The organism is Pseudomonas sp. 203-8 (assembly GCF_020708595.1).
GTDB lineage: Bacteria > Pseudomonadota > Gammaproteobacteria > Pseudomonadales > Pseudomonadaceae > Pseudomonas > Pseudomonas aeruginosa.
Genome location: NZ_JAJFDF010000018.1, coordinates 1 through 57671 on the forward strand (window position 1 = coordinate 1; position 57671 = coordinate 57671).

Below are 57671 nucleotides of genomic sequence, written 5' to 3' on the forward strand. Positions count from 1 at the left end.
GAAGTGAAACGACGCATCGCCGATGGTAGTGTGGGGTCTCCCCATGTGAGAGTAGGTCATCGTCAAGCTCCTATCCCAAAACCCCTGGTCAGCGATGACCAGGGGTTTTGCTTTTGCGCGCGGAAAAAGGCGTGCTTCCTGTTCACCTTGCCGAAACCCTCCTGGCATGTCCTCTTTCGCGTCTAGCGTAGCGAGAGTCCGGGGGGATCCGCATGGCGCTGGCGCTCTTGCGTTCGCCGTACCGATCCCGATCCGCGAGTTAGAGCCTCGCTTCGAGGAGAAAGACGAAAGGTGGCTTCCGATGAAGGGAATCGCTTGATTTACTGTATGAATAAACAGTATCTTGAGCGCTCCCCCCTTCGTGGCCATCCCTGTTGGCCATCCCAAGGCAGCTCGTCTCTCGAGCTGCCTTTTTCTTTGTCTCAATGGAAATCCCGGCTGCGGACGTCCAGGCCGGTGAGTAGAGGGGTCAGGTCATGCAGGCGCCCTGCGATGACGTGGCGCACCTCGCCGGAGGACTCCAGGATGCCCTCCACCTGCAGCAGCCGGGACTCGAGGAATGGCCGCCTCTGCCGCTCGGCGAGGTCGTGCCGGACCACCACGTTGAGCATGCCGAACTCGTCCTCCAGGGTGATGAAGGTAATGCCGCTGGCGGTCTGTGGGCGCTGCCGGCCGACCACCAGGCCGGCGACCCGTATCGGTCGTCCATGTCCCAGTTTCGCCAGTTCGCGGGAGTCGCGGCAGCGGCAGGCCTTGAGCTGTCCACGCAAGAGTTTCAGCGGATGCGGGCCGAGGGTGGTGCCGAGGAGAGCGTAATCGCTCAGCAGTTCCTCGCCGCGCGAAGGCAGCGGCAGGCTGACCGTGGTTTCTTCGATGACGGTCCCTTCGGCGAACAGTGGCAATTGCGGCTCGACGCTGGCGACGGCCCAGCGCGCCTTGTGCCGGTGTCCGGCGAGACCGCGCAGGGCGCCGGCATCGGCCAGCAACTCCAGGGCCCGGGCGTCGAGCCTGGCGCGTCGGCCGAGATCGTGCACGTCGAGGAACGGCTGGGCCTCCCGGACCTGCTCGATACGCCTGGCATCCTCCTCGCGAAAGCCTCGGATCATCCGCAGGCCGAGGCGTATGGCCGGTTGCGCCTGGCCGAACGGCTCCAGGCTGCAATCCCAACCGCTGTGGCGGACATCCACCGGGCGTGTCTGCAGGGTGTGGCGGCGGGCGTCCTGGAGCAACTGGTCGGGGCTGTAGAAGCCCATCGGCCAACTGTTGATCAAGGCGCAGGCGAAGGCCGCCGGCTCGTGACGTTTCAGCCAACTGCTGGCGTAGGTGAGCAGGGCGAAGCTGGCGGCGTGGGATTCAGGGAAACCGTAGCTGCCGAAGCCTTTGATCTGCTCGAAGATGCGCGCTGCGAAGTCGGCCGCGTAGCCCTTGGCGAGCATGCCCCGGGTCAGCCGCTCGCGGTGGTGTTCCAGGCCGCCATGACGCTTCCAGGCGGCCATCGAACGACGCAGTTCGTCCGCCTCGCCCGGCGTGTAGTCGGCGGCGACGATCGCCAGTTCCATGACCTGTTCCTGGAACAACGGGACGCCCAGGGTACGTTCGAAGACCTTCTCCAGTTCGGCCGATGGATAGGCCACCGGCTCTTCACCGTTTCGCCGGCGCAGGTAAGGATGCACCATGTCGCCCTGGATCGGCCCCGGCCGGACGATGGCGACCTGGATCACCAGATCGTAGAACTTCTGCGGGCGCAGGCGTGGCAGCATGGCCATCTGTGCGCGCGATTCGATCTGGAACACACCGATGGTATCGGCGCGGCTGATCATTTCGTAGGTGGCCGGGTCTTCGCTCGGGATACTGGCGATGCTCAACCGCTTGCCGCCGCGCAGCGCGTGGATCAGGTCGAAGCTGCGGCGCAGGGCGCTGAGCATGCCCAGGGCGAGGACGTCGACCTTGAGCAGGCCGACCGCGTCGAGATCGTCCTTGTCCCACTGGATCACCGTGCGCTCGGCCATGCTGGCATTCTCCACCGGGACCAGGGTGTCCAATGGCTGTTCGGAGATGACGAAGCCGCCGGGGTGCTGCGAGAGGTGGCGCGGAAAACCGATCAACTCGTCGGTCAGGGCCAGCACCCGGCGCAGGATCGGACTCTGCGGATCGAAGCCGGCCTCTTCCAGGCGTTCGGCGCTGGGGGCCTGGTCGCTCCAGCGGCCGCAGCAGTTGGCCAGGACGTCGACCTGCTCGGGCGGCAGACCCAGGGCCTTGGCTACGTCGCGCACCGCGCCGGCGCCGTGGTAGGTGCTGACCACCGCGGTCAGCGCCGCGCGCTGGCGTCCGTAGCGTGTGAAAACGTACTGGATGACCTCCTCGCGGCGCTCGTGTTCGAAATCCACGTCGATGTCCGGTGGTTCGTTGCGCTCGCGGGAAAGGAAGCGCTCGAACAGCAGGTTGGTCCGGTCCGGGTCCAACTCGGTGATGCCGAGGGCGAAGCACACTGCCGAGTTGGCCGCCGAGCCGCGGCCCTGGCAAAGGATTTTCCGGCCCCGGGCGAAGGCGACGATGTCCTGCACGGTGAGGAAATAGCTTTCATAGCCCAGTTCGGCGATCAGCTCGAGTTCTCTCTCGATCTGCTTGCGGACCTTGGCGCTCGCGCCGTTCGGCCAGCGCCTGGCGATGCCCTGTTCGGTGAGATGGCGGAGCCATGACGCCGGGTCGTGTCCGGCCGGTACCAATTCGCGTGGGTACTGGTATTTCAGCTGTTCCAGATCGAACCGGCAGCGTTCGGCGATCTTCAGGGTTTCCGCCAGCAGGGCTTGCGGGTAGATCCCCTGCAGGGCCTCCAGGGTACGCAGGTGGCGTTCCCCGTTGGGGAAGAGATAGGCGCCGGCCTCGCTGACCGGCAGATGGTTGCGGATCGCTGTCATGCAGTCCTGCAGGGCTCGCCTGCCGCGGGCGTGCATGTGGACGTCGCCGCAGGCCACGGGCGGTAGCCGGAGATGCGAGGCGAGCGCGAGCAGTTTGTCCAGGCGGGCATCGTCATCGGCGCCGCGATGCAACTCGACGCCCAGCCAAAGGCGCTGGGGGAAGCGTTCGCGGAGCCAGGCAGCCTGCTCGTCCCCATGGTCGTTCGGCAACCAGATCGCCAACAGGCCGGCGAGCGGCTGTTGCAGGTCTTCGCGCAGCAGCCGGTAGTGGCCCTTGTCGGCTTGTCGCCGGCCGCGGGTGATGAGGCGACAGAGGTTCTGGTAGCCCTCCAGGTCCTCCGCCAGGAGGACCAGCTTGGGCCCCTGTTCGAGGCGGATTTCGCTGCCGACGATCAGTTGTACCTGGTGCTCCCGCGCCGCCTGCCAGGCCCGTACGATACCGGCCAGGCTGCATTCGTCGGTGATCGCCAGGGCCCGATAGCCCAGGCGCGCTGCACGGGCGAAGAGTTCCGTGGCGCTGGAGGCGCCGCGCTGGAAGCTGAAGTTGGACAGGCAATGCAGTTCGGCGTAGGCGCTCATGCGAACCAGCCATGCAGCCACAGCGGCCCCTCGCTACCGACCTCGCGATAGACCCAGGCACGTTGTCCGCTGCGGGTTTCCACCAGGTAATAGTCGCGGCGGATGTCTTCGCCATCCCACCAGCCCGACTCGATCCGCTCCGGGCCGGCCAGCACGGTGGGCAAGGCCTCGCCGAGGGGGCGTGGCTCCACCAGCAGCCAGCCGGGTCGGAGGCCGCAGGCTGCCGGCGATTGCGCCCTGTCGCAGCTGTGCGGCCGCCAGCTTCGCTCCGGACGGTGTTCGGCGACGGCGCTCAGGCCCTGTACCGCCTCGTCGCCCAGCCGCGCGCGCAGGCGTTCCCGCAACTGTTCCCAGCCGAGATACTGCTGTGGGCGCTCGTCGAACAGTTCGCGGTGCTGCGGCGTGAAAGGAGGCAGCTCGCGGGCCTCCAGGCGCACGGCATGCACGGGGGCGGGCAGTTGCAGCTGTTCGAGACGGCCGCGGGTCAGTTCGAAGAGCATGGCCGCCTCGCGTTCGGCGCTGAGCAGGCCGACCGTGACCTGGCTGTCGGCGCGCCCGTGATGTTCCAGGTGCAGGGTGAAGCGCTGCACGCCGCTGTCGCGTCCGGCGAGAAAGGCGGCGAGATCGGCGCTCAGCCGTCGCAGGGGGAAGAGCAGGGCCTGGTGCGATTCCACGTCGAAATTGAGTTCGATGCGCAGGTCGAAGGTGTCCGGCGGCCGGTAGTGCTCCAGCGCCAGCGGGCTGCGGCCGCAGAGGCGGTCGATGTGCAACAGCAGTTCGGCCGGGAAGCGACGGGCCAGGGCGGCGCGCGGCAACTCGAGGACCTGGCGCAGATGGCGCAGTCCCATGCGTCCGAGGGCGACGGCCAGCTCCCGCGAGAGTCCCAGGCGGTCCAGCGGAAGGGCGGACAACTGGCGTTGCAGCGCTGTCTCGTCCTCGATGGCCAGGCCGTCGTGGCTGTTCGCCAGGACCCTCGCCGCCACCGGGTTCGGCGCCAGGCACAGGCGATGGCGGAAGCCCAGCGCCGTGAGTTCCTTGCGCAAGCGGGCCTCGAAGCGTGGCCAGGGGCCGAACAGGGCAAGGCTGGACTGCACTTCCAGCAGCAGCGCACGCGGATAGTGCAGGCTGACCTGCGAGCTGAAACCGTAGGCCCAGGCGGCGAGGAAGGCCTGCCAGCGCTCCACGGCGGCGAGGTCGTATTCCGCCGTGGCGAAGTCCCGGCTCAGGGCCTGGGCGGCGATCAGCGATTGACCGGGCTTCAGGCCGAGCGCGCGTGCCGCTGGGTTGACCGCCTGCAACTGCCGGCGCTGCGCTGGGCCGCCGAGCAGCGCCAGCGGTGCGTCGGGATTGCTCCGTTGACGCAGCGCGCTGTCCATGGCCAGTTGCGGCAGGAGAATGCAAGCCCAGAGCATGGCCGCCTCATTGCCAGGCGCTGGCCGGCAGGGCGGTCGCCGGCGCGAGGCCGCCCCGGCACTTGAGGATGCGCAGGCGTGGGGGGCGGGTTTCGATGCACAGGCGTAGCGCTGCCGGCGAAGGGTTGACCGCTTCGCGCAGGGGGCGATAGGCGAAACCCAGGGCCTGACCGCTTTCGGCGGCGACCTGGAGGCGGCGCAGGGCGCGGTCGTCGGCCTGCTGCGGCCAGCACAGCACTGCGGCGCAACTGCCCGAGCGCAGGCACTGTTCGGCAGCCCACAAGGCGTCGCGTCCGCTGGCCTGCAACAGGACCAGGTGGCGCAGGTCGACCGCGGCGGCCAGCCAGGCCTGCGGATAAGGTACATAGGGGGCGCCGACCAGGACGACACGACGTTGCGCCTGGGTCAGGCGAGCGAGGGTCGGCATCAGTAGTTGCAGTTCGCCGACACCGTCGCGGGCATGGAGGATTTCGTTCAGGGCATGCTCCGGCCAACCGCCGCCGGGCAGCAGTGCGTCCAGGCGCGCATGCCCGGTGGGCAGGGAAGCGCCGGCCGGTACGGCGGACTGGCCTTTCCAGATCCTACGTGCGTCGAGCAGCGCACTCAGCGCTATGCCATTGCCTCGTCCGGCGACGGCTGCGGGTGGGGAGATGTCGGCTACGGATGAAAGGGAGGCCAAGGAAATAACTCGAATGCTGTATGTAAATACAGTATTTGCTGTAGTCCTTTTCTGGTCAATGGCAGTCGGTCGGCATCCTTTCATGTGACACTGAGATTCAATAACTAATATAATTGAGAATCGTTATTGATCCTGGGCGCGCTATGTCGGCCCAGTGCGTTCCGTCCCTCGAAAGGAATTCCCCTATGGATACCCTGGCCCCTGAATCCACTCGGCAAAACCTGCGTTCGCAACGCCTCAACCTGCTGACCAACGAGCCGCACCAGCGCCTGGAGAGCCTGGTGAAAAGCAAGGAACCCTTCGCCAGCCGGGACAATTTCGCCCGCTTCGTCGCCGCCCAGTACCTCTTCCAGCATGACCTGGAGCCGCTTTATCGCAACGAAGCGCTGGCCCGCCTGTTCCCCGGCCTGGCTTCCCGCGCCCGCGACGACGCCGCTCGTGCAGACCTGGCGGACCTCGGCCATCCGGTGCCGGAGGGCGACCAGAGCGTGCGCGAGGCCGACCTGAGCCTGGCCGAGGCACTGGGCTGGCTGTTCGTTTCCGAAGGTTCGAAGCTGGGCGCTGCGTTCCTGTTCAAGAAAGCCGCCGCGCTCGAACTCGACGAGAACTTCGGCGCCCGCCATCTGGCCGAACCGGAAGGCGGCCGCGCGCAAGGCTGGAAGAGCTTCGTGGCGATCCTCGACGGCATCGAGCTGAACGAGGAAGAAGAGCGCCTGGCCGCCAAGGGCGCCAGCGATGCCTTCAATCGTTTCGGCGACCTGCTGGAGCGTACCTTCGCCTGAGGGGCGTTCCTTGTCCTTTGATCGGCGGCCAACCTCGCCGACGACGATTGCCCCGGCCTGGTTGCCGGGGTTTTCTGTCTTGCGCCGCCGGCCAGGAGCGCGGACCTGCGGAGACCCTTAGCGAGGCGGCCGCTGCGCTTCCACTGAGTTGCCGAACGAGGTGCCCAGGCGAATGCGCGTCGCCGATTGGTTGTACAGGCCGAGCTGGTTTGGCGGACGCCGGACGATGGCGGCGGAATCCAGCTCCTGTTCGCGGCGGGTCCTGGCCGCGCTGTCAGGATCGGTCATCTGCTGGCTCAGGCATTCATAGGACAAAGCCTGGTAGCCGTTGACCTCGGTGTTGATGCAGTTCGCCGGCGGCGTCGGCTCGTCGGCCAGGGTGGCGTTCATGGCCAGGCCCAGGATCAGGGCCGGCAGAACCTGCGATGAACGGTGCATGGCGATTCTCCCGCGCTGGGATGGTGGTTTCCCGCTTATACGGCAATCGGTGAAAACATGTCACCGCAGGTACCGTCACACCACAGTCACACAGTGCCATCAGGATGTCCCTCCTGGGTGATGGCCATCTGGCCTGAACCGGGTAGTTCGGACTGGAATCCGTTGATGTCGATCCTCGGGGTGGCAAGGTCGTGCGCAGTGTCGTTGCTCGGTCTCGGCATGCTGCTGCCGGCGTCCGGCGCCGTGCCGGGCGATGGCGGCAGGCCGCCGTTGCGCCTGGCGGTGCACGCGTTCGATATTCCTCCGCAGAGCCTGGCATCGGCGCTGGTGACCTACAGCGGGGTGACGGGAATGGCGGTTCTGGTGGATGGCGAGCTGGCTCGTGGACGGCGCTCGGCCCGCTTGCAGGGGCGCTTCACCGCCAGCGACGCCCTGACCCGACTGCTCGGCGGAACCGGCCTGATGGCGCGCTACACCAGCCAGGAAGCGTTCACCCTGCTGCCGGCGCAGGCCGTCAGGAACGCTGCGCCGCTGCCGGCAGAGATGCCGAAGGTCGAGCAGCCGCTGGATCGGCGCTACGCGGGAGCGGTCCAGGCGGCGCTGGAAGAACAGTTGTGCCGCTCGCCGCGCACTCGTCCGGGTACCTATCGCGCGGTGCTGCAACTCTGGATCGGTCGCTTCGGCGAGGTTCGCCACAGTCGCCTGCTCGGTTCGACCGGCGACCCGCAGCGGGACAGCGCCCTGGTGGAAAGCCTGCGCGGCGTGCGGGTGATGCAGGCGACGCCCGCTACGCTGGCCCAGCCGCTGACCATCCTGTTGCTGCCGAAGACGACGGGCAAGGCCATGGAATGCAAGCTGACGGAGGGAGTGGGAGGGTCATGAGCGATTCGCGGCAAAGCGCGATGGTGAAGCTGTTCCTCGCCTCCTACGACGACTTCAAGGCGCGCTTGAAACGGCGCCTGGGCTCCGAGGACCTGGCGTGCGACGTGCTGCACGAAACCTACCTGAGAGTCGACCGGCTGGATGATGCCCTGGAGGTCAAGAAGCCCCAGGCCTACCTGTTCCGTATTGCCCTGAACATTGCCGCCGACCGCCGCGAGGGCGACGCCCGCCTGCTCACCGGGGAGGAGGTGGCGGAGCTGTTGCAGGTGGCCGACGAAGGCCTCGACCCGGAGCGCATCGTCGGCGGTCACGCCGAGATCCGTCGCCTGCTGGAGGCGCTCTGCGAACTGCCGGCGCGGCGTCGGCAGATTCTCATCGCCTCGCGCCTGGAAGAGACGCCGCATGCGGAAATCTCCCGTCGCTTCGGCATTTCCACCCGCACCGTGGAGAAGGAACTCAAGGCCGCCCTGTGGTTCTGCGCGGAGCGCCTGGAAAGAAAAGTCATCCAGAGGTTCGGTCCCGGGGCCGGAAAACCGTCATAAGCATAAGCAGGTGGAAAACCGCCGCCATATCCCTCCCATGAGCCATTCCGGTGTCCGTACAGCACAGTCATGACAGCCTCAGACTCCGCCGCCGATGAAACCGGCGACCTTCGCCACGAAGCGCACGCCTGGGTGATCAGCCTGACCTCCGGACGCGTCACCCAGGGCGACGCGCGGGCCTTCCGCCAGTGGTGTGCGCGCAGCCCGCAACACCTGCGAGCGTTCGTCGAGGCGCGCGATCTCTGGCAGGCACTCGGCAGTGCCGCCGCTCTGCCGCTGGAGTCGCCGGCCGTGGCGCAGATCGCGCCGAGGCGTTTCGGTCGTCGCTGGTTCGTCGGCGGTGCGCTGGCCGCCTCGGTGGCGTTGTTCGTCTTGCGCCCGTCGCTGCTCGACCATGGCCTGGGCGGCGCCGACTACGTCACGGCGGTCGGCGAGCAGCGCCAGGTGCAGGTGAGCGGCGAGACGCGGATCGAGATGAACACCCGCACCCGCCTGAACGTGCGGCGCAATCAAGAGCAGCAGGAAACCATCGAACTGCTCGGCGGCGAGGCCGAGATCATCGCCAGCCACCCGCCGCAGAGCAGCCTGCGGGTGATGGCCGGGAGCGCCTGGCTGAGCGCCAGCCGGGCCCGCTTCAACGTGCGCAGCAGCGGTGACGTCTGCGTGGTGACCTGCCTGGAGGGCAGCGTGCGGCTCGAACACCTCGGCCAGCGCCTGGACCTCCAGGCCGGCCAGCAGCTGACCTTCGACGAGCGACGCAACGGTCCGCCGGTGCCTTTCGACGTTGCCGAGGTGATGGCCTGGCGCGAGCGCATGCTGGTGTTCAACGACGTACCGTTGGCCACGGTGATCGACGAAATCAACCGCTACCGTCCCGGCATGCTCCTGCTGCTGGACAAGGCCCTTGGCCGACGCCGGGTCCAGGCCCGTTTCAGCCTCGATCAACTGGCCGACGTGGCGACCCTGATCCGCGATGCCTATGGCATCGAGGTCACCCGCCTGCCGGGCGGGGTGGTGCTGCTCGGCTGAGCCACCGCTTCATTGCAGGGCCACCACCCGTCGATAGCGCTCCACGCCGTTGCGGGTGACCCGCGACAGGCTGATCTCCAGTCCGCTGGCGCGGACTTTGCTGCGTGCCGGCAGGCGCGTCCAGCCCTTTCCCGGCACCCAGGCACGGATCTCGAACCGACTCACGTCGTCCAGCACAGCCACCCGCTCCGCCAGCGGCGGCAACGGCAGGCGGTCGCCGCTGGGCGAGGCGGCGCGGTAGAGGATCTTGCCCTGTCGCCACCAGCGCACGCGCTGCAGCGGCGCGCCTGGCTCGGTACTGGCGCGGACGATGTCCAGGCGCAATGGAATCTCGCTCAGGCGCTTCAGTGCGAGTCCGGGCGGCAGGCTGTCGCCGGCCCGGATCGGCTCGTCGCCGCTGGGCAGGCCGGTCTCCTCCCGGATGGCGCTGTGCAGGGCGATGTCGCGCTCCAGCTGGTTCAGCGCGCGCAGTAGCGCGGCGCCCTGCTCGGTGCTGTCCTCCAGGTGCGCGCTGGCCCGGGCGATGCTGTCCAGGCCGCGCCAGGCCATCAGGCTGACGATGGCCATGAGCATGATCGCGACCATCACCTCGATCAGGGTGAAGCCGGCTTGCCGGCGCCGCGTCGTCGCGCGTTCAGTGTACCCGGACATGGCCGTTCGCCTCGCGCAGCACGGTGACGCTGTGTTGGCCGTCGGAGAGCGTTATCCGCAACGGCGCGCCGATCCATTCGGCGTCCAGCAACACCGGTCGCGGCGGGCGCACGCTGACCCGCAGCGGCGCGGCCTGCCAGTCGCGCGCGCGCAATTCGGTGTCGGCGGCGAAGGCGTCGGTCTTGCCGCGATAGGCCTGCGGGCTGAAGCGATAGCCCTTGGCGCTGGGCTGCCAGAGGATCGGCGTACCGCGTACCCGCGCTTCGCCCTGGGCTATTTCCAGCAACCGCGCCAGGCGCGCGGCATCCTGGCGCAGCAGGCCCGTCGGGTCGGGGCGGGCGCTCAGGCTGATGGCCGCCGTGGCGATGCCGACGATTACCAGCACCACCATCAGTTCGATCAGGGTGAAACCGCCTTGCCGGGGTCGCCTCACCGGATGCCGCTCCGCGAAGAGAGAGGTTTCCAGAGTGCCCGACGAAGATGATCGGCGTGTGAAACATAACGGAGAGAATTCCGCGCTAGGCTGGTGCCGGGGCGCCGTTCGTGGCGCCCGTCGCCCATACGCCAGGAGAGCCCGCCATGCCGGCCATGCCCCGTATCGATCCGCCCCGCCTGGTCCAGTTCGCCGCCGTGCTGGCGATCCTCGCCGGCCTGCTGTTCTGGGGCTATCTGTTGCTGGCGCCGATTCCCGGCGTGGTCCAGGCCGAGGTCGCCGACGTTCCGCCGCCCAGCGGCGAGGACGCCGCTCAACGCTGGTTCGCGGCGCCTTCCGGTGAGGTCGAGGTGCAACTGGCGGGATTGATCAGCGGTGGTCCCGCGGCGATCGCCATCCTCTCGGTGAACGGCGCGCCGGCCCAGGCCTATCGCGAGGGCGAGGTCCTGGCACGTGCGGCGAAGGTGCGGCGGATCGAGGCCGACGCGGTGCTCATCGAGCAGAACGGCGAGGTTCGCCGGGTGGCCATGCAGCGGCTCGCCGAACCGCCGCCGCTGGCTACCCTCAAGCGCGGTTGAGATCACCGGGAGCGGCTCAGCAGGGTGTTCAGGCGCGCCAGCGGCACCGCCTGTTCGCGCTGCGTGCGCACACGGATTTCCACCCACAGTAGCGCGGGGTCGTCGGTGGCCTCGACGCGTTGTTCGCAGTACAACCGCAGGCGGCCCTGGGAGCATTCGAAATCACTGTTTCCCGGAGCCGTGCCGACGCCCAGGCGTAGCTCGGCGAGCCGGCTCTCCGCTGCCAGCAGGGCCAGCGACTTGTCGCGCAACAGACCATTGCCGTCGGTCATCAGGCCCACCGCGCGGATCGCCGCGGCCAGGGCGATGGCGACGATGGCCAGCGCGACCAGCACTTCGATCAGGGTGAAACCGCGGGAAGACAGGCGCGTGGACATCGCGGAAAGGTCGGCGAAAGGGGACTTCCAGGCTAGCCGGGAAATCTGACCGATCCCTGACAAAAGCTCGGGAGGGCGCTCCCGCGAGCCATCCCCGGCGCCTGCCGGAAAGCCCGGCTCCAGGGCCTTGCGGGCGCCTCCGGAAGAGCGGCGCACCCGAGGATTTTCAATATCGTTGACATATCTTCCTGAAACAATCCGCGGCGAATCGAACCATGCCGAGGAGTGTCGAGATGGATGTCGTGCAGTTCAGCTCCAGCCCGAAAGGACATCGGGGACAGCGGGGCTTCACCCTGATCGAGATCATGGTGGTGGTGGTGATCCTCGGCATCCTCGCCGCGATGGTGGTACCCAAGGTGCTCGACCGTCCCGACCAGGCCCGTGCCACCGCGGCGCGCCAGGACATCTCCGGGCTGATGCAGGCGCTCAAGCTCTACCGCCTCGACCAGGGCCGCTATCCGAGCCAGGCGCAGGGCTTGAAGGTGCTCGCGGAGCGTCCTGCCGATGCCTCGGCGAGCAACTGGCGCTCGTACCTGGAGCGCCTGCCCAACGACCCCTGGGGCAAGCCCTACCAGTACCTGAATCCCGGCGTGAACGGCGAGATCGACGTGTTCTCCCTCGGCGCCGACGGGCAGCCGGGCGGCGAGGGCATCAACGCCGACATCGGCTCCTGGCAGCTCTGAGCGCGCCATGAACGGTCATCGCCAGCGCGGCATGGCGATCATCAGCGCGCTGCTGATCGTCACCGTGGTCGCGGTCATAGCCGCCGGCCTGATCGCCCGCCAGAGCGCATTCATCCGCGCCCTGGAAAGCGAGCAGCTACGCATCCAGGCCGGCTGGATGCTGCGCGGCGGCCTGGAATGGAGCCGCCAGTTGCTGCTCGAGGACAGCCGCCGCGACCCGCTGACCCGCCTCGACCAGCGCTGGGCGCAACCGATGCGTGGCTTGCGTCTGAGCAGCGCCGAATTGCCGTTCAACGGCCAACTGGAAGACGAGCAGGGCAAGTTCAACCTGCGCAACCTGTTGGTCGACCAGCGCCCCGATCTCCAGGAGCGAGCGAACTTCGAACGCCTCGCCGGTCTGCTCGGCGTGCGCCCGAAGGAGACGCGGCTGATCGTCGAGCGGGTACTCGATTCCTATGCACGGCTGCCCGCCGAAGCGCCGCCGGCCGAGACGCAACCCGCAGGCTTCGACAGCGGCCGCGAGACTTCGCCGGGCGCCGTGTTGCGTGCGCTTCCGGCGCGCATGCCGGCGCTCAGGCGTCTCGACGACCTGGCCCGGCTGGGCATTCCGCCGGCGACCCTGGAACGCCTGCGGCCCTACGTCACCATCCTGCCCGAAACCACCTGGATCAACGGCAACACCGCGCGCGCCGAAGTGCTCGCCGCCTGTGTCCCCGGCCTCGGGCTGGACCAGGCGCGGCGGGTGCTCGGCGAGCGCGACCGGGGCCGCTGGTTCCTCAATCGCGGCGACTTCGTCAACCGCCTGAACATGCCGCAATTGCAGGCGCAGTCGGTGAAGGTCGGGATCACCAGCGACTGGTTCCTGCTCACCGCCTATGCTCGGCGCGACCGGCAAGAGGTGCGCCTGCAAGCCCTGGTGCAGCGCAAGGCCGGTGAAAGCACGGCGGTCAACTGGGTGAGGGTGGGCTCATGAAAGCCACCTGGCGTTGCCTGCTGCCGCCGCTGAGCGAGTTCGCCGAGGCGGCGCCGCTGCATTGCCTGCGCCTGGATGCGCGCGGCGCGGTGCAGGAACGAATCGAGGCCTCGCTCGCGGAACTGGCGCGGCGACGCCAGGGGTTGCCGGTGGCGCTGTTCCTGCATCCGCGCGATTGCCGCCTGGTCAGTCTCGAACTGCCGGCGCTGCCTGCGGCGAAGCTCGCCGCCGCGGTGAACTGCGCGGCCGAGGCGCTGGTCCTCGGCGATCCGGCGCAGCTACGCCTGGCCCACGGCCCGCGCGGCGCCGACGGGCGCCTGACCTTGGGGTGGTTGGAGGCGTCGGCGCTGGCCTCGCTGGAGCAGGCCGTGCAGCGGCTGCGGCTCGACGTGCGGGAGGTGCAGGCCGCGCCGTTCCTCCTGCCGTTGCGCGATGACGCTTGGGTGGCCGGCGAGTGGGACGGCCATCTGCTGTTGCGCCGCTCGCTGAGCGACGCTGCGGTCCATCCCTTGCCGGAGCAGGGCCTCGCTGAGGTCCCGCAGGAGTTGCGACTGTTCTGGCTGGGCGAGCGACCGGCGTGGCGCTCCGCAGCCCTGGAGCGGGCCGAGGCGCTGGACGAAGCGCTGCGCTGGAGCGGGCCTGCCAGTCCGTGGGGATTGGCGCTGAAAGCGCCGGCGACGAGCGCCGGCAACGGCACCTGGAAGATGCCCCTGATCTGCGCTGCCCTGGCCTTGCTGGTGTGGGTCGCCGGTCTGAACCTGTACGCCGGGCAACTGGCCGGGCAGGGCCAGTCCTTGCAACGGCAGAGCAGTCAACGCGTGCAGCAGGCCTTCCCGGAACTGCCGGTGGTGCTCGATCCGCTGCGCCAGGCTCGCGAGCGACGCGACGCCTATCTGGCCGGCAAGGCCGATGGCGATGCCGTACCGGGGCTGGCCGCGCTGCTGCATGGCGCCGGCGAGGCGATGCCGTTCCTCGCCGGGCGCCTGCAACGACTGGACTACCACGCCGGCGAACTGGACCTGGAGCTGCTGCCGGGACCGCCAGGCGGCGATGCCGCTGCCTGGCAGGGCGAGTTGGGCAAGCACGGGTTGCAGGCCGATGCCTCCGACAAGGGCTGGCAGGTGCGCGCCATGGAAGCGCCGCCAGCGCCGGCCGCTGGCGCGGCAGACAGTGGCACTGCCGAGGCGGCTGCCGATGAAGATGAATAAGCGCCTGGCGGGCCTACTGAATACCCCGGCGCAGCGCTGGAGTCCCCTGCTGCTGCGGCTGCAGGCCTACTGGCGGCAACTGGCGCCGCGCGAGCGCAAGATTCTCGCCGGCGGTGGCCTGGCGCTATGCCTGGCGCTGACCTGGCAAGTGTTCATCGATCCGCCGCTGGCGCGGATCGAGCATTGGCAAGCCGAGCTGCCGCGCCTGCGTGCGCAGGCCGCGGCGGTGGACGGCGTGTTGCGCGAGGTCGAGGCGTTGCGCGGTCCGACCCTGAGCGGTACGGCGGACGCCGAGGCGATCCGTCGCAGCCTGCGCGATCAGGGACTCGACGGTTTCCAACTGGACGCCCCGCAACCGGGCCAATGGCAACTGGACTTCGCCAGCGTGTCCGGCGAGGCCTTGCTGCGCTGGCTGGCGCGCAGCCCGGCGGCGTTGCGCCTGAGCGTCAGCGAGGCGCAGGTGACGCGTCTTGACGCTCCTTCCGAGGAGCGCTCTGGCTCTTCGAGCGAGCCGTCCGGCGGGCTGGTGTCCGCCTCGATCCATTTGCAGTCGTCTTCCGCTCCCAAGGATTCCCCATGAGGCAATCAGCTTTCCACCATGCCCGGCGTCGTTGGCCTGTACTGGGCGTGGCGCTGGGCGCGCTGCTGGTCGCGGCGTGTAGCGAGACGCCGAAGGTCCCCGGCGTGCCCCCGGCCGACGAGGAAGTCGGCCGGCCGCTGAGCAGTGTCCGCTCCGGTGCGCCGTTGCGCAGCGCCGACGTCCGCGAGCGGCCCCAGGCCGAGCAGGCCCGCCGCGCGCTGAGTGCCGGACGCGGCGTGGCGCGCTCCGGTGGCGTGGCTCCGGTCTCAGCGACAGCGGCCGAACTCGGCGAGCAGCCGGTCAGCCTGAATTTCGTCGATACCGAGGTGGAAGCGGTGGTGCGCGCGCTGTCGCGCGCCACCGGCCGGCAGTTCCTGGTCGACCCGCGGGTGAAGGGCAAGCTGACCCTGGTTTCCGAAGGCCAGGTGCCGGCGCGCACCGCCTACCGCATGCTCACCAGCGCCCTGCGCATGCAGGGCTTCAGCGTGGTCGACGTCGACGGGGTCAGCCAGGTGGTGCCGGAGGCCGACGCCAAGCTGCTCGGCGGGCCGGTCTACGGCGCCGACCGGCCGGCGGCCAACGGCATGGTCACGCGGACCTTCCGCCTGCGCTACGAGAACGCGGTGAACCTGATCCCGGTGCTGCGCCCGATCGTCGCGCAGAACAACCCGATCAATGCCTATCCGGGGAACAACACCGTGGTGGTCACCGACTACGCGGAAAACCTCGACCGGGTCGCCGGGATCATCGCCAGCATCGACATCCCCAGCGCCAGCGACACCGACGTGGTGCCGATCCAGAACGGTATCGCGGTGGACATCGCCAGCACCGTCTCCGAACTGCTCGACAGCCAGGGCAGCGGCGGCGCCGAGCAGGGCCAGAAGACCGTGGTGCTCGCCGACCCACGCTCCAACAGCATCGTGATCCGCTCGCCGAGCCCCGAGCGCACGCAATTGGCGCGCGACCTGATCGGCAAGCTGGACAGCGTGCAAAGCAATCCCGGCAACCTCCATGTGGTCTACTTGCGCAACGCCCAGGCGACCCGCCTGGCCCAGGCCCTGCGCGGGCTGATCACCGGCGACAGCGGCGGCGAGGGCAACGAGGGCGACCAGCAGCGCGCGCGCCTGAGCGGCGGCGGCATGCTCGGTGGCGGCAACAGCGGTACTGGTAGCCAGGGCCTGGGGAGCAGCGGCAATACCACGGGCAGCGGTTCCAGCGGGTTGGGCGGCAGCAACCGCAGCGGCGGCGCCTATGGTGCGATGGGCAGCGGCCAGGGCGGCGCCGGACCCGGTGCGATGGGCGAGGAGAACTCGGCGTTCTCCGCCGGCGGGGTCACCGTACAGGCCGACGCCACCACCAACACCCTGCTGATTTCCGCACCCGAGCCGTTGTACCGCAACCTCCGCGAAGTCATCGACCTGCTCGACCAGCGCCGCGCCCAGGTGGTGATCGAAAGCCTGATCGTCGAGGTCAGCGAAGACGACTCCAGCGAGTTCGGCATCCAGTGGCAGGCCGGCAACCTCGGCGGCAACGGCGTGTTCGGCGGGGTCAACTTCGGCCAGTCGGCGCTGAACACGGCCGGCAAGAACACCATCGACGTGTTGCCCAAGGGGCTCAACATCGGCCTGGTGGATGGCACCGTGGACATCCCCGGGATCGGCAAGATCCTCGACCTCAAGGTGCTCGCCCGGGCGCTGAAGAGCCGCGGCGGCACCAACGTCCTGTCGACCCCGAACCTGCTGACCCTGGACAACGAGTCGGCGAGCATCATGGTCGGCCAGACCATACCCTTCGTCAGCGGCCAGTACGTCACCGACGGCGGCGGTACCAGCAACAACCCGTTCCAGACCATCCAGCGCGAGGACGTCGGCCTGAAGCTGAACATCCGTCCGCAGATCTCCGAGGGAGGAACGGTCAAGCTCGACGTCTACCAGGAGGTCAGCAGCGTCGACGAGCGCGCCAGCACCGCCGCCGGGGTGGTCACCAACAAGCGCGCGATCGATACCAGCATCCTCCTCGACGACGGCCAGATCATGGTCCTCGGCGGCCTGTTGCAGGACAACGTGCAGGACAACACCGACGGCGTTCCCGGACTCTCCAGCCTCCCCGGCGTCGGCTCGCTGTTCCGCTACCAGAAGCGCTCGCGGACCAAGACCAACCTGATGGTCTTCCTGCGTCCCTACATCGTCCGCGACGCCGCCGCCGGGCGCAGCATCACCCTCAACCGCTACGACTTCATCCGCCGCGCCCAGCAGCGCGTGCAGCCGCGCCACGACTGGAGCGTCGGCGACATGCAGGCTCCGGTGCTGCCGCCGGCGCAGCAGGGCATCCCGCAGGCCGCCTACGACTTGCGCCCGAGTCCGCGGCCGCTGCGCGCGGTACCGCTGGGCGAGGCGGCGCCGCTATGAGCCTGCTGCCCTACGCCTGGGCCAAGGCGCAGCGCGCCTTGCTGCGGCCGGGCGAGCATGGCGCGACCCTGCTGGTCAGCCCGCGGACGCCCGGCTGGGCGATCAGCGAGGTGCGCCAGCGGCATGCGCTGGCCAGCCTGGAGAGCGTCCGCGACGACGAGCTCGACACCCTGCTGGCCAGCGCCTACTCCGATACCGGCAGCGCCGCGGCGGTGGTCGGCGCGGCGGAGAGCGAGGTCGACCTCGACCGCCTGATGGACGATATCCCCGAGGTTACCGACCTGCTCGACACCCAGGATGGCGCGCCAGTGATCCGCATGATCAACGCGCTGCTGACCCAGGCCGCGCGCGATGAGGCCAGCGACATCCACATCGAGCCCTTCGAGACCCATTCGGTGGTGCGCTACCGCGTCGACGGCGCCCTGCGCGACGTGGTCGCGCCGCGCAAGGCGCTGCACGCGGCGCTGGTGTCGCGGATCAAGATCATGGCGCAGCTGGATATCGCCGAGAAACGCCTGCCCCAGGATGGCCGCATCGCCTTGCGGGTAGCCGGGCGGCCGATCGACATTCGCGTCTCCACCGTGCCCACCGGCCACGGCGAACGGGTGGTGATGCGCCTGCTCGACAAGCAGGCCGGACGCCTGAGGCTGGAGACTCTGGGCATGGCCCCGGGCGTGCTGGCGCCGCTGGACAACCTGATCCGCCAGCCGCACGGCATCGTGCTGGTCACCGGGCCCACCGGCAGCGGCAAGACCACCACCCTCTACGCCGCCCTGGCGCGGCTCGACGCCAGCACCAGCAACATCCTCACCGTCGAGGACCCGGTGGAGTACGACCTGCCGGGGATCAGCCAGATCCAGGTCAACGCGCGCATCGAAATGACCTTCGCCGTAGCCCTGCGGGCGATCCTCCGGCAGGACCCGGACATCATCATGATCGGCGAGATCCGCGACCTGGAGACCGCGCAGATCGCCGTGCAGGCCTCGCTCACCGGGCACCTGGTGCTGGCCACGCTGCACACCAACGACGCGGTGTCGGCGGTGACCCGGCTGGTGGACATGGGCGTCGAGCCGTTCCTGCTCGCCTCGTCGATGCTTGGCGTACTCGCCCAGCGCCTGGTGCGGCGCCTGTGCACGCATTGCCGGGTCGAAGAGGACGGCGGCTGGCGCGCGGTCGGCTGCCCGGCTTGCAACCAGACCGGCTACAGCGGGCGCACCGGCATCCACGAACTGTTCGTGATCGACGACGAGATCCGCCGCCTGGTCCACCAGGGCCGCGCCGAGCAGGATCTCCGCGAAGCCGCCCGCGCGGCTGGCATGCGCAGCATGCGCGAGGACGGCGAGCGCTGGATCGCCAGCGGCTCCACCACCCTGGAGGAAATCCTCCGCGTGACCCGGGACGCCTGATGCAGACCTTCCGTTACGAAGCCGCCGACGCTCAGGGCCGGATCGAGACCGGCACCCTGGAGGCGGACAGCCAGCGTGGCGCCCTCGGCCAACTGCGCGCCCGCGGCCTGACCCCGCTGGAGGTCCGCGAGCAGGCTGGCGGCGGGACCGGGCAAGGGGCGGGCGCGCTGTTCGCCCCGCGCCTGTCCGACGGCGACCTGGCCTGGGCCACCCGCCAGCTGGCCAGCCTGCTGGCCGCCAGCCTGCCGCTGGAGGCGGCGCTGAGCGCCACCCTCGACCAGGCCGAGCGCAAGCACATCGCCCAGACCCTGAGCGCCGTGCGCAGCGACGTGCGCGGCGGCATGCGCCTGGCCGACGCCCTTGCCGCACGGCCGCGGGACTTCCCGGAAATCTACCGGGCGCTGGTGGCGGCGGGCGAGGAGTCCGGCGACCTGGCCCAGGTGATGGAGCGCCTGGCCGACTACATCGAGGAACGCAACGCCCTGCGCGGCAAGATCCTCACCGCGTTCACCTACCCGGCGGTGGTCGGCGTGGTCTCCATCGGCATCGTCATTTTCCTCCTCGGCTACGTGGTGCCGCAGGTGGTCAGCGCCTTCTCCCAGGCGCGCCAGGACCTGCCGGCGCTGACCCGGGCGATGCTCCAGGCCAGCGACTTCGTGCGCGCCTGGGGCTGGCTCTGCGCCGGCGCCATCGGTAGCGCTTACTGGGGCTGGCGCTTGTACCTGCGCGACCCGCAGGCGCGGCTCGGCTGGCACCGGCGAGTGCTGCGCCTGCCTCTGCTCGGTCGCTTCGTGCTCGGGGTGAATACCGCGCGCTTCGCCTCCACCCTGGCGATCCTCGGCAGCGCTGGTGTACCGCTGCTGCGCGCGCTCGATGCGGCGCGCCAGACGCTGGCCAACGACTGCCTCGCGCAGGCGGTGGAGGAGGCCACCGCGCAGGTTCGCGAAGGTGTCTCGCTGGCCTCGGCGCTGCGCACGCGGCAGGTGTTCCCGCCGATCCTCACCCACCTGATCGCCAGCGGCGAGAAGACCGGTGCGCTGCCGCCGATGCTCGACCGCGCGGCGCAGACCCTGTCGCGCGACATCGAGCGCCGCGCCATGGGCATGACCGCGTTGCTCGAGCCGCTGATGATCGTGGTCATGGGCGGGGTGGTGCTGACCATCGTGATGGCGGTGCTGATGCCGATCATCGAGATGAACCAACTGGTCCAGTAGTCCGTGCCTGAACAAGCCTTTCCCGTGCTGGGCGATTAACCGCTCGCGGCTATCCGCCGTGGGGATGGGGCGTCTCAGCAGTCTTCCGAAGAGAGGTATCGGCGGATAACGCCGCTGGCGTAATCCGCCCTACGGGTGGGCTTGTGCAAGCCGGCCTTCCTCTCGCTGTCATCAACCCGTGTGGCCCCTCGCCAGGGCTCGGGTGCATGTTTCAGCGAGGTTGCCCCGAGGGCGCGCCATGGCCGTCGCGGGCCGGCCGCCGGGAGGCGCTCGCGGAACCTCGCAGGTCCCGCGAAAAGGCCCGGCGCAGAGCCTGCGAACACCCGAGGAAAGGCTGCGAAAACAATTCGATGCTCCCGAGATTTTTTCCCCGATCTGTCACCGGAACTTGCGAGTTTTATCCCCAGCGGCCCCTTCGACCGGCTAGGGATGCAAAGCCCGGCAAGCACGGCGCCGCCTCATGCAAGACGACTTCCTCAACGTACCAACACCACGATGAAAGGAGATTCTTCATGTTCAAGCGCTCTCTGATCGCTGCCTCGCTGAGCGTGGCCGCCCTCGTATCCGCCCAAGCCATGGCCGTCACCGGCGGTGGCGCTTCCCTGCCGGCCGAGCTGTACAAAGGCTCCGCCGACAGCATCCTGCCGGCCAACTTCAGCTATGCCGTGACCGGCAGCGGCACCGGCAAGAACGCTTTCCTGACCAACAACTCCTCGCTGTTCGGCACCACCGGTACCGTTCACTATGCCGGTAGCGACTCGGTCCTCAGCGGTAGCGAACTGACCACCTACAACAGCAACTACAACGGCACCTACGGTCCGCTGATCCAGATCCCGTCGGTAGCCACCTCGGTCACCGTGCCCTATCGCAAGGACGGCAACACCACGCTCAACCTGACCAGCGCCCAACTCTGCGACGCCTTCTCCGGCGCCAAGACCACCTGGGGTCAACTGCTGGGCACCACCGACAGCACGCCGATCCGCATCGTCTACCGCACCGGTAGCAGCGGCACCACCGAACTGTTCACCCGCCACCTGAACTCGATCTGCCCGACTCGCTTCGCCACCAACTCGACCTTTACCAACGCCCGTCTGCCGGCCGGCGGTACGTTGCCGAGCAACTGGGTTGGCGTCGCCGCCACTTCCACCGTGGTGTCGACCGTCAAGGCAACCAACGGCTCCCTCGGCTATGTCAGCCCGGATGCGGTGGACATCAACAGCAACGCCGAGGTTTCCCGTGTGAACGGCAACCTGCCGACCCAGGCTAACGTTTCCACTGCCCTGGGCAGCGTGGCTCCGCCGGCCAACGCCGCCGACCGTGCGGACCCCAGCAAGTGGGTTCCGGTGTTCACCAATCCGAGCGCCGGCTACTCCATCGTCGGTTACACCAACTTCGTCTTCGGCCAGTGCTACAAGGACGCCAGCGTTTCCACCGACGTCCGCGCCTTCATCAACAAGCACTACGGTGGCACTACCACCAACGCCGCAGTTGCCGCCCATGGCTTCATCCCGCTGACTCCGGCCTGGAAGAGCGCCATCGTGAGCGCCTTCTACACCGGCACCAGCGAAAACCTGGCCATCGGCAACACCAACGTCTGCAACACCAAAGGCCGCCCGTAAGCGCTTCGCCTAGGCGAATCGATACGAGGACCGGCAGCCCTATGGCTGCCGGTCTTTTTTCTTGTGGGGAACCCAGGAGGTTTTCATGCTCAAGCCAATGTTTGGCGTCGTTGCTCTGACGCTCTTGACCAGTCATACAACGCTGGGCGCTACGGTGACCGGCGGTGGTGCTTCCATGCCGGCCAAGTTGTACAAAGGTTCTGCCGACAGCATCCTGCCAATCAACTTCAGCTATGCCGCAAGCGGCAGCGGCATTGGCAAGACCGCTTTCCTGATGAATAACCCCATGCTGCTTGGCGCTACTACCGGCACCGTCCACTACATTGGTAGTGACTCGATCTTGAGTAGCAGCGAACTGAGCGCCTATTCAACCAACTATAGAGGCGCATATGGTCCACTGATCCAGATTCCATTGGCGGGTACCGCAGTAACCATTCCTTACAAGAAGCCCGATATTACCGACCTGAACCTGACCAGTGCCCAGCTCTGCGATGCCTTTTCCGGCGCCAAGGTCACTTGGGGGCAACTATTGGGGAACCCCGCCGACCGTACGCCGATTCGTATCGTCTACCAGCGGGGCGGCAGTGGAGCCACCGAGTTGCTGACCCGCCACCTGAACTCGGTCTGCCCGACTCGCTTCGCCACCAACTCGATCTTCACGAACGCCCGTCTGCCGGCCGGCGGTGCGCTGCCGAGCAACTGGGTGGCAGTACAGCCTTATGAAAGTGTCAGGAATGCCGTCGACAATGTGTCAGGCTCGATCGGCTATGAGGGGCCTGATGGTGTGGACCTGAGCGACAATTCAAAGATCGCGCGAGTGAATGGCTTGCTCCCTACTCTAGCCAATCGCGTGATCGCTGTTCGTAGCGTGGCTCCGCCGGGTGTCGCTGCAGATCGCGCCGATCCGAGCAAGTGGATACCGGTCTTCGTCAACCCGAACGCAGGCTACTCCATCGTCGGCTATACCAACTTTGTCTTTGGCCAGTGCTACAAGGATGCCACTGTTGCCGCCGACCTGCGTGCCTTCCTTACCCAGCATTATGGCGGCACCACTACAAATAGAGCGGTAGCTGACCACCGTTTCGTACCCCTGGTCGCTTCCTGGAAGAGCGCCATCATGAGCGCCTTCATCACTGGTACCAGCGAAAACCTCGCGATCAACAATCCCTCCGTCTGCAACGGCAAAGGGCGTCCATGAGTGACCTGGCATGACGGTGGCTGAAATCCGGCTGCCGTCGTGTTTCCGTTCGCCCAGGCTCCTCGCTCCGCTCCATGAACTTTCCATGACAAGTCTTCGGCCCACCCTCCGCCAGGCCGTCTACCAGTAACGGGCGTCGTTGCGGGCGCCCGACCGACTTCATGCTCAAGGACCCCTTCGCCATGCCGTCCCGTTCGCCGTCGTCCGCCCGTTCCTCCCGCGCGCTTTACGCGCCGCGCCTGAAGCCGCTGGCCCAGGCCATCGCCCTGCTGCTGGTCGCAGGGGGCGCCCAGGCCGCCGGGCAGCCGTTCAGCGCCGCCTGGTTCGCCGCCAAGGGCGCGGCGCAGGGCGGCGCTGCCGGGGCGCCGCGACCGGGAGCGCAGTTGCCGGGGGCGCCGCCGCCGCTGGCGCAGCAGCAGCGGGTCAACCAGCAGTTGCAGCGTTCGATGGCCAACCTGAACAACACCGTCGCCGCCATTGCCGCCCAGCAGGCCGCCCAGGCCGCCGGACGCCAGGCGGCGCTGAATCTCCCGCAGGATGTTCCGGACGGGCTCGGCGAGGGCGGCCTCAAGGTCGACGCCTCGCTGCCGTTCGAGCAGGCCTGGCAGAACGCCAAGGGACCGGTGCAGACCCAGGCCGCCGGCAAGACCACGGTGAGCATCGAGCAGACCGCCGACAAGGCGGTGCTCAACTGGGAAACCTTCAACGTCGGCCGCAACACCACCGTGGACTTCCAGCAGAACGCCGACTGGGCGCTGCTCAACCGGGTCAACGACCCCAGCGCGCGGCCCAGCCAGATCCAGGGGCAGATCAAGGCCGACGGCACGGTGATGCTGGTCAACCGCAACGGCGTGGTGTTTTCCGGCAGCAGCCAGGTGGACGTGCGCAACCTGACGGTGGCGGCGGCGAACATCTCGGACGAACAGTTCCGTCAGCGCGGCCTCTACTACGACAACGCCGGCAGCCGTCCGACCTTCACCGACGCGGCCGGCGCCGTGCGCGTGGAGCAGGGCGCACAGTTGCGCACGGCAGCGCCGTCCGGCTCGACCAGGGGCGGCGGCTACGTCCTGCTGCTCGGCAGCGAGGTGGACAACGCCGGCAGCATCGTCACGCCGAAGGGGCAGACGGTCCTGTCCGCCGGCGACAGCTTCGTCATCCGCCGTGGCCAGGGCACCGACGGCAACCTGACCTCCACCACCCGCGGTAACGAGGTGCTGCCGGGCTTCGCCGCCGACAGCAGTGCTGGCCGGGTGCGCAACAGCGGCCTGGTGCAGGCCGCCACCGGCGATATCAGCCTCAGCGGCCGCGAGGTGGAGCAGGCCGGCGTATTGCTTTCCAGCAGTTCGGTGGACAGCCGCGGCACCCTGCACCTGAAGGCCAGCGAGCGGATCACCCTGGCCGAAGGCGCCACCAGCGCCATCCTGGTGGATAGCAGCGGCAGCGCCGCCCTCGACAGCCAGCGCGAGGCCTTGCTCAAGCCGTTGAACGGCTCCAGTGCCGCCGTCAGTCGGGGCGACGACGACCGCCGCGACCTGTCGCGGGTGGAGATCGACTCCGCCGGCAGCGTCGATTTCCGCGACGGCTCCATCACCCTCGCCAGCGGTGGCCAGGTGGCGGTCAACGCTGGCCAGCGCGCGCTGCTGCGCGACGGCGCGGTGATCGATGTCTCCGGCGCGCAAGGCGTGCAGGTGGCGATGGAGACCAACAACATCAAGGTCAACGTGCGCGGCAACGAGCAGCGCGACGCCTCGGTCAACCGCGAGGGCGGCGGTCTGAACAGCCAGGACGTGTGGGTCGACGTGCGCGACCTGGTACGGGTGCCTGCCGGCACCAACGGCTATGCCAGCGACCGCTGGTACACCGCTGGCGGCCTGCTGGAGGTCGGTGGCTACCTGGGCACCCAGGGCCACTCGGCGGGCGAGTGGATGGCCCAGGGCGGCATCGTCAGTTTCACCGGCAACGACGTGGTGACCCAGGCCGGTTCGCAGATCAACCTGTCCGGCGGAACCCTCGATGTGCAGGGCGGCTACATCCGCCAGACCTGGCTGAAGGGCTCGGACGGACGCCTCTACGAACTCGGCTCGGCGCCGGGTGACCTGCTCTACGACGGCATCTACCGCGGCTACGAGGCACACAGCGAGCGCTGGGACCAGACCCGTTATTTCTACAATCCGCTGATCGCGCCGACCCAGCGCTACGAGAACGGCTACAGCGTTGGCCGCGACGCCGGCAGTCTGGTGATCGGCAGCGCCAATGCGCGGCTCGACGGCCAGGTGGTCGGCGATACCTATCGCGGCGAGCGGCAGACCGAAGCGCCACAGGCCGGCCTGGACGGCTACAACCAGTCGCAGAATGCCGTGGCGCGCGGCGCGCAGCTGGTCGTCGGGCGCTACACCCCCTACTACGTGAAGAGCAGCGGCCTGCTGGAGTACGCTCTCGGCGCCGATGCCGGCAGCCTCAAGCAGGTGGTCATCGGTACCGGCGAGGTGGCGGCCGAGGAGCCGACCCTGGACGCTCCGGTGGCCGCCGAGCGCCAGGGCCGCCTGAGCCTGGACAGCGAACTGCTCAACGGCTTCCAGCTGGGCGGCCTGAAGGTGGCGGCCGGCGAGAGCATCCGCGTCGACAGCGCGCTGACCCTGGCCAATGGCGGCGAGGCGATCCTGTTCGCCAACGACGTGGCGATCGACGCCGACATCACCGCTCATGGCGGCAGCCTGCAGGCCGGCAACGTACTGGCGCAGATTTCCCCGAACGGGACGATCGATGGTTTCGTCGATGCCGGCCGCGAAGCCGGCATCTTGCGCGTGGGCGATGGTGTACGACTGGATGCCAGCGGCTTGTGGAGCAACCTGCTGCTGGCGCCGGAGGACAACGATACGTTGGCCTACCGCGACGGCGGACGGATTTCCCTGCGCAGCGGCGGCGACCTGAGCCTGGGACAGGGCAGTCTGCTCGACGTGTCGTCCGGGGCGGCGCTGCTGGCCGACGGCAAGCGACTGGGCGGACGCGGCGGCGACATCGCCTTGCACGCCAGTGCCGGGCTGGCGCAGGCCAGCGATGGCCAATTGCAGTTGGGCGGCACATTGAATGGTCTCGGCACGAGTGGCGCCGGCACGCTGTCGCTGCAGAGCGGCAAGGTGCGGATCGGCGGCGACGACCTCGGGGATGGCAGCCTGCAACTGGCCGAAGATTTCTTCCAGCAGGGCTTCGCCAGCTACCGGGTGGTCGGTCGCTCCGGATTGACGGTAGCCGAGGATGCCCAGGTGCGGGTCGCGCGGCCGGTCTACCGTTTCGCCAGCGGGGCCGGCGAGGTCGCGGCTGGCGAGGCGCCGCGAGAGGCGCTGGAGGCCTGGATACCGCCGCTGTACCTAGAGGATGCCTTGGCCGGACGCTTGGTCCAACGCGAAGGGGCGGACCTGTACCTGCAGGCAGGCGGCGACGGCAATATCCTCGGGCAGCTCGATCCCGCCAGCCAGACGCTGGAGCTGGGGCGCGGTTCGCTGGTCGAGGTCGATCCGGGGCGCGCCATCGTCCTGCGCGGTCCCGGACAGATCACCTTGGATGGCACTCTGAACGCTTGGGGCGGACGCATCGACGTGCGCCAGCAGCAGTTCGGCGCGCTCGACGTTACCCAGGACAATCAGCCCAAGGCGCAAGGCCAGCCCCATGCTCGCTCCATCTGGATTGGAGAGCAGGCATTGCTGGATGTTGCCGGCCGCGCTGTCACTGCCTTGGATGGGCGCGGTCGCCGCTATGGAGAAGTGCAGTCCGGCGGCAGCATCGTCATCGGCGGCGAGATCGATCCGGGCAAGGCGATCGCGACCTCGGCGGATGCGTTCGTCATCGTACGCCCCGGTGCACGACTGGAGGCCTCCGGCAGCCAGGCACAGCTGGATGTACCGGGACTGGGAAGGGTTTTGCTGGCCGGCGACGGCGGGCGCATCGCTCTCAGTTCCTACAATGGGCTGTATCTTGACGGCTCGTTGCGCGCCGCAGCCGGCGGCTCGGGAGCGGCGGGCGGCAGCCTGGAGATCATTGCGGACGCTCCCCTGTACCAAGGTTTTACTGTCGTGGATGACCGGGTATTGGCCATGCGCGAGCTGATCCTGACGGCAGGGCACGCCGATTCGGGATTACCGACCTTGCTGCAACCGGGAATGGACGATTCGGCTCTGCGCTATGGCCAGAGCCGAGTTGGGACTCAGTCGCTGACGGGCGGCGGATTCGACCAACTTTCGTTGTTCAGCAACGGTCCGCTGTCGTTCGAGGGGAACATCGATCTTGCGATGGGGCGCAGCCTGAATCTGTACGCGGGGACGATAGCCGCCACAGGTGGTGGGCCGAGCGAGGTGAAGTTGCAGGCGCCCTATGTCCGCCTTTCCGGCATCGGGATGTATGGGCAGCAGGCCTCTGGCGAGTTTCGTCCGCGTCTCACGTACGGGCCGACCGCGACAGCGGAGCAGGTTCGCTTGCAGGTTTCTGCCGGGCGCCTGCTGGATATCGCCGGGCGCTTGTCATTCGGTAGCGACGGGGTGATCAATGGGGTCAACGCAGAGGCTGTCCGCTATCAGCGACCAGGTTTCGAGAAGGTAACGCTGCGCAGCGAGGGCGACCTGCGTTTCGCTGGCGACTATCCAGAGAATGGCGATCCGTCGGGGCGCTTGATAACCCACGGCGATCTGCAACTGACTGCGGCCCAACTCTATCCGGTGACGGGAGCGAGTTCGACCCTCTATGCCGGGTATGGACTGGATGAGGGGGGGCAGGCTGTCTTCGATGCCGAACGGCATTTGGCTATCGAACGTAGCGGCGAGTCCTTGCCGGACACTCCGCTGTCGGTATTCGGCAGTCTGGCGTTCATGGCATCGAATATCGAGCAGGGTGGCGTGGTGCGTGCGCCGCTGGGGCTCATCCAGTTCGGCAGCAATCTGGATCGTGCCCCGGGCACGGTAAGGTTGTTGCCGGGTAGCCTGACCTCGGTTAGCGGCGCTGAGCTGGTCATGCCCTATGGAGGCACGACCGATGGGATCAACTATCTGGTCAACCAGGTCCCCATTCAACTGACCGGTGCCGGGGGCGCTCTCGCTGCTGGGACACTGGTTGCGGGAGTCGGCCTTTATGCCAGCGAGGTCGATGTGCAACAGGGCGCGCGGCTGGACCTGTCCGGCGGCGGCGAACTCGCGGGGGCTGGATTCATCTCCGGCAGAGGGGGTTCGACCGATGCGCGTTTTCATCCCCTGGTGCAGCAGGACAATGATGGGTTCCGTCTGCCGGAGCTGTCCAGCAACCCGGTGTATGCCATCGTGCCTGGACACCAGGCCGTTAGTGCGCCATTGGGCGGCGAGGCGGGCGCCATCCAGCCGTTGGTCGGGCAACAGGTCACCATCGGGGATGGCGTTCCCGGCCTGGCCGCCGGTACCTACACCTTGCTGCCTTCGACCTATGCCCTGTTGCCGGGCGCTTTCCGCGTCGAGATCAACGGTCTGGCGGGGCAAGGCGCGCCCATGGCGACGCAGGGGTTGCGCAATGGCTCCTGGGCGACGTTCGGGCAGTTGTCGATTGCCGGCACGTCCATCCGCGACAGTCTGAGCCGTCAGGTCATCCTGTCTTCCGCCGATACGCTGCGCCGCTACTCGCAGTACAACGAAATGAGCTATGCGGATTTCATTCGCGCCGATGCCGCGCGCAAGAACATCCCCAGAGCGATGTTGCCAGTGGATGCCAGATCCCTCTACCTGGGATTGCGCGCGGATGAGGAGCTTCGGGAAAACGCCCTGAGCTTCGAGGGGAAGGTCGACTTCACGCCGGAAGAAAGCGGATATGGCGGCAGCCTCATCGTGGATGCCGAGGCGGGCATCGAGATTCTGCCTGAAGGTGGGCTGCCCGACTCCGATTTCGCTGGCGTGTCGTTGGTTGCGGACGATCTGAATGCAATAGGCGCCAGCCGTATCGCCATTGGCACGCTGCCCTACGTCGAATACGGCGAGCAAGGAAACTTCGTCCAGTTCGGCGGGAGCAACCGGCTCTTTCCCGTTGTGCTGCGAAAGGGCGCGCACCTTTCCGCACCGGAGGTGATCATTGGCAGGGATATCACCCTTGAAGGCGGGAGTGGCATCAGCACTCTGGGGAAAGGCAAGACTGCATACGATTCGTCCGATGGTTTCATCTATCAACCCGGCGGCCGTAACCTGCTGCTCTTGTCCAACGGATGGCTGAACCTGCTGGCACCCGCAGCGGATAGCTCGTTACCGGTTCGTCTCGGAGGTTGTGCGGAAGGGGCGGGCTGCGCCGACACCGAACTCTATTCGGAGGGCACTCTGGGTATCGCCACCAATGGTACGGTGACGTTTGGCGACAACGTTCGTTACGGGACACGCAATCTCAGCCTGGCGCTGAGTACGATCAATATCGGCTCCAGCCAGTCGCTGGCCGACGCGGCCGCTCGCGGCGTGTTGCCGAACGGCCTGGCGCTGGACCAGACGGTGCTCCAGCGCCTGCTGCGCGGCGAGCGCGGGACGGGTATTCCGGCCCTGGAAAACCTGATCCTCAGTGCCCGCGATGCGGTCAACATATACGGTAGCGTCAGCCTCGACACCTACGACCCGGCCACCGGCAAATCCAGCCTGGCCAACCTGGTGCTGGGCACCCCGGCCATCTACGGCCATGGCACCGGCGAGGATGTCGCCAGCATTCGCACCGCCAGCCTGGTCTGGAGCGGCTCCAGCCAGCCGGCCGCGGCACCGGTCGCCGGCGGCGCCGGTAGCGGTAGCGGAACCCTGCGGGTGGATGCCGAGCGCATCACCCTGGGCTACGGCGCGAATACCCAGCCGGCCGGCGAGACCGACGAGGCACGCCTGGCGCTGGGCTTCGCCGAGGTGCAACTGAACGCCAGCGAGCGGATCAGCGCCAACCACAAGGGCAGCTTGCGGGTCTACCAGCGCCTGGACGGCTACGTCGCCGGCGAAGGCCTGCGCTACAGTGGCGGCGACCTGCGCCTGAGCACGCCGTTGCTGACCGGCGAGGCCGGCTCGCTGAGTCGGATCAGCAGCGGCGGTAGCCTCAGCCTGGCGGCGCCGGCGGGCGCTGCCGCGGTGACCTTCGACAGCGGCACCGCCGGGCTTGGTGCCGAGTTGTCCCTCAGCGCCCGCGAGATCCGCCTGGATAGCGCGGTCTCGCTACCCAGCGGCAAGCTGAGCCTGAGCGCCGAAGACGACCTGGAGCTGGGCGATGGCGCGCGCATCGATCTGGCCGGACGCAAGGCCAGCTTCAACGATGTGGATAAATACAGCTGGGGTGGCGACCTGCTGCTGAGCAGTCGCGCCGGCGACATCCGCCAGGCCGCCGGTTCGCTGATCGACCTGTCGGCGCGCAACAACCGCGGCGGTACCCTGAGCGCCGTGGCGTTGGCCGAGGACGCCGGGGTGGTGGACCTGCAGGGCCGCATACTGGGTGGCGCCAGCGGCGACTACGATGCCGGCGGCACCCGCGTGCCGTTCCTCGGTGGCGAGCTGGAGATCCGCGCCCAGCGCCTGGGCGATGGCGGCAGCCTGAGCGAGCAGTTCACCGCCTTGAACCAGCGCCTGAACCAGGGCGAGGTCTTCGGCGCGCGGCGCTTCCAGCTCAAGCAAGGCGACCTGCAGATCGGCGACGGCCTGAAGGCGCATCGCATCGAGGTGTCCCTCGACAATGGCCAGCTCGGCGTGAGCGGAACGGTGGACGCCAGCGGCGCGCAGGTCGGCGAGATCCGCCTGGCCGGCGGCCGCGGCCTGAGCCTGGGTGGCAACGCGCTGCTGGATGCGCATGGAAGCCTGCTGCGGCGCGACAGCTACGGGCAGATCATCGACAGCCCGAACCGGGCGATGGTCGAGCTGAGTTCCGGCAGCGGCACCTTGGTCCTGGCCGGCGGCGCGCGCATGGACCTGCGCCATGGCACCGCGGCGCCAGCGGAACAGGTTGATGGCGTCGCCCGTGGCACGTTGGAGTTGAACGCGCCACGCCTGGGCGGGGTCAGCGCCGGCGACATCGCCATCGATGCCAGCGGCGCGCTGGATATCCGCGGCGCCGGCAGCATCGCCCTGAACGCGATGCAGCGTTACGACGATGCGCCCTGGGGCAACGATCCGGCGGCCGGCGGGCGGTCCTACCAGGTGATCGACCAGGCTTACCTCGATGCGCGGCATGCCGAGAGCAGCGCGTTCATCGCCGCGGCGCTGGCCAACCGCGAGTTGCTCGACGGCAAGCTGGCCGGACTGACCAATGCCACCTACGCGGATGCTTTCCACCTGCGTCCAGGGGTGGAGATCGTCAGCGCAACGGCGGACGGCGATCTGGTGGTGCAGGGCGATCTCGATCTGTCCGGCTACCGCTACGCCAGCCTCAATCCGAACACGCCGCTGACCGAGGTCTACGGTTCCGGCGAGGTCGGCGCGCTGGTGCTGCGCGCCGGCGGTGACCTGAACCTCTACGGCAGTATCAACGACGGCTTCGCGCCGCCGCCGGACTCGCCGGACGACAAGGGCTGGATCCTCACCCCGGGAGTGCAGCCGTTCGGTGGCGACCTGGTGGTTCCCGGCCCGGGCGTGGTGCTCGGCGACGGTACCGCGTTCCTCGGCGGCCGCACCCTCAACTACGACCTGCCGATCAAGGGCACCACCCTGGCCGCCGGCACCCGTCTGGCCACCGAGGCGGTACTCGAACAGCCCTATACCCTGGCCGCCGGCAGCGTGCTGGTAGCGGACATCCACGATGCCGCCGGCAACCTGCTATACGCCGCGGGCAGCCTGCTGCGCGACGGGGTGACGCTGGAGGTCGGCAGCCGGCTGGGTGCCGGTACCCTGCTGGCTGCACCGGCCAGCGTGCAGGCGATGACCTGGCCTGCGGGCGTGCCCTTGCCGAGCATCCTGCGCGAGGGGCCCAGCAGACCCAATGTCCTGCTGCTCAATGGAGAGCTGGCCTTGGCACGTGGTTCTCTGATCCCTTCGCAGACCGAGGTGGTACTGGCTGGCGATGCGCCTTTCATCGAGTTGCGGCCCAGCGACGGTGTCCGCCAGGGACGCAACTGGGCATTGGCCGAGATGCTGCCGGCCGGTAGCCAGTCCTGGTCCATGCGCCTGGTCGCCGGTGCCGATCTCGCGGCTGCCGACAACCGTCTGGTGCGTCCGGACTCCTCGGCCAGCCTGAACCTGGCCGATACGCACTATCAGGCGAAGATCGAACAGAGCTCGGGAGGGCTGGTGTTCACCGATCAGGCTACCGACTGGGGGATCACCCCGGGAACTCCGGTCGACGAGAGCAATGAATGGATCTGCGGGCTGGGGCCGTATTGTGCCGAGCCTCCCCGCTGGACCTGGGCGCCCGGCAATTACCTGGGCATGCCTGCTGGTACGGCGATCGGCGAGGGCGATCTGTGGTGGTGCAGTGTCGATCCGTCCCTGTGTATCGAGAATCTCGGCAAAACCGTGGTCACACCGCAGAACCAGTTGTTCAGTGTGCTGCGCACCGGCACTGGCGATCTTGACCTGGCCAGTGCCGGTAACCTTACGCAATGGTCGCCGTACGGCGTCTATACCGCCGGAACGCAGGCCGCCGATGTCGCGACGGGATTCAATCAGCCTCGCGGTCTGTTCAATGGGTCGGTACTGGGCGCCGGTGGCGCGGATTACGAAGTGCTCTCAACCAGCCAGTACCAGGCCTGGTATCCGGAACATGGCGGCAACCTCGATATCGCCGTTGGCGGTGATGTGGTTGGCGATCAATGGGCCGAGAAACTGACAAGTAGCGATCCCATTCGCCCCTTGCCCCCCAGCGCTGCAGTCGGCAACTGGCTCTGGCGCCAGGGCAGCGCCGATAGGGAAGGAGTGCCGACGGCCTGGTGGGTCAATTTCGGCAGCTATGTGCGTGGCGCGGAGGGAGATGCTCCCTATCTGGTCGGCTTCACCGGTTTCGGCACTCTGGGAGGCGGCAATCTCAGCATGCGAACCGGAGGTGATGCCGGCAATATCGCGCCACGCGGAGATGGCTCGATACCTTCGTCCGGTAACCTTAATCCGCGCAGCCAGGGACTGGTCTTGGCGGTTGCCGGCACTGGCCGGCTCACCTCCGACGGCGCGCTGCAACTTGGCGGCGGCGGTGACCTGAATGTGAGAATTGGCGGGGAGGTGAACCCGAGCCGGGAGGCGCGGGCTACCCAGACCTACTCGAGTTCGGGGTTTGACGGTCTTTACAGCGGCGGCACCATTCACGATCTGCAGGGGGCCCTCATCAATCTGCGCGGTTCCGCGAGCTTGTACAGTGGTGCGCTGGGAGGCATCGATCCTCGCTACGACACTCTACTGCGGGACCCCGCCGAAGTGCGCAGCAGGGATGCGTTCAGCCCGACGCTGGCTAGCTCCACGGGCGGCCTCACCCTGGTGGCCGGAGATACTGGCATGCGTCTGGAAACCCGTGGCGACCTGGTCCTGGGCGGGGTGACTGATCCCGGTAGGGTGGGGGTGCCGAATACCGTTGGCTTCACGGCTCCCGATGGCAGCGTCTACCAAGGGGGCGGGATCGCTTGGTTCAGTCTCTGGACTGCACACACCTCGATCGATCTGTTTGCGGCGGGCGGCAACCTGACGCCCAGCACCCAATTGGTCGAGGCAACCAACGCTATTCCCATGGCAGGCCGAAACCTGTCGCCTAGCGATGGGCGATTCATCTATCCATCGATAGTACGTGCGGCGGCCCCGGAAGGAAGTATCTATCTCGGTCCTTCCAGCGGTTACATGGGAGGCGTGAGCCTGAATGTCTCGACCACTCCCTACTCCTTGTTACTGGCACCGTCGCTCAACGGTGAACTGGAGTTGCTGGCTGGAGACTCCATTTATGCCGGTGGCTATTCGGTGCAACGCTCAGGTGCCGATCCTGCGAACCTGCCATCGATCTGGACGCCGGCATTTGCCGGCTACTCCGATGCCGCGCTGCTCAACCCGATAGCCGGCAACGGCAGTCCGGACGGGAATCCGGCCGTCATTGGCGGATTGCCTCTGTTCTACTTCGGCCCCGATAGCGCTGCGAGCCTGGCGCGCGATCTGCAACCGGCGCGTTTCTATGCGTTGACAGGAGATATCGTCGGGCTCAATAGCGGTGCGCAGATTCGTTTCGGCGAGCAGGCGGGGAACCGCGCCGGGCAAACCTGGTATGAAGGTGCGGGTCCCGTCTGGATGCGCGCCGGGCGCGACATCGTAGCCTCCGGAACCCCATTGGGACAGCGTATCAGCGCTCCCAGTCAGATCAGTACGGATGCCTCGTTCACCGGCAACCTCTTCGTCCACGACGACCCCAACGACCTCTCGCTGGTCCAGGCCGGCCGCGACATCCTCTACGGCAACTTCAACGTCGCCGGCCCCGGTACCCTGGAGATCAGCGCCGGGCGCAACATTCTCATGGAGGATCGCGCGGCGATCACCAGTCTCGGCGCGGTGGTGCCGGGCGACAGCCGGCCGGGTGCCGATATCGTGCTCCAGGCCGGCGCGGCGGGGGCCGACTATCAGGCCTTCCTCGAGCGCTACCTGGATCCGGCCAACCTGGCGCAGGGCGGCACCCCGCTGGCCGAGCAGCCGGGCAAGGTGGTCAGGACCTACGAAAGCGAGTTGGCCAAGTGGTTGAACGAGCGCTTCGGCTTCGCCGGCGACGCGGAACAGGCCCAGGCGTTCTTCGCCGGCCTGCCCGCCGAGCAGCAGCGGATCTTCGCCCGCCAGGTGTACTTCGCCGAACTCAGGGCCGGCGGCCGCGAGTACAACGAAGTCGGCGGGGTACGCCAGGGTAGCTACCTGCGCGGGCGCAACGCGATCGCCGCGCTGTTCCCCGAGCGCGATCCGGCGGGCAATCCGATCAGCTACGAAGGCGATATCGTCATGTATGGCGGTGCCGGCGTGCACACCGACTTCGGCGGCGACATCCAGTTGCTCAGCCCCGGCGGGCGCCAGGTGTTCGGTATCGAGGGCGAGGCGCCGCCGTCCACCGCAGGCATCGTCACCCAGGGCCAGGGCAATATCCAGGCCTATTCGCGGGACAGCATCCTGCTCGGCCAGAGCCGCATCATGACCACCTTCGGCGGCAGCATATTGGCCTGGTCGGCGGAAGGCGACATCAACGCCGGTCGCGGTTCCCAGACCACCGTGGTGTACACCCCGCCGCGGCGCATCTACGACGCCTGGGGCAACGTCAGCCTGTCGCCACAGGTGCCCAGCACCGGCGCCGGTATCGCCACCCTCAACCCGATTCCCGAAGTGGCACCGGGCGACATCGACCTGATCGCCCCGCTCGGCACCATCGATGCCGGCGAGGCGGGCATCCGGGTTTCCGGCAACGTCAACGTGGCGGCGCTGCAGGTGGTCAACGCGGCGAACATCCAGACCCAGGGCCAGTCCAGCGGCATTCCGCTGGTGGCTTCGGTGAATACCGGGGCGTTGACCTCCGCCAGCGCCGCGGCGAGTTCCGCGACCCAGGCGGCGGAGGACGTCAGTCGCCAGCAGCAGGCCGCCGCGCGGCAGCGCATGCCGTCGGTGATCACGGTGCAGGTGCTCGGGTTCGGCAACGAGCGCCTGGAGCCTTCGCGCGACGGCGCCAGTCGTTCGCCGGGCTACAACCCGGACAGCGCCGTGCAGGTGCTCGGCGCCGGAGCCCTCGGCGAACAGGCGCGCAGCCAATTGACCGATGAAGAGCGCGGCAACCTGATCCTGTAAGGCACCGCCGCGGAGGCACGATACCCGCCAGGCCCTCCCCACGGAGGGCCCTTTTTTTGCGAACTTCCGAGGCGCTGGTCGATTCTCGGGTGAATGCCCGTTCGTCCCCGCCGGTGGCGCGCGAATGGCCGGCCGCATGAAGTTTTCATGACAAAAGTTCGGTGGTGCGGCGGGGTTGCCGTCAAACAGGTGTGAATGAGGAAAACGGAATTCAGCGGTGAAAGGCAGGGACGGGAACGAAAGGAATCGGCCATTTCCCGGTTGCGCTGACCGGTTGCTGGAAATGAGCGTGTCGTTCGAGAAAGACGCGTTCCGCTCTGAAACAAGAGAACAGTATCCGCTAACGGCCGTGGTCACTCCGGTGAATACGGCGAAGGACGGTGAGTATTGATGGAAAGTTACTCGAAAGTCGGTATGCAGGAACTTGACCAGCGCCTATCGAAGATCGTCGAAGCCGCACGCAAGAAACCGGTATCGGTTTATCGATATGGGGCACCATGGGTCTGGATAGTGTCCCAGGAAGATTGGCAGGGTGCGCTCAAGGAAGTGTCCAGCTATATACCGCCGGGACATTCCCTGGCGTTGCTGAAACCGCAAATAGAAAGTCTCCTTGTCGAAGAGGCGAAAGTCCTCTCGGCGCTTGCCCGCGAACATGGCATGCAGTTGGCCCCGGAGCCGCTGATCCACGCGCTGCTGCTGCAACTGCTGTACGCGATTCCCAGCGAGCAGCAGTTGTATGAGCAATTGAACTACAACCTGCTGTATCGCTGGTTCGTCGGCCTGGAAATGAAGCAGAAGATCTGGAATTTTCCGGTTTTCGTCAGCGATATAACCGTCCTGCTGAACAGCGCGGAGGCGGTAAGGATAATAGGCAGGATTATCGGGGAAGTGATTTCCGGGGATCTCATGCAGATGCCGGAGTTCTCCCTGAACTTCGCCTTGTTGCATACATGGCAAGCGCGCCATGGCGGAGCGCGACGGCTGAATATCTAGCACGAAAGTGAAAATAGAAAAGAACGAGATTTCATAAGGGCGGGCGCCGTTTTTAACAGGTTGTTCATGCGTCGCCGCTAGTTTGTTGTCTTTCACAGAACTGTTCGATGAACGGACTTGTTGCATTAGAACAATAAGTCCCGATGGAACTTCGGGGGACCGTGTGAAGCGTTCGCTGTTCAATTGTGCGCACCCGTTTCGCCAGCGCTGGTCGATCGGTTGCCTGGCTGTCGCATTGTCGTGCGCTTCGCTGGCCGACGAGGCCCCTCCCGCCGCGGCGGGAGCCGAGACCCAGCGTCTGGTGGACATCAACGAGTACGTGGTACGCGGCAACACCGTGCTGGACAACCGCGCCATCGAGGCGGCGGTGTATCCCTTCCTCGGACCGCAGCGCAGCCTGGGCGACATCGAGGGGGCGCGCGATGCGCTGCAGGCCGCCTACCAGGAGAAGGGCTACCAGTCGGTCTACGTCGAGCTGCCGGAGCAGCAGGTGAGCGGCGGGGTGGTCTACCTGCAGGTCACCGAGACCACTGTCGGTCGCGTCCGGGTGGTCGGCGCCAAGCACTATTCGCCGGTGGAGTTGCGCGAGGAAGTGCCGGCCCTGGAGGAGGGCAAGGTGCCCGACTTCGCCCAGGTCCAGCGCGAGCTGGCGCAGGTCAACCGCACCCCCGGCCGCCAGGTGCTGCCGATGGTGCGCGAGGGCCAGCGGCCCGGCACCATGGACGTCGACCTGCAGGTGGAAGACAAGAATCCCTGGCACGCCAGCATCGGCCTGAACAACGACTACAGCGCCGACACCCGTCACTTGCGCTCGGTGGTTTCGCTGGGCTACGACAACCTCTGGCAACTCGGCCACGCCATCTCGCTGACCTATTTCACCGCGCCGCAGGACCAGGACAACGCCAAGGTCTGGTCCGGCTCCTATACCGCGCCGCTGAGCCAGCGCTGGAGCGTGCAGCTGTCCGGCTACCAGTCCGACAGCGACGTGGCCACGGTGGGCAGCATGAATGTGGTCGGCCAGGGCCATTCCTATGGCGTGGCGGCGATCTACAGCCTGCCGGTGACCGGCCTCTGGTCGCACTCGTTCTCCTTCGGCGTCGACTTCAAGGACTTCGAGGAACAGACCCGGATCGGCGGCAACAACGACAGGGTGCCGATCAAGTACGCCCCGCTGACCCTCGGCTACAACGGTTTCCGCTACACCGAACGTTCCCAGTTGGCCCTTGGCCTGAGCCTGGTGGCCGGTACCGGCAGTCTCCTCGGCTACGGCGACGACGACGAGGAATTCGACCGCAAGCGTTATCGCGCCAAGTCCGGCTTCGGCGTGCTCAAGGGCGATCTCAACCACACCCTGACCTTCGGCGGCGACTGGCAGGTGGCGACCAAGGCGGCCTTCCAGCTCGCCTCCGGGCCGCTGATTTCCAACGAACAGTTCGCCGCCGGCGGTGCCACCAGCGTGCGTGGCTACCTGGCGGCGGAGAACACCGCCGACGACGGCTACCTGCTCTCCCAGGAATGGCGTACGCCGTCCCTCGGACGCTTCCTCGGCAAGCGCGCCGGCGGCTACGTCAACGACTGGCGCTTCTACGTGTTCGCCGAGGGCGCGCAACTGCGCCTGCAGGATGCGCTGCCCGAGCAGGACGACGACTTCAGCCTGGCCAGCGTCGGCATCGGCACCCGCGCGCAACTCGCCGACTGGCTGTCCGGCAGCCTCGACTGGGCCTTCCCGCTGCTGGAAGGGACGAACACCGACAAACACGACTCGCGCCTGCATTTCAGCGTGCAGGCGAGCTTCTGACGCTGACCCCGGAGTAACCCCACATGTATCGCTTATTGCTGACATCGCTGATCTGCCTGGGCCTGCTGGCCCCGGCCAGCGCCAGTGCCTGGTGGCAGGACGACTGGCAGTACCGCAAGCAGGTCTCGGTCGATACCACCCCGCAAGGCGCGGCGATCAACGAGAGTCTCGGTCGCCTGCCGTTGCTGGTGCGCCTGCATACCGGCAACTTCACCTTCGACGGGGTCAACGAGAACGGCTCGGACATCCGCTTCGTCGCCGCCGACGACAAGACCGTGTTGCGCCACCAGGTCGAGAGCTTCGACCCACTGATGGGCATGGCCCTGATCTGGGTCGACGTGCCGCGGGTGGAGGGTGGCCAGCGCCAGGACATCTGGATGTACTACGGCAACGCCAAGGCGCCGGAGAGCGGCAACGGCCAGTCGGTGTTCGACCCGGACTACACCCTGGTCTATCACTTCGACGGTGCGCCGGGCACTCCGCCGCGGGACTCCACCGCCTACGCCAACAATGCGCAGACCGCCGCCGGCAGTCCGGTGGAGGGCGTCATCGGTCGCTCCGCGCAACTGCTGGGCCAGCCGCTGCTGCTGCCGGCCAGCCCATCGCTGGCGGTGAGCGCCGGTGGCACCTTCAGCTTCAGCGGCTGGGTGCGTCCCGACCAACTGGCCGGTGAACAGGTCCTGCTGTCGCGCCGCGAAGGCGGCAACGCCCTGTTGGTCGGCCTGGCCCAGGGCGCGCCCTTCGTCGAGCTGAACGGTCAGCGCGCTGCCGCCAGCCAGGCCCTGGCGCAGGGGCAATGGCAGCATCTGGCGCTGGTCGCCGACGGTACCCGGCTGGCGCTGTATCTCGGCGGTCGCGAAGTCGCCAGCCTGGCGGCGGCGCTGCCGGCGTTCAGCGGTGCGATCGCCATCGGCGCGGAAGGCCAGGCCGCGCCTGCGGTCGCCACCGAAGCGGCAAGCGGGGAAGGTGAGGCGAGCGCCGCGGCGCCGACCCTGCAACCCTTCCAGGGCGCCATCGACGAGTTGCGCCTGTCGAAGATCGCCCGCCCGGCGGCGCTGCTCCTCGCCGACGCCACCGCCCAGGGCGCCGAGTCGCGCCTGGTGGCCTACGGGGTCGACGAGAAGCAGTCCGGCTTCGGCTTCGGCAAGCTCGGCTTCCTGCTCAACGCAGTGCCGCTGGATGCCTGGGTGATCATCGCGATCCTGGCGCTGATGATGGTCCAGTCATGGGTCATCATGTACCGCAAGAACCAGAACGTCGGCCGTGTCAGTCGCGCCAACGGGCTGTTCCGCGAGCGCTTCGCCGAGGTCGGCACGCGCCTGGAACTGCTCGCCGACGACCGCGAGCTGGCCGCCCGCCTGCAACACTCCTCGCTGTGGCGCCTGTACCAGGTGGCGGTGAAGGAGATCCGCACCCGCCGCGAGCAGGGCGCCGACACCTCTTCCGTCTCCGCGGCCACCATCGAGGCGATCCGCGCCTCCATGGACGGCGTGCGCACCAAGGAGAACCAGCAGCTCGGCTCGCGCCTGTCGAGCCTGTCCAACGCCATCGCCGGCGGCCCCTACATCGGCCTGCTCGGCACCGTGCTGGGGATCATGGTGGTGTTCCTCGGCACCGCCATGGCCGGCGACGTCAACATCAATGCCATCGCCCCGGGCATGGCCGCCGCCCTGCTGGCCACGGCCATGGGCCTGTTCGTCGCGATCCCCGCGTTGTTCGGCTACAACCGCCTGGTCACGCGGAACAAGGAAGTCAGCGCGGACATGCGGGTGTTCGTCGACGAGTTCGTCACCCGCCTCGCCGAGGTGCATGGCGAAAGCCAGCTCAGCGAAGTGGCCCATCGTCGCAACGGCCAGCCGTTGCCGGCCTGAGGAGAACGCCATGGCTTCCGTGAACAGCAGCCACGACGATGACGACGACGGCGCCGTCGACAGCATCAACATCACCCCGCTGGTGGACGTGCTGATGGTGGTGCTGGTGATGTTCATCCTCACCGCCACCGCCCAGGTCGCCGGGATCCAGATCAACCTGCCGAAGGCCAGTGCCACCGTGGCGCTGTCGCAGCCCAAGACCAAGGCGATCTCGGTGAACGATGCCGGCCAGGTGTTCCTCGACGCCTACCCGGTGACCCTGCCCGAGCTGGAGGACCGCCTGCGTACGGAGAAGGCCCTCAACCCCGACTTCCCGGTAGTGGTCCGCGGCGACGCCACGGTGCAGTACCAGAAGGTCATCGAGGTCCTCGACCTGCTGCGCCGCCTGGAGCTGTCCCAGGTCGGCCTGGTCACCGGCAAACCGACCTGAGGCCCGGGATGAACATGTCCGCCGATCCCAAGCACACCCCCGAGCCGAAAAATGCCGCGCCGCTGTCCATCGACGGCCGCCCGGCGAACCCGACCCTGCGCTACCTCAAGTGGGGCCTCGGCGCGCTGCTGCTCGCCGGCCTCGCCTGGCTGGTCTGGGAGTGGGCCAACGACATGAGCGGCGTGCGCCGCGAGGCGCCCAAGGTGCCGGCGATCATCCCGCTGCCGCCACCGCCTCCGCCGCCGCCGGAAAAACCGCCGGAACCGGAGCAGCCGGTGGAAGAGGAAAAGATCGTCGAGCCGGAACCGCAACCCGAACTGGAGGAGGTCAAGCCGCAGGAGGAAGCGCCGCCGTCGCCGGCCGACGACCTGGCCGACCCGATGCAGATGGATGGCGACGCCCAGTCCGGCTCCGACGCTTTCAACATCGGCTCCGGCAAGGGCGGCGGGATGGCCGGTTCCGGCGGCGGTCGCGCCGGCAACGCCAGCTATAGCCAGTACCTGGCCTACGCCTTCCAGCGCCTGCTGCGGGACAACCCGGAGCTGCGCAACCTGGCGTTCCGCCTGCAGGCGGAGATCTGGCTGAGTTCCTCGGGGGATATCACCCGGGCCGAACTGACCCGCTCCAGCGGCGACCCCGAGACCGACCAGAAGGTGCTGGCCGCGCTGCGCGCCGCCGGCCGCCTGGAAGAACGCCCGCCGGCTTCGCTGACCCTGCCGGTGCGCATCGCCCTGCAGGGCAAGCGGCCGGGATGAGAAGACGCCAACCCAGAACGATTTCCGGCAGGCGACTGCCTTGAAGGACCTTAGGAGCCGTACACAGATGAACGCGAAAGTGAACCGACTGGCGCTGGGGATGGGCGTCATGCTCGCCGCGCTGGCCGGCCAGGCGCAGGCCCAGCCGCCGGCGCCCTCGGAGAACGCCACGATCAACCTGATCCGCCTGCTGGTACAGCAGGGCGTGTTGAAGAAGGAACAGGCCGATGCGCTGGTCAGGCAGGCCGAGGCCGAGGCGCAGCAGGCCCAGCAGGCGCGCCAGGCCGTGGCGCCCGCGGCGGCCGTTGCCGCTGTCCCCGGGGAGGTCCGCGTACCCTATATCCCGCAGGTGGTGCGCGACCAGATCCGCGACGAAGTGAAGGCCGAGGTAATGACCCAGGCCAAGGCGGAGAATTGGGCGCAGCCCAACGCCTTCCCGGACTGGGCCTCGCGCATCAGCTTCGACGGCGACGTGCGCCTGCGCTACGAGTCGCGCTCCTTCGGCAACGGCAACAGCAACCAGATCACCGACTTCGCCGAACTCAACGACGACGGTCCCTATGACGTCAACCCGAATACCAGCGCGGGCCTGCCGCCGCTGCTCAATACCCGCGAGGACCGCGACAGCCTGCTGCGCCTGCGCGCGCGCTTCGGCCTCAAGGCGGCGCTGTCGGAAAGCTGGAGCGCCGGCATCCGCATCGGCACCGGTTCGGACAACAACCCGGTGTCGACCACCCAGACCCTCGGCGGCGGCTTCGGCAAGAAGGACCTCTGGCTCGACCAGGGCTACCTGACCTGGAAGCCCAGCGAGCGCCTGAGCCTGACCGGCGGGCGGATCGCCAATCCGTTCCTGTCCACCGACCTGCTGTATTCCAACGACCTCAACTTCGACGGCGTGGCGGCGATCTTCAACCAGCCGCTGAGCCGCGATGTCGCGCTGTTCGGCACGGTCGGCGCGTTCCCCGTGGAATACAGCTCGGACACCGCCTCGTCGAACGGCTTCGACAAGGAAGACAGCGACAACAAGTGGCTCTACGGCGCGCAACTGGGCGCCACCTGGAAGATCAACCCGCAGCACAGCCTTACCGGCGCGCTGGCCTACTACCGCTTCGACGATATCGAAGGGCGGCGTTCCAGCCCTTGCCGGCCCTGGGCCGGAGATCCGGAGTGTGACACCGACGGCAGCCGTCCGACCTTCATGCAGAAGGGCAACACGGTGTTCCTCCTGCGCGACATCGTGCCCAACCCGGCCGACCCGGCGAACACGCCGAACCCGCAGTACGTCGGCCTGGCCTCGGAGTTCAATCTGCTCGACCTGAACCTCGGCTGGGATGCCGAGCTACCCAACGACTTCAAGCTGCGGGTGGCCGGCAACTACGTGCACAACCTGGGCTACGACGAGGGCGACATGCGCAAGCGCGCCGGCGGTGTGGCGCAGATCGCCAACAACCTCGGCTCCGACGGCGACATCAAGAGCGGGGCGAACGCCTGGATGCTCCAGTTCACCCTGGGCAACGCCCTGGACATGCGCGACGCCGGCGACTGGCAGGTCTTCGCCGCCTACAAGTACATCCAGCCGGATGCCCTGCCGGACGGTTTCAACGATTCCACCTTCCACCTTGGCGGGACCAACGCCAAGGGCTACATCCTCGGCGCCAGCTATGGCTTCGACAAGCGCGTCTACGGTACCGCGCGCTGGCTCAGCTCCGACGAGGTCTACGGCGCACCGTTCTCCATCGACGTCCTGCAACTCGAGGTCAACACGCGCTTCTGAGCGCTCCTCGAGGCAGACCATGAAGAGGCAGACCATGAACACGCGACCTTTCTCATTACCGATCTGGGCCCAGGCGCTGCTCGCCGGGGCCGCCTTCGCCGCCTACGCCAGCCAGGCGGCCTACGCCGACAGCCTGGAGGAACGCCTGCGCGCCCAGTTGCGCAGCACCACCCAGCAACTCCAGGCGCTGCAGACCGAACAGGCCCAGGCCACCGCGGCGAAAGCCGCGCTGGAAAGCCAGCGCAATGCGGCGCTGGCCCAGGTCAAGCAACTGAGCGCCGAGCTGGCCCGGGCCAAGGGCCAGGCCGAGCAGCTCTCGGCCCAGCAACAGGGCTTGCACGACCGGGCGCGGCAGATGGTCGAGGCGAGCAACGAGCAACTGGGCAAGTACAAGCAGGCCTACGACGAGTTGCTGGTCATGGCGCGAGCCAAGGAGGCCGAGCGGCAGAAGCTCGACCTGGCGTTCCGCGAGCACGACCAGCAGTTGCAGCAGTGCACCGCGAAGAATCGGGAGATGTATGGCGTGGCCAAGGAAATCCTCGGCGCCTACGAGAACGTCAGCGTCGCCGAGGTGATGAAGATCCGCCAACCGTTCGCCAGCGGTGCGCGGGTGAAATTCGAAGAGATGGCGCAGAAGCTCGGCGACGACCTCTACAAGACCCAGGTCGAGAACCGCCAGGCGGCGCTCGCCCAGTGAAATCCGACAGCAAACCAGGAACCCGGATATGAACGACATCACCCTGATCGAACACCTTTCCGTCGACAGCCTGACCGAGGCCTTGCAGGACGCCGGCTACCGGGTCAACCGCAGCGAGCAGAACGGCGTCGTGCAACTGCTCAGTGCCAGCCAGGGAATCGGCTACGCGGTGCGCTTCGGTAATCCGGCGGCGACGCCGGCGAGCTACCTCGACTTCACCTTCAGCTGCGCCCTGCGCGTGCAGGGCGAATTGCCCGCCGGGCTGACCGAGCGCTGGAATCTCAGCCGGCGCTTCGGCCGCCTGTCGCGGCAGGGCGAGTTCCTGGTGATGGAAATGGACGTGATCGTCGCCGGCGGCGTCAGCCCGGCCAACCTGCGTAGCCATATCGAACTGTGGGATCGCCTGCTGCAGGAGTTCATCGCCTATCTGCGCGACTACAGCCGCCTGGCCGCGGAGCAGCAGGGCATGGCGCAGGATGCCGGTCAACCCGTCGATGGCGAGGCCTGAGCCGATGCGGCCGGCATTTCGTTGCGGCGTCCTGGCGTTCGCGCTTGCCGTTCTCGCCGGCTGTGGCCAGCGCGAGGACGGCGGCGCGGGCCAGGCCCAGGCCGCGCTTGCCAAGCCATCTGCCAGCGCCGCCGCGGAACCCGCGGTGGCCCGCCTCGGCGCCTTGCAGGTGGCGCCGGACGAACTGAAGGCGCTGCTGGCCGAGGTGCCGGCGGAAACCCGCGCGCAGTTGAGCGAGAACCGCGACGCACTGGAACGCTGGATGCGTGCGCGGCTCGCCGAGAAGGCGCTCTACGAACAGGCCAGCGCCCAGGACTGGCAACAGCGTCCGCAGGTGAAGACGCTGATCGATGCGGCGGCGCGGCAGATCGTCCTGCGTACCTACCTGGAGTCGGTGAGCACGGTGCCCGAGGACTACCCCAGCGATGCCGAACTGCAGGCCGCCTACCAGGCGAACAAGGCGCAACTGGCTGTACCGGCGCTGTACCGGGTCAGCCAGATCTTCATCGCCGCCTCTGCGGCCGGCGGGCTTGCCGAAGCGCGCAAGCGCGCCCAGGAACTCTACCGGCAGGCCGCGGACGGCGACTTCGCCGAACTGGCGCGCAAGCATTCCGACGACCCGCAGACCGCCCGCAACGGCGGCGACATCGGTGGGTTGCTGGCGCAGGCGCAACTGCTGCCGGCGATCCGTCCGGCGCTGGAACGGCTGAAGGTCGGCGCGGTGTCCGAGCCGATCCAGGGCGCCAACGGTTTCCACCTGGTCAAGCTGACCGAGCGTCGCGACGCTCGCCTCGCCACCCTCGACGAGGTCCGTGGTCGCCTGCGCGAAAGCCTGCGCGCGCAACGCCAGGAGCAGATTGCCAAGGCCTACCTGGATGGCCTGGTGAACAACGCTACCCTGAGCATCGACGGCGCGTTGCTCGGCAAGACCCTGGCGGAACTGCACTGATGGGCGGCACGCCGGAGGCCAGGCGTGGGCCGCGCGCGAGCCGCTGGCGGCACCTGCGCAGTTGGCTGTTCGGCGAGCCCGAGCGGTTCCGCGACGAACGCCAGCGGCTCTGGGGCGCCTATGCCGCATGGCTCGGCGAGCAGGTCCAGCAGCGCCTGGGCGAAGACGCCGAAACCACGCCGCGGCTGCTGGCCTTCCTGGAGTCGCGGCGCGCGGCGGGGCAGTTGCCGAATACCGACATCGACCTGCGGGTCTGGCTCGACGAACGCGGCTGGATCGTCCGTCTCGCCTGCCTGCGCAGCGACGCCGAGCCGATCGAGAATGAACTGCGGCGCGCGCTGATGGACCGTTCGTTGCGCCTGCCGCCGCCGGAACACATGCCGCAGCCGATCGAACTGCGGATTCGCCTCATGCCTGGACGCTAGCGAGGAAGCATGGCCCTATCGGAGTCCGCCGGGCAGCGCCCGGCACTGCTCAGGCCCGCGCAGGGACGCGACGACCGTGCCTATTGGCACGAGCTGTTCGGTTCTCTGGAGGTGGTGCATTTCTTCCTGGTCACCGCCCGTTGCGGCTGTTTCATGCAGGCTGCGCGCAGCCTGGACGTCAAGCCGACGCTGCTGCGCAAGACCCTGGCCCGGCTCGAGGAGCGCCTCGGCCTGCATCTGTTCGTGCATGAGGGCAACGCCCTCTCGCTGACCCGCGAGGGCCGCATCGTCCAGGCCGCCGGGCAGCGCCTGGTCGAGGACAGCCAGAGCCACGCCGATCTTCACCGGCAACAGCCGCTGGTGCGCCTGGCGGTGGCCGAAAGCGTCCTGCACGATGTGCTCAGTCGCGAGCTGTGGGGCTACCTGCGCAAGAACGCCAACCTGCGCGTAGCCCTCGCCGAGTTGCGCGAGGGCTGGCCGGAAAGCGCAGGGCCGGCGGAGATCGCCATCTGGATCGCCGATCCGGGGCAGCCGCATCCGCCGATGGAAGGCCACTTCGCCGCACCGGCGCGCATCGCTGAGCTGGAGTACCAGCCGCACATCGGCAAGCGCTATTCGCGCGAGCGCACGCGGCCGGCCAGCGAGGACGAGCTGGACGACTACCTGCTGGCGCAGCTCCACGGCCAGGCCGCCAGCGCCGCCCTGGCACCCTGGAACCGGCGGGTGGCGGCTCGCCAGTCGGGAGTGATCGAGGTACAGAGCCACGACCTGCTGCTACAGGCGATCCTCTGGGGCGCCTGCATCGGCCTGCTGCCGCATTACGCCGGACGCCTGGAGCGCAACCTGGCGGCGTTGCCGCAGGTCTTCGACGAGCCGATGCGGCGGGAAGTCTGGATGAGCGTGCAGCCGGAAGCGGAGAACCGCGTGGAGGTGCGTGCCTTGCTCGATCTGATCGAGCACGCCTTCGACGACCGGCGCGACTGGTTCGGACGCTGACCTTGCGGGCTTGACGGCGGCCGCCATAGCCGACACCGTTTCGCCACGGAACGGTTGACGGAAGGTACGCGATGACGGAGCGGCATTGGCAGGGCGAGGTCTGGCTGGCGCGGGACCACGCGCTGTTCGCCGGGGTCAACGGCGATACCCGCGAGCACGCGCACTATGCCCACCAGTTGCTGCTGGCGGAGACGCCGCTGCGGGTGCGCGTCGCGGGCCAGGTACTGGAGGCCCGGCGCTTGCTGGTGCCCTCGCTGCAAGCCCATTGCGTCGAAGCGTCGCAGCCGTTGCTGGCGCTGTACGCCGAGCCGCTGGCGTTCGACAGCGACGACCTGCGTCAGCTTCTCGAGGACGCTCCCGGCGAGCCCGAGGCGTTGCTGGGGCGGCTTGCGCGGCTGCCTCGTCGACGGCTCGACCGCCGCGTCGAAAAGGCCCTGGCGGCGCTCGACGAGCAACTCGCGGCGCGGGTCGAGGCGGAAAGACTGGCGCGCAGCGCCAGTCTTTCGTTGAGCCAACTGGAGCGGCTGTTCGCCGTCCAGGTCGGCCTGTCGGTGCGCCGCCTGGTGCTCTGGCGCCGCCTGTACCTGGCCTTCGCCCTGGCCTTGCAGGGGCGCAGCCTGACCGAGGCGGCCCATCACGCCGGCTTTGCCGACGCCGCGCACCTGTCGCGCAGCGTACGCAGCCTGCTCGGTATCCGCGCCGGCCTGTCGCTGCCGCACCTACGCCTGGCCGGCTGAACGCCCCAATCCTTCCGGCGGCTGTGGGACGTGCCTGCTGCGTGGCAGGTCGCGGAATGGCGCGAGCAACTGGCCGGCATAGTCGCGGGGATAGTCAGGCTGGTCGCCGATGCCCATGTCGGTGCTGTCCAGGCGGTAGTCGGGACGATGGAGGGCGGTGCCGAGCAGGCGGTCCCAGACGCTGAAGAACAGCGCGAAGTTGACGTCGCCGGCGCGCCCGTAGCGGATGTGGTGCAGGCGATGCAGCGGTGCCCAGGCGAACACATGGCGTAACCCGCCGATGCGCATGTCGACGTTGCTGTGTTGCAGCAGCAACTGGATGCCGATGGCGAAGGCGAGCAGCGCGGCGACCGTCTGCGGCACGCCGAGCAGCAACAGCGGCAGGGTGCCGCCGAGCGCTTCCAGGCCCAGGTGCAGGGGATGCTTCATCAGCCCGTTGAAACCGTACAGGCGCTGCACGCTATGGTGCACCGCGTGCAGCCGCCAAAGCAGCGCCGAACGGTGGCTGGCGTAGTGCACCAGGGTGATGCCGAGATCGGCCAGGACGATCGCCAGCAGCAGTTGCAGCCACAGCGGCCAGGCCTGCGGCCATACCGGCCAGAAGCCCAGGACTCCGGCCAGCAGTGGCAGGGCGAGGATGCCAAGTGCGTTCAGGCTTTCGTTGACTGACGCGTGCAGGACATCGCGCAGGCGGTCGGCGTGCGGCCGGTTCCAGCGTGGCTGGTAGGGCAGTCGTCGTTCGGCGAGAAAGGACAGGCCGAGCGCCCCGAGGAACAGGGCGACCAGCCAGGCGTGGGAAGCTTGGCGATAGCCGACCTGCCAGGTCGCCAGGCCGATGAAGCCGGACCAGAAGAGGGGCGCGTAGGCGTAGCGCAGGAAGAACTGCATGGTGGGACCTCCGGATGAATGAGGTCCCCAGCGTCGCTCGCGACAGGCCGGCGGCGCTTGAACGAACCGCGCAAGTTCTCAGTCGCGCAGCACCAGCGGCGCGCCTCCCATGTCCCCGCGACCCGGCCAGGTCTCGCGGGCCAGCCAGGCCCCACCCAGGCAGACCAGGTTGGCCAGCAGCAGGTAGCCCAGCGGCGACAGCGGATTGCCGGTGACGCCGATCAGCCAGGTCACCACGATCTGCGCGGTGCCGCCGAACGCGGCGACGCCGGTCGCATAGACCAGGGAAAAACCGGTGGAGCGCAGCGCCCGGGGGAAGCTTTCTACCAGCAGCACGATCAGCGCCGCGCCGCTCATGCCATGCAGGGCCGAGAGCAGGGCGAGGACGGCGAGGAAGACTGCCGGCTCGGGGTGACGGGTCATTGCCTGCAGTGCCGGGAACAGCACCGCGAGCAGCGCCAGGCGCGGCAGGATCAGCACGGCGCGGCGCCCGTAGCGGTCGCAGAGCACGCCGCCGAGCAACGCCGAGAGCGCCAGTGCGGCGCCGGCGACCAGCGTCGAGAGCATCGCGATGCCCGCCGGCAGGTGTAGCTCGGTAAGGGCGAAGGTGGTCATGTAGTTGAGGAAGTACTGGGTGATGGTGCTTCCGGAGAGGATCAGCAGACCGAGCAGCAGGGCTCGCCGATGATTGCCGAACAATTCGCCGAGCAGGCTCCGGGTGCTGGCCTGGCGGCCGCGTCCGGCAAAGGTCTCGGCCAGGTTGAGGCGGATGTACAGGCCGATCGGCAGGACCAGCAGGCCGGCCGCGAAGGGAATCCGCCAGCCCCATTCCTGCAGTTGGCGCTCGTCGAGCCAGAGGGTGAGCAGGTAGCCCATCAGCCCGGCGGCGACCGCCGCGATGCCTTGCGCTACGACCTGCCAGCAGGCGTAGGTGCCGCGCTTGTGCGGCGGTGCCGCCTCGAGGATGTAGGTGGTCGCCGGCCCGGCCTCGCCGCCCCAGGCCAGGCCTTGCAGCAGGCGGGTCAGCACCAGCAGCAGCGGCGCGGCCGGGCCGATGCTGTCGTAGCCGGGGAGCACCGCGATGCCGCCGGTGCCCAGCGCCATCAGGAACAGGGTAAGGAGCATCGCCGGCTTGCGCCCGGCGCGGTCGGCGTAGGCGCCGATAAGGATCGCGCCGAGGGGGCGGATGACGAAGCCGACGCCGAACGCGGTGACCGACAGGAGCAGGCTGACGAAGGCGCTGTCGGAGGGGAAGAAAGTCCGTCCGATCATCACCGCGAAGGTGGCATAGACCCCGAAGTCGAAGAATTCCACGGCGTTGCCGAGGACCACGGCAAAGACGCTGCGGCGGCTGGCCGGATCGGCGGCCGCCGGGGGACGGGTGGGGGAGCGCATGGCGAAGGCCCTCTCGGAGTGACGACTGAAACACTCAGGCCTGGAGCCGAGCGACGAGCGGCCGCCGGCTTCAGTCAGCCGGCGGCCGGGGCCAGCCGTGGATCGGACCGCGCCAGCCTTCGTAGGTCTTGCCGATGCGCAACAGCCAGGTATCGGCGAAGCGCGGCGCGACCAGTTGCAGGCCGATCGGCATGCCGGCGGCCGTGAAGCCGCAGTTTATCGAGAGCGCGGGCTGTTCGCCCATATTCCACGGCACGGTGAAGACGATGTGCTCGAACGGCCGCTGCGGATCGTTCAGCGGCGAGGCCCAGTCGGCGGGGAAGGCCTCGACCTGGTTGGTCGGCGTCAGCAGCAGGTCGATCTCGCCGAACAGCCGGGCGGCGCGCCGGCGCATCTCGAAGGTCTGGTTGAAACCGCGCACCGCATCGACCCCGCTGACCCGTGCGCCGCCCTCGGCCCAGGCGTGGACATAGGGCAGCACCCTGGCCCGCCGCGTCTCGTCGAGGAGCAGCAGTTCGCTCCACAGGCGGGCGCGCCAGAAGTCGTTCAGGCCGTCGAGCAGGCTCCGGTCCATCAGCGGTTCGACGATCCTGAGCTGAGCGCCGTGCTCCTCGAACAGCCGCGCCGCGGCCTCGATCGCGGCGCGGATTTCCGCGTCGGGCTGCAGGCCGCAGCCGGGGTCGAGTTGCAGGCCGACCCTCAGGCCGCGCACCGACAGCGGCTCGGCGCTCCAGTCCAGCGCTTCCGGCGGCAGGCTGGTGGCGTCGCGGGCGTCGGGCTGCGCGAGGTAGCGCATCAGCAGCAGGCAGTCGTCCATGCAGCGGGTCATCGGACCGGCGCAGCGACCGGTGTAGTAAGGGTCGATGGGGATCCGCCCGAGGCTTGGCTTGAAGCCCACCAGGCCGCACCAGCCCGCCGGCAGTCGCACCGAGCCGCCGATGTCGGTGCCCAGGTGCAGCGGTCCGTAGCCGGCGGCGGCCGCCGCTGCCGCGCCCGAACTGGAGCCGCCGGTATTGTTGGCCAGGTTCCAGGGATTGCGGGTGACTCCGTGGAAGCTGGAGAGGCCGGATGAAAGCATGCCGAAGTCTGGAACCGTAGTCTTGGCCAGGACGATCGCGCCGGCTTCGCGCAGCCGAGCGGCCGGCGGCGCGTCGCAGGGCGCGGGTTGCAGGGCGGTGGCGGCGCTGCCCAATGGGATAGGTTCGCCAGCGGTGGCGATCAGCTCCTTGATGGTTACCGGCAGCCCGTCCAGCGGGCCTTTGGGCTGTCCCTTGCGCCAGCGCTCGGTGGCCGCCGCGGCCTGTTCGCGAACCCGTTGCGGGTCGAAGCGATACAGCGCGTTGAGATGCGGTTCCCAGCGCTGGATGTGGGCCAGCAGATGCTCGTAGTACTCGCCAGGCGAGAGTTCCCGGCGGGCGAACAGTGCCAGCAGGCGGGTTCCCGGGAGGTCGTGCAGCGCGGTCATTCAAGCTCCCTCGAAGAACGGCCGCGGGCGTCAAGCGGCCGGCCTACCCGTTGTCGGGCGGCAATTCGAAACCAAGGTGTATCGGGGAGGTATAGCCCATGACCGGCGATCATTCCCGCCGGGGAATCAGCCCTTGCGTTGCTCGATGTAGCGCAGGAAGGCTGTCATGTCGGTACTGCACAGGGTCCGGGCGACCTGCTTCACCTCGTCCACCGGCCAGTCCCACCAGGCCGAAGCCAGCAGGGCTTCGCGGATGTCTTCCTCGAAGCGCCAGCGGATCTGCCGGGCCGGGTTGCCGCCGACGATGGCGAACGGCGGCACGTCGCGGGTCACCACCGCGCCGGCGGCGACTACCGCACCATGCCCGATGGTGACCCCGGAGAGGATCAGCGCGTTCGTGCAGATCCAACAGTCGCTACCGATGACCACGTCGCCGCGGGTCGTGGTGCTGTCAGGGATGTCGGCGACCTCATCGATCATCTTCGGGAAGGGGTAGGTGGTGAGCCAGTCGGTATGGTGCTCGCCGCCGAGGAGGATCTTCACGCCGGCAGCGATCGAGGTGTAGGCGCCGATCCTGAGGGTGGCCTTGTCGCCGAACTCGGTGACCTCCGGGATCCCGTAGGTGCCCACGCCGACCTCGTAATGTGGGTAGGCAAGACGGATCTTCTCCGGGGCCTTGAAGATCTTTTCCCAGCCACGGAAGTACTTCCGCTCTTTGCGTTTTTTCAGTTTTTCCAGGAATTTCATCGAATTACCTTGCCACCTTGGAGTCCACGGGGCTCAGGTGGTCTCGTGATGGAGAAGGAAGCGCTTCAACCGGCGGAAGGTGGTGCGGTTCCACTGCCGCAGCGGCAGCGAGCGGAGCAGTTGCCAGGCATGCCGCTTGTCCGCGACCACGGCGTACTTCAGGGCCTTGTTGACCAGCTCCGTGCGGCCGCGCTCGTAGGCGGGATGCGACTGGTAGGGCGCGATGGTGCGCAGGTCGGCATCGAGCAGCACCTTGTAGCGCCGCGACAGGTTGTCAGGGTGGCGCCGGTAGCGGGTGACCAGCACCGGCAGCTTGTGGATCTGGTAGCCCTGGCTGGCGATGCGCAGGGTCATCTGGAAGTCCTGCACCTTGATCTCGGGATCGTAGAAGCCGGCGGCGCGCAGGGCCTCCATTCGGTACAGGGACACCGGGGCGCCGCAGACATAGGCGTTGCCGAGCAGGTAGTCGAAGTCCAGCTGGCGGATGCGGTTGCCGTTCTGCCGCTTGGTTTCCTGGCCTTCGCTGTCGATGTAGATCACCAGGGCGCCGACGCAGCCGACTTCCGGGTGCTGGTCGAGGTACGCGGCGCGCACGCTCAACGAGTGCGGCAGCATGATGTCGTCCAGGTCCGGCGTGGCTACGTAGTCGCCGCGGGCGTGTTGCAGACCGAAGTTCAGCGCTGCGCTGACGCCCTGGTTCTGCTGGCGGTAGAGCTGGAAACCGTGGACTTTCTGCAACTGCTCCAGCATGGCGTAGCTGTTATCGGTGGAACCGTCGTCGACGATGATCACTTCGAAATTCGGGTAGTCCTGCTCGTAGATGCTGCGCAGGGCTTCTTCCAGGTACTTTTCCGCGTTGAAGCAGGGTGCTACGACGGATACCAGCGGGGCGTCCGTCGTGCCTGAGTGCTTGCTGGAAGTGGCTTCTTCAATCATGTGTCGTTCTTGTCACTCGTCTTGCCCGGTAGCCGCTCCAGGGGGCCGTCGGTCATGAAGTCCTGCGATCGTTCCGGCGATCGGTGCTCGGCACGGGCTGTCGGAAACACAGCGTTTCGCTCCGCCGGTACGGTCGCTGGAGTGGCTCTGGCACGCATGCCTGGATGGCCAGGCATCGCGACAGTATACCGTCGGAAGCATAGAGGGTAGGCCATCGGGCCCGAGAAAAATCCTCGACCTCCTTCGTCCAACCGTCAGGCCGTGGCCTGGCGCTGTTTCCAGTGCCGGTACAAGGCGGGGATATCCCCGGCACACAGCAGTGGCATGGCTGCCTCGATATCGGCCAGTGGCCAGTCCCACCAGGCCATTTCCAGCAGGTTCTGGATATCGCCATCGGAAAAGCGCTTACGAATGGTCCGGGCCGGGTTACCGCCGACGATGGCATAGGGCTCGACATCGCCGGTCACCAGCGCGCGGCTGCCGATGATGGCTCCGTGGCCGACCCGTACGCCGGGCATGAACATCGCCTCGGTACCGATCCAGACGTCATGGCCGATCAGCGTGTCGCCCGCTGGCTGGTAGCCGTTCACGGCGCCGGCGAAGGCCGGCTCTTCGTGCATGAAGTGGAAGGGGAAGGTCGACGCCCATTCGGCGCGGTGTCCCTGGTTGCCGGCCATGATGAAGGCGGCGCCACTGCCGATCGAGCAGAAACTGCCGATGACCAGCTTGTCCACGTCGTCGCGGTCCGGCATCAGGTAGCGGGCGCAGTCGTCGAAGGAATGCCCGTGATAGTAGCCGGAGTAGTAGCTGTAGCGCCCCACCCGTATGTTCGGGTTGCTGACCTGTTCCGAGAGCAGCTTGCCCCTGAAGGGGCTCTCGAAATAGTTGCCCATGACCGCCGTCCCTGTCCGTCGAAACCGCCAAGGGTAGCGCCTGGCGGGATAGCGGGCCAGCCTGGCGTGACGGCTGGCAGCCGCGTCGGCGTTCAGCAGGCCGGACTGCTGAACGGCCAGGCCTGGAAAGGCTCCGAATAGTGCCTGCCGTGACGGAAGGCGAAGGGGAGTGCGTTGGCTTGTTGGTGCAGTTCCTCATTGTCGACGTTGAGGCAAAGCATCTGGATGTCCTGTGCCACCAACAGCCGGTTCAGGTACTCGATGCTCTTGCGCTGGCGCAGGTTACGCGTCAGCGGGCCGGGGGCAAGCAGGCGCGCGTCCAGGCCCAGGTAATCGCAGAGGCCGGCGTCGACCTCGGCGAAGCACTGGCGAGCGTCGGTATCGATGCGTTGCGGGTGCAGCGCGATGCGCACGCCGCTGTCGCGTAGCCGGGCGAGGGACGCCAGGTACTCCGCCGAGGCGGGTTCCTGCTCGTCGATGGCCAGCAGCAGGCAGAGTTCGACCTGGTGCTGCTGCAATTGCCTGGCCGAGGCCAGGATCCGCTCGCAGACCCCGGCGTTGCCCAGGCTGCTGGCATGCAGGGGAATGAAGTTCTTGCCGAGCAGTTCGAGGTCGGTGTTGTGCCGGTGCACGCACAGGAGGCGTGCCAGCAGGTGCTTGACCGCCGCCTCGGCAAGCAGCGGCGGTGCGCCGGAAAGGAAGGCCGACAGGTCGACGCGCTGGCGCCGTTCGCGCAGGGAGAGCTTGCTGCCGACCAACGCGCCGTTCCTCGCATAGATGCCATGGGCGAAGAGCTCGAATCCGTCGTTCGCATCACGGTTGCCGAGGCAGAGCCATTTCAATGGCGGGGGCGTTCTGTCTGTCGCAGTCATAAGTGATGGCTCTATGGGCAAATCTCGCCAAGGCGCTCGGGCATGGAGCCCGCACGCAGGGTTGAGGGGTATCTAGCGGAGACGACCCTACCTCCCACGAATCAAGGTCTTTCGTCGGAAAACCCAGGGGGCAGGTAGGGGATCGGCTCGGCAATCGGCCGCCGAGGGTACTTCCGGTGTCGCCGCCAGGCCTGGTTGGTGGCGGCTTTTTCTCTGGTCTGTGCAGTGGTTCCGCTGTTACCGATTTTTCCGAGTGCGTTTGTGTTGCGGCATCGATCGTTGGCGTCAGTCGGCGCCGATGCTGTCGATGAAGCCCTGGATCAGCGGCGAGGCTTGCTGTTTGCGCCAGACGAAATGGATATCGCTGGAGTCCAGGCCGGCTACCGGTTCGGCATGGAAACCCCGTCGCGTGGAGGGCATGCGTGCAACGAAGCTCTCCGGCACGCAGGCGAAGCCGAGACCGGCCTCGATGCAGGCGAAGAGGCTTGGGTAGGACTCGATTTCCAGGGTTGCACGCGGCTGGATACCGCTTTCCGCCAGCCAGCGGTCGACCTGGCGGCGGTAGTGGCAAGTGTGGCCGAACACATAGAGTTCGAGGCTGGCGAGGTCCTCGGGAGTGGGCGCCGGCAGGTTGGCGGGAGTGACTCGCAACAGGCGCTCGCGGAAGGCCAGGCGGCTGGCCAGCAACGGGTGTTCGATGGGGCCGTCGGCAACGATCAGGTCCAGCTCTCCCTCCATCAGCAGACGCTCGAGCAGCAGCGAATGCTCGGGGCGGATGTGCAGTTCAACGCCCGGCGACTCGCGGCGGTAGCGGGCCAGGCGCTGGGGCAGGTGATTGGCCAGGGCCACGTCCAGTGCGCCGACCCGTAGCGCGCCGTGCGCCTGGTCGCCGGCGAACAGCGCAGCGGTCTCGTCGGCCAGCGCCAGCAGGCGCGTGGCGTGGCGGTACAGCAGGCGGCCCTCGGGGGTGACCAGCAGGCGATTCCTTTCGCGATTGAACAGGGCTACGCCGAGTTGTCCTTCGAGTTCGCGCAAGCGGGTAGTGATGTTCGACGGCACGCAATGCAACTGTTCGGCCGCGGCTGCGATGGTGCCGCGTTCGACCACCGCGCAGAAGAATCCGAGTTGGGAGAGTTTCACATAATTCTCTTTAAGTGAGTGCCTTGCTGATTATTGATTACTTTTAATGAGTGAAAGGCCACCCTAGCATGGACCTCGCGATCGCTTCCAACCCCATTTCACGAGGAAAGATTCCATGACCTACCACGTACTGGTTCAGTTCGACGTTCCCTCCGACAAGCGCGAAGCGTTCGCCGCGGCAGGCCTGTTCGATGCCAATGGCTCGTTGCAGAACGAGCCGGGCACCCTGCGCTTCGAGGTGATCCGCGACGAGAACAACCGCAACCGCTTCTACCTCGACGAGGTGTACGAAGACGAGGCGGCGTTCCTCCAGCATTGCCGCAACGAAACCATCGCGCGCTTCTATGAACTGATCGACAGCTACGCCTTCGGTCCGCTTTTCCTGTTCAAGGGCTACCGCGTCGAAGGTTGATCCCCGCTCCGGCGGCTCGCCGCCGGACTCCACGGAGAATTTCCATGCGAATCCTGCACAGCATGCTCCGCGTGGCCGATCTCGAGGCCGCGCTGGAGTTCTACACCCGCGCCATGGACATGCGTCTGCTACGGCGCCGGGACTATCCCGAAGGCCGCTTCACCCTGGCCTTCGTCGGCTACCAGGACGAGCGCGCGGCCGCTGCCCTGGAGTTGACCCACAACTGGGACCGGGACAGCTACAGCCAGGGCGACGGCTACGGCCACCTGGCCATCGAGGTCGAGGATGCCGCCGTCACCTGCGCCCGGGCCAGGGCGCTGGGCTATCGGGTCACCCGCGAGGCCGGGCCGATGCAGCACGGACGCAGCGTGATCGCCTTCCTCGAAGACCCGGACGGCTACAAGGTGGAACTGATCCAGAAGGGCACCCAGTTCGATTGAGTCCGCGACCAGGGGGCGACATAGCGGCTGCTGTCGTTCCGGCTCAGCCGCTGGCGTCGAATGCGGCGTGGAAGGCCACTATTCCTTGCGCCATGCGCCCGCTGAAGGACTGTGCCTGGAAGTATTCGGCGGGAACGCCGGGCAACGCCAGGCCGCTTTCCACCCGAAAGCCGAAGTGTGAGTAGTAGGTCGGTTCGCCCAGTACCACGCAGCCGCCCGCGGGCAGCATGCGCAGCTCGGCGAGCAGGCGCCGGACCAACTGCGAACCGAGACCCTGGCGCTGCCGCTCGGGCGCCACCGATAGCGGCGCGAGGCCGTACCAGTCGCCCGCTTCGCCATCGATGGTCACTGGTGAGGCAGCGATATGGCCGATCACCTGGCCGTTCGCTTCGGCCACCAGCGAAAACGTCAGCGCGCCGGCACGGCGCAGGGCGTCGATGATGTACTGCTCGGTATGGCTGCTGTGCGTTTCGTTGCGGAACGCGGCTTCGGTCAGGCGAGCGATGGCGTCGATGTCGCCGGGCGTTTCCGCACGGATGGAAATATTCATGCAAGCACTCCTCGGAACCCCCGCCTTGTCCCAGCGGGGGCAATGGAAAAGGAAGGGGGTCAGCGATTGTCCGCCTGCGGGCGCACGGCTTTCAGCCCGGCCATGGATATCCGGTATGGCCTGCCCTGGCGGGAGTGGACCAGGCCCTTGTTCTTCAGCCTGGAGAACACCGCCAGGGTGCAGTCGAGCAGCAGGTGGCCGTCGCGGTTGTAGCACTCGACGCGGGTGATCTTGCCCGAAGCGTCGCGAAGGAAGGCGATATGGCCGCCCTGGGCCAAGGCGTGAAGCGTCCGTTGTTCCGGCTTGGAAACGTTCATGTCGGTAGAACCTGTAATCATCGGTGTGACAACGCGGCCGCACTGCGCGAAAAGGCGTGTGCGAGCCATGGCGAAGGCAGATAACCGGCGACACCTCGTGCGGGATGACGAAGTGGCGGTTATCGGATGATTACTATCTCCAACATACAAGCCTCGGATCGGGGAGGGAGCAGCCACGAAAGCGTGCTGCGATGCGGCAGTCTAACGAAGCTGGCGAAGCGACGGCAAGGAACTGCCTGCGTCGCCATGCCGCTGTGCGACGCTTGCGCCTTTGTGAGGGAGTTCGCCTCGCCCCGCGGCGGTCCGCGCTTTCATTATCGGGGGAAGCGGGAGGTATCCATGTTTCGCACGGCGCTGACGCTGGTCATG

Annotated in this window: 47 protein-coding genes (1 of these 47 running past the window's edge); 30 read left to right on the forward strand and 17 right to left on the reverse strand. The window is 67.6% G+C overall.

What is annotated here, in order from left to right:
* Window positions 1-422: 422 nt before the first annotated feature.
* From dnaE2 to imuA, 3 genes are read right to left on the reverse strand one after another with little or no spacing between them, the layout of a single operon-like run.
* Window positions 423-3518 (reverse strand): error-prone DNA polymerase, encoded by a 3096-nt coding sequence (gene dnaE2, locus LJF27_RS29735; RefSeq protein WP_073654164.1) that lies wholly within the window; start codon window positions 3516-3518, stop codon window positions 423-425.
* Window positions 3494-4909, reverse strand: coding sequence for a Y-family DNA polymerase (locus LJF27_RS29740; RefSeq protein ID WP_023116732.1), 1416 nt, complete (start codon window positions 4907-4909; stop codon window positions 3494-3496). The genes dnaE2 and LJF27_RS29740 overlap by 25 nt, the downstream gene beginning before the upstream one ends.
* A gap of 7 nt (window positions 4910-4916) precedes the next feature.
* Window positions 4917-5522, reverse strand: a complete 606-nt coding sequence (imuA, locus tag LJF27_RS29745; RefSeq protein ID WP_031628694.1) for a translesion DNA synthesis-associated protein ImuA — start codon at window positions 5520-5522, stop codon at window positions 4917-4919.
* Window positions 5523-5773: 251 nt separating this feature from the next.
* On the opposite strand from imuA, the gene pigA reads away from it, so the two are divergent.
* Window positions 5774-6370: a biliverdin-producing heme oxygenase PigA gene (gene pigA, locus LJF27_RS29750; RefSeq protein ID WP_003085321.1), complete on the forward strand. Its 597-nt coding sequence runs from the start codon at window positions 5774-5776 to the stop codon at window positions 6368-6370.
* A gap of 117 nt (window positions 6371-6487) precedes the next feature.
* On the opposite strand, the gene LJF27_RS29755 is transcribed toward pigA, so the two are convergent.
* A complete protein-coding gene (locus LJF27_RS29755; protein WP_003455167.1) occupies window positions 6488-6808 on the reverse strand; it encodes a hypothetical protein in 321 nt (106 codons plus the stop codon).
* Between the two features lie 165 nt (window positions 6809-6973).
* Between LJF27_RS29755 and vreA the strand changes: the two genes are divergently transcribed.
* The 3 genes from vreA to vreR all read left to right on the forward strand — a co-directional run bounded on the left by vreA (window position 6974) and on the right by vreR (window position 9261).
* Window positions 6974-7690: a TonB-dependent outer membrane receptor VreA gene (gene vreA, locus LJF27_RS29760; RefSeq protein ID WP_003120815.1), complete on the forward strand. Its 717-nt coding sequence runs from the start codon at window positions 6974-6976 to the stop codon at window positions 7688-7690.
* Complete coding sequence (gene vreI / locus LJF27_RS29765; RefSeq protein ID WP_003085329.1) at window positions 7687-8232, forward strand: RNA polymerase sigma factor VreI; 546 nt, start codon at window positions 7687-7689, stop codon at window positions 8230-8232. The genes vreA and vreI overlap by 4 nt, the downstream gene beginning before the upstream one ends.
* Window positions 8233-8301: 69 nt before the next feature.
* The gene (vreR, locus tag LJF27_RS29770; RefSeq protein WP_003141154.1) at window positions 8302-9261 is read left to right on the forward strand and encodes an anti-sigma factor VreR; all 960 of its coding nucleotides are present in this window, start codon (window positions 8302-8304) and stop codon (window positions 9259-9261) included.
* 9 nt (window positions 9262-9270) lie between these two features.
* Here the strand turns inward: vreR and LJF27_RS29775 are convergent, their stop codons facing one another.
* On the reverse strand, window positions 9271-9912 hold the full coding sequence (locus LJF27_RS29775; protein WP_010793836.1) for a PulJ/GspJ family protein: 642 nt from the start codon (window positions 9910-9912) through the stop codon (window positions 9271-9273).
* Window positions 9896-10345, reverse strand: coding sequence for a type II secretion system minor pseudopilin GspH (gspH, locus tag LJF27_RS29780; RefSeq protein ID WP_003111910.1), 450 nt, complete (start codon window positions 10343-10345; stop codon window positions 9896-9898). Before gspH ends, LJF27_RS29775 begins: the two co-directional genes overlap by 17 nt.
* Window positions 10346-10491: 146 nt before the next feature.
* Here gspH and LJF27_RS29785 point away from each other — a divergent pair, with 146 nt between their 5' ends.
* Window positions 10492-10923 (forward strand): type II secretion system protein N, encoded by a 432-nt coding sequence (locus LJF27_RS29785; protein WP_004366502.1) that lies wholly within the window; start codon window positions 10492-10494, stop codon window positions 10921-10923.
* A 2-nt stretch (window positions 10924-10925) separates the two neighbouring features.
* On the opposite strand, the gene gspI is transcribed toward LJF27_RS29785, so the two are convergent.
* Complete coding sequence (gene gspI / locus LJF27_RS29790) at window positions 10926-11300, reverse strand: type II secretion system minor pseudopilin GspI (RefSeq protein WP_003455149.1); 375 nt, start codon at window positions 11298-11300, stop codon at window positions 10926-10928.
* Window positions 11301-11533: 233 nt separating this feature from the next.
* On the opposite strand from gspI, the gene gspG reads away from it, so the two are divergent.
* The 22 genes from gspG (at window position 11534) to LJF27_RS29900 (ending at window position 47247) form a co-directional block, all read left to right on the forward strand.
* Entirely contained in the window at window positions 11534-11983 is a 450-nt protein-coding gene (gene gspG, locus LJF27_RS29795) for a type II secretion system major pseudopilin GspG (RefSeq protein ID WP_003085349.1), read from the forward strand.
* A gap of 7 nt (window positions 11984-11990) precedes the next feature.
* On the forward strand, window positions 11991-12956 hold the full coding sequence (gspK, locus tag LJF27_RS29800; RefSeq protein ID WP_003085351.1) for a type II secretion system minor pseudopilin GspK: 966 nt from the start codon (window positions 11991-11993) through the stop codon (window positions 12954-12956).
* Window positions 12953-14164, forward strand: coding sequence for a type II secretion system protein GspL (gspL, locus tag LJF27_RS29805; protein WP_009315210.1), 1212 nt, complete (start codon window positions 12953-12955; stop codon window positions 14162-14164). Before gspK ends, gspL begins: the two co-directional genes overlap by 4 nt.
* The gene (locus LJF27_RS29810; RefSeq protein ID WP_003111906.1) at window positions 14151-14744 is read left to right on the forward strand and encodes a type II secretion system protein M; all 594 of its coding nucleotides are present in this window, start codon (window positions 14151-14153) and stop codon (window positions 14742-14744) included. The genes gspL and LJF27_RS29810 overlap by 14 nt, the downstream gene beginning before the upstream one ends.
* A complete protein-coding gene (gene gspD, locus LJF27_RS29815; RefSeq protein ID WP_009315212.1) occupies window positions 14741-17152 on the forward strand; it encodes a type II secretion system secretin GspD in 2412 nt (803 codons plus the stop codon). The genes LJF27_RS29810 and gspD overlap by 4 nt, the downstream gene beginning before the upstream one ends.
* The gene (gene gspE / locus LJF27_RS29820; protein WP_023116731.1) at window positions 17149-18558 is read left to right on the forward strand and encodes a type II secretion system ATPase GspE; all 1410 of its coding nucleotides are present in this window, start codon (window positions 17149-17151) and stop codon (window positions 18556-18558) included. The genes gspD and gspE overlap by 4 nt, the downstream gene beginning before the upstream one ends.
* Complete coding sequence (gspF, locus tag LJF27_RS29825; protein WP_023115542.1) at window positions 18558-19772, forward strand: type II secretion system inner membrane protein GspF; 1215 nt, start codon at window positions 18558-18560, stop codon at window positions 19770-19772. The genes gspE and gspF overlap by 1 nt, the downstream gene beginning before the upstream one ends.
* Window positions 19773-20284: 512 nt before the next feature.
* Entirely contained in the window at window positions 20285-21391 is a 1107-nt protein-coding gene (gene lapA, locus LJF27_RS29830; protein WP_023103485.1) for an alkaline phosphatase LapA, read from the forward strand.
* A gap of 85 nt (window positions 21392-21476) precedes the next feature.
* Window positions 21477-22589: a substrate-binding domain-containing protein gene (locus LJF27_RS29835; RefSeq protein WP_003112720.1), complete on the forward strand. Its 1113-nt coding sequence runs from the start codon at window positions 21477-21479 to the stop codon at window positions 22587-22589.
* A gap of 182 nt (window positions 22590-22771) precedes the next feature.
* The gene (locus LJF27_RS29840; protein WP_023116730.1) at window positions 22772-35314 is read left to right on the forward strand and encodes a filamentous hemagglutinin family protein; all 12543 of its coding nucleotides are present in this window, start codon (window positions 22772-22774) and stop codon (window positions 35312-35314) included.
* A gap of 390 nt (window positions 35315-35704) precedes the next feature.
* Window positions 35705-36307, forward strand: coding sequence for a transposase (locus tag LJF27_RS30570; RefSeq protein ID WP_003116532.1), 603 nt, complete (start codon window positions 35705-35707; stop codon window positions 36305-36307).
* Window positions 36308-36470: 163 nt separating this feature from the next.
* Window positions 36471-38105, forward strand: a complete 1635-nt coding sequence (locus LJF27_RS29850; protein ID WP_003116531.1) for a ShlB/FhaC/HecB family hemolysin secretion/activation protein — start codon at window positions 36471-36473, stop codon at window positions 38103-38105.
* Between the two features lie 23 nt (window positions 38106-38128).
* Window positions 38129-39976, forward strand: coding sequence for a DUF2341 domain-containing protein (locus LJF27_RS29855; protein WP_003085365.1), 1848 nt, complete (start codon window positions 38129-38131; stop codon window positions 39974-39976).
* A 10-nt stretch (window positions 39977-39986) separates the two neighbouring features.
* Complete coding sequence (locus tag LJF27_RS29860; RefSeq protein ID WP_003085366.1) at window positions 39987-40406, forward strand: ExbD/TolR family protein; 420 nt, start codon at window positions 39987-39989, stop codon at window positions 40404-40406.
* Window positions 40407-40414: 8 nt separating this feature from the next.
* On the forward strand, window positions 40415-41161 hold the full coding sequence (locus tag LJF27_RS29865) for an energy transducer TonB family protein (protein ID WP_014603257.1): 747 nt from the start codon (window positions 40415-40417) through the stop codon (window positions 41159-41161).
* Between the two features lie 67 nt (window positions 41162-41228).
* Window positions 41229-42935, forward strand: coding sequence for a putative porin (locus LJF27_RS29870; protein WP_003112715.1), 1707 nt, complete (start codon window positions 41229-41231; stop codon window positions 42933-42935).
* A gap of 34 nt (window positions 42936-42969) precedes the next feature.
* Complete coding sequence (locus tag LJF27_RS29875; protein ID WP_025921255.1) at window positions 42970-43632, forward strand: hypothetical protein; 663 nt, start codon at window positions 42970-42972, stop codon at window positions 43630-43632.
* A 28-nt stretch (window positions 43633-43660) separates the two neighbouring features.
* Entirely contained in the window at window positions 43661-44140 is a 480-nt protein-coding gene (locus LJF27_RS29880) for a YbjN domain-containing protein (RefSeq protein ID WP_017002227.1), read from the forward strand.
* A gap of 4 nt (window positions 44141-44144) precedes the next feature.
* The gene (locus LJF27_RS29885) at window positions 44145-45089 is read left to right on the forward strand and encodes a peptidylprolyl isomerase (RefSeq protein WP_003120806.1); all 945 of its coding nucleotides are present in this window, start codon (window positions 44145-44147) and stop codon (window positions 45087-45089) included.
* Window positions 45089-45514: a hypothetical protein gene (locus tag LJF27_RS29890; protein WP_023096959.1), complete on the forward strand. Its 426-nt coding sequence runs from the start codon at window positions 45089-45091 to the stop codon at window positions 45512-45514. The genes LJF27_RS29885 and LJF27_RS29890 overlap by 1 nt, the downstream gene beginning before the upstream one ends.
* A gap of 9 nt (window positions 45515-45523) precedes the next feature.
* Window positions 45524-46510 (forward strand): LysR family transcriptional regulator, encoded by a 987-nt coding sequence (locus LJF27_RS29895; protein WP_003141134.1) that lies wholly within the window; start codon window positions 45524-45526, stop codon window positions 46508-46510.
* A 71-nt stretch (window positions 46511-46581) separates the two neighbouring features.
* Window positions 46582-47247 carry a helix-turn-helix transcriptional regulator gene (locus tag LJF27_RS29900; protein ID WP_003116524.1) on the forward strand — a complete coding sequence of 222 codons (666 nt, stop codon included), beginning with the start codon at window positions 46582-46584 and terminating at the stop codon, window positions 47245-47247.
* On the opposite strand, the gene LJF27_RS29905 is transcribed toward LJF27_RS29900, so the two are convergent.
* The 8 genes from LJF27_RS29905 to LJF27_RS29940 all read right to left on the reverse strand — a co-directional run bounded on the left by LJF27_RS29905 (window position 47230) and on the right by LJF27_RS29940 (window position 55583).
* Window positions 47230-48135 carry a sterol desaturase family protein gene (locus LJF27_RS29905; protein WP_003085391.1) on the reverse strand — a complete coding sequence of 302 codons (906 nt, stop codon included), beginning with the start codon at window positions 48133-48135 and terminating at the stop codon, window positions 47230-47232. The two genes, LJF27_RS29900 and LJF27_RS29905, sit on opposite strands and share 18 nt — an antisense overlap.
* Before the next feature lie 78 nt (window positions 48136-48213).
* On the reverse strand, window positions 48214-49530 hold the full coding sequence (locus LJF27_RS29910; protein ID WP_003123056.1) for an MFS transporter: 1317 nt from the start codon (window positions 49528-49530) through the stop codon (window positions 48214-48216).
* A gap of 70 nt (window positions 49531-49600) precedes the next feature.
* A complete protein-coding gene (locus LJF27_RS29915) occupies window positions 49601-50995 on the reverse strand; it encodes an amidase (RefSeq protein ID WP_003098438.1) in 1395 nt (464 codons plus the stop codon).
* A 126-nt stretch (window positions 50996-51121) separates the two neighbouring features.
* Window positions 51122-51742, reverse strand: coding sequence for a CatB-related O-acetyltransferase (locus LJF27_RS29920; RefSeq protein ID WP_003116522.1), 621 nt, complete (start codon window positions 51740-51742; stop codon window positions 51122-51124).
* 33 nt (window positions 51743-51775) lie between these two features.
* Complete coding sequence (gene migA / locus LJF27_RS29925) at window positions 51776-52678, reverse strand: alpha-1,6-rhamnosyltransferase (protein ID WP_003098436.1); 903 nt, start codon at window positions 52676-52678, stop codon at window positions 51776-51778.
* 254 nt (window positions 52679-52932) lie between these two features.
* Entirely contained in the window at window positions 52933-53571 is a 639-nt protein-coding gene (catB, locus tag LJF27_RS29930; RefSeq protein WP_003120801.1) for a type B chloramphenicol O-acetyltransferase, read from the reverse strand.
* A gap of 92 nt (window positions 53572-53663) precedes the next feature.
* Window positions 53664-54443 carry a toxA transcriptional regulator ToxR gene (gene toxR, locus LJF27_RS29935; protein ID WP_003120800.1) on the reverse strand — a complete coding sequence of 260 codons (780 nt, stop codon included), beginning with the start codon at window positions 54441-54443 and terminating at the stop codon, window positions 53664-53666.
* A gap of 285 nt (window positions 54444-54728) precedes the next feature.
* Window positions 54729-55583 carry a LysR family transcriptional regulator gene (locus tag LJF27_RS29940; protein WP_003145767.1) on the reverse strand — a complete coding sequence of 285 codons (855 nt, stop codon included), beginning with the start codon at window positions 55581-55583 and terminating at the stop codon, window positions 54729-54731.
* Between the two features lie 115 nt (window positions 55584-55698).
* Between LJF27_RS29940 and LJF27_RS29945 the strand changes: the two genes are divergently transcribed.
* On the forward strand, window positions 55699-55995 hold the full coding sequence (locus tag LJF27_RS29945; RefSeq protein WP_003085421.1) for a putative quinol monooxygenase: 297 nt from the start codon (window positions 55699-55701) through the stop codon (window positions 55993-55995).
* Window positions 55996-56039: 44 nt separating this feature from the next.
* A complete protein-coding gene (gene gloA, locus LJF27_RS29950) occupies window positions 56040-56435 on the forward strand; it encodes a lactoylglutathione lyase (protein WP_004348185.1) in 396 nt (131 codons plus the stop codon).
* A gap of 43 nt (window positions 56436-56478) precedes the next feature.
* Here the strand turns inward: gloA and LJF27_RS29955 are convergent, their stop codons facing one another.
* Together LJF27_RS29955 and LJF27_RS29960 are read right to left on the reverse strand one after the other, a co-directional pair.
* Window positions 56479-56985: a GNAT family N-acetyltransferase gene (locus LJF27_RS29955; protein ID WP_004348186.1), complete on the reverse strand. Its 507-nt coding sequence runs from the start codon at window positions 56983-56985 to the stop codon at window positions 56479-56481.
* Between the two features lie 59 nt (window positions 56986-57044).
* Complete coding sequence (locus LJF27_RS29960) at window positions 57045-57302, reverse strand: YjhX family toxin (protein WP_003085431.1); 258 nt, start codon at window positions 57300-57302, stop codon at window positions 57045-57047.
* A 339-nt stretch (window positions 57303-57641) separates the two neighbouring features.
* On the opposite strand from LJF27_RS29960, the gene LJF27_RS29965 reads away from it, so the two are divergent.
* Window positions 57642-57671 carry the 5' end (the start) of a DUF2845 domain-containing protein gene (locus LJF27_RS29965; RefSeq protein WP_003123050.1) on the forward strand. The gene runs 264 nt beyond the window's last position, so 30 of the gene's 294 nt are visible here — the first part of the coding sequence; the start codon lies at window positions 57642-57644; its stop codon lies off the right edge, out of view.

What these genes read in the sequence shown, in the direction of transcription:
- LJF27_RS29740 (WP_023116732.1), bottom strand. Translation starts at nt 4,909, where the DNA reads ATGCTCTGGGCTTGCATTCTCCTGCCGCAACTGGCCATGGACAGCGCG.
- pigA (WP_003085321.1), top strand. Translation starts at nt 5,774, where the DNA reads ATGGATACCCTGGCCCCTGAATCCACTCGGCAAAACCTGCGTTCGCAA.
- LJF27_RS29755 (WP_003455167.1), bottom strand. Translation starts at nt 6,808, where the DNA reads ATGCACCGTTCATCGCAGGTTCTGCCGGCCCTGATCCTGGGCCTGGCC.
- vreA (WP_003120815.1), top strand. Translation starts at nt 6,974, where the DNA reads ATGTCGATCCTCGGGGTGGCAAGGTCGTGCGCAGTGTCGTTGCTCGGT.
- vreI (WP_003085329.1), top strand. Translation starts at nt 7,687, where the DNA reads ATGAGCGATTCGCGGCAAAGCGCGATGGTGAAGCTGTTCCTCGCCTCC.
- vreR (WP_003141154.1), top strand. Translation starts at nt 8,302, where the DNA reads ATGACAGCCTCAGACTCCGCCGCCGATGAAACCGGCGACCTTCGCCAC.
- LJF27_RS29775 (WP_010793836.1), bottom strand. Translation starts at nt 9,912, where the DNA reads ATGTCCGGGTACACTGAACGCGCGACGACGCGGCGCCGGCAAGCCGGC.
- LJF27_RS29785 (WP_004366502.1), top strand. Translation starts at nt 10,492, where the DNA reads ATGCCGGCCATGCCCCGTATCGATCCGCCCCGCCTGGTCCAGTTCGCC.
- gspI (WP_003455149.1), bottom strand. Translation starts at nt 11,300, where the DNA reads ATGTCCACGCGCCTGTCTTCCCGCGGTTTCACCCTGATCGAAGTGCTG.
- gspG (WP_003085349.1), top strand. Translation starts at nt 11,534, where the DNA reads ATGGATGTCGTGCAGTTCAGCTCCAGCCCGAAAGGACATCGGGGACAG.
- gspK (WP_003085351.1), top strand. Translation starts at nt 11,991, where the DNA reads ATGAACGGTCATCGCCAGCGCGGCATGGCGATCATCAGCGCGCTGCTG.
- gspL (WP_009315210.1), top strand. Translation starts at nt 12,953, where the DNA reads ATGAAAGCCACCTGGCGTTGCCTGCTGCCGCCGCTGAGCGAGTTCGCC.
- LJF27_RS29810 (WP_003111906.1), top strand. Translation starts at nt 14,151, where the DNA reads ATGAAGATGAATAAGCGCCTGGCGGGCCTACTGAATACCCCGGCGCAG.
- gspD (WP_009315212.1), top strand. Translation starts at nt 14,741, where the DNA reads ATGAGGCAATCAGCTTTCCACCATGCCCGGCGTCGTTGGCCTGTACTG.
- gspE (WP_023116731.1), top strand. Translation starts at nt 17,149, where the DNA reads ATGAGCCTGCTGCCCTACGCCTGGGCCAAGGCGCAGCGCGCCTTGCTG.
- gspF (WP_023115542.1), top strand. Translation starts at nt 18,558, where the DNA reads ATGCAGACCTTCCGTTACGAAGCCGCCGACGCTCAGGGCCGGATCGAG.
- lapA (WP_023103485.1), top strand. Translation starts at nt 20,285, where the DNA reads ATGTTCAAGCGCTCTCTGATCGCTGCCTCGCTGAGCGTGGCCGCCCTC.
- LJF27_RS29835 (WP_003112720.1), top strand. Translation starts at nt 21,477, where the DNA reads ATGCTCAAGCCAATGTTTGGCGTCGTTGCTCTGACGCTCTTGACCAGT.
- LJF27_RS29840 (WP_023116730.1), top strand. Translation starts at nt 22,772, where the DNA reads ATGCCGTCCCGTTCGCCGTCGTCCGCCCGTTCCTCCCGCGCGCTTTAC.
- LJF27_RS30570 (WP_003116532.1), top strand. Translation starts at nt 35,705, where the DNA reads ATGGAAAGTTACTCGAAAGTCGGTATGCAGGAACTTGACCAGCGCCTA.
- LJF27_RS29855 (WP_003085365.1), top strand. Translation starts at nt 38,129, where the DNA reads ATGTATCGCTTATTGCTGACATCGCTGATCTGCCTGGGCCTGCTGGCC.
- LJF27_RS29860 (WP_003085366.1), top strand. Translation starts at nt 39,987, where the DNA reads ATGGCTTCCGTGAACAGCAGCCACGACGATGACGACGACGGCGCCGTC.
- LJF27_RS29865 (WP_014603257.1), top strand. Translation starts at nt 40,415, where the DNA reads ATGAACATGTCCGCCGATCCCAAGCACACCCCCGAGCCGAAAAATGCC.
- LJF27_RS29870 (WP_003112715.1), top strand. Translation starts at nt 41,229, where the DNA reads ATGAACGCGAAAGTGAACCGACTGGCGCTGGGGATGGGCGTCATGCTC.
- LJF27_RS29875 (WP_025921255.1), top strand. Translation starts at nt 42,970, where the DNA reads ATGAACACGCGACCTTTCTCATTACCGATCTGGGCCCAGGCGCTGCTC.
- LJF27_RS29880 (WP_017002227.1), top strand. Translation starts at nt 43,661, where the DNA reads ATGAACGACATCACCCTGATCGAACACCTTTCCGTCGACAGCCTGACC.
- LJF27_RS29885 (WP_003120806.1), top strand. Translation starts at nt 44,145, where the DNA reads ATGCGGCCGGCATTTCGTTGCGGCGTCCTGGCGTTCGCGCTTGCCGTT.
- LJF27_RS29890 (WP_023096959.1), top strand. Translation starts at nt 45,089, where the DNA reads ATGGGCGGCACGCCGGAGGCCAGGCGTGGGCCGCGCGCGAGCCGCTGG.
- LJF27_RS29895 (WP_003141134.1), top strand. Translation starts at nt 45,524, where the DNA reads ATGGCCCTATCGGAGTCCGCCGGGCAGCGCCCGGCACTGCTCAGGCCC.
- LJF27_RS29900 (WP_003116524.1), top strand. Translation starts at nt 46,582, where the DNA reads ATGACGGAGCGGCATTGGCAGGGCGAGGTCTGGCTGGCGCGGGACCAC.
- LJF27_RS29905 (WP_003085391.1), bottom strand. Translation starts at nt 48,135, where the DNA reads ATGCAGTTCTTCCTGCGCTACGCCTACGCGCCCCTCTTCTGGTCCGGC.
- LJF27_RS29910 (WP_003123056.1), bottom strand. Translation starts at nt 49,530, where the DNA reads ATGCGCTCCCCCACCCGTCCCCCGGCGGCCGCCGATCCGGCCAGCCGC.
- LJF27_RS29915 (WP_003098438.1), bottom strand. Translation starts at nt 50,995, where the DNA reads ATGACCGCGCTGCACGACCTCCCGGGAACCCGCCTGCTGGCACTGTTC.
- LJF27_RS29920 (WP_003116522.1), bottom strand. Translation starts at nt 51,742, where the DNA reads ATGAAATTCCTGGAAAAACTGAAAAAACGCAAAGAGCGGAAGTACTTC.
- migA (WP_003098436.1), bottom strand. Translation starts at nt 52,678, where the DNA reads ATGATTGAAGAAGCCACTTCCAGCAAGCACTCAGGCACGACGGACGCC.
- catB (WP_003120801.1), bottom strand. Translation starts at nt 53,571, where the DNA reads ATGGGCAACTATTTCGAGAGCCCCTTCAGGGGCAAGCTGCTCTCGGAA.
- toxR (WP_003120800.1), bottom strand. Translation starts at nt 54,443, where the DNA reads ATGACTGCGACAGACAGAACGCCCCCGCCATTGAAATGGCTCTGCCTC.
- LJF27_RS29945 (WP_003085421.1), top strand. Translation starts at nt 55,699, where the DNA reads ATGACCTACCACGTACTGGTTCAGTTCGACGTTCCCTCCGACAAGCGC.
- gloA (WP_004348185.1), top strand. Translation starts at nt 56,040, where the DNA reads ATGCGAATCCTGCACAGCATGCTCCGCGTGGCCGATCTCGAGGCCGCG.
- LJF27_RS29955 (WP_004348186.1), bottom strand. Translation starts at nt 56,985, where the DNA reads ATGAATATTTCCATCCGTGCGGAAACGCCCGGCGACATCGACGCCATC.
- LJF27_RS29960 (WP_003085431.1), bottom strand. Translation starts at nt 57,302, where the DNA reads ATGAACGTTTCCAAGCCGGAACAACGGACGCTTCACGCCTTGGCCCAG.